This window comes from Acinetobacter minutum, assembly GCF_035916735.1.
Lineage (GTDB): Bacteria > Pseudomonadota > Gammaproteobacteria > Pseudomonadales > Moraxellaceae > Acinetobacter.
The window spans coordinates 57,672-114,923 of sequence record NZ_JAQIHG010000002.1; the positions used below are offsets into that span (position 1 = coordinate 57,672).

Annotated in this window: 61 protein-coding genes, 1 pseudogene and 1 riboswitch (2 of these 63 running past the window's edge); of the genes and pseudogenes, 36 read left to right on the top strand and 26 right to left on the bottom strand. The window is 43.7% G+C overall.

The genetic code is table 11. From position 1 onward, the window contains the following. The 9 genes from trpB to PAE54_RS01295 all read right to left on the bottom strand — a co-directional run. Positions 1 to 984, bottom strand: partial view of a tryptophan synthase subunit beta gene (gene trpB, locus PAE54_RS01255; protein WP_273779114.1) — the 5' portion only. Its footprint begins 222 nt before the window's first position; only the first 984 of its 1,206 coding nucleotides appear in the window; it begins with the start codon at positions 982 to 984; the stop codon falls past the left edge of the window. A 17-nt stretch (positions 985 to 1,001) separates the two neighbouring features. Further along, positions 1,002 to 2,189 (bottom strand): vWA domain-containing protein, encoded by a 1,188-nt coding sequence (locus PAE54_RS01260; RefSeq protein ID WP_326518114.1) that lies wholly within the window; start codon positions 2,187 to 2,189, stop codon positions 1,002 to 1,004. A gap of 10 nt (positions 2,190 to 2,199) precedes the next feature. Continuing rightward, a complete protein-coding gene (locus tag PAE54_RS01265) occupies positions 2,200 to 3,051 on the bottom strand; it encodes an AAA family ATPase (RefSeq protein ID WP_326518115.1) in 852 nt (283 codons plus the stop codon). A gap of 14 nt (positions 3,052 to 3,065) precedes the next feature. Beyond that, entirely contained in the window at positions 3,066 to 3,467 is a 402-nt protein-coding gene (locus PAE54_RS01270) for a hypothetical protein (RefSeq protein WP_326518116.1), read from the bottom strand. Continuing rightward, positions 3,457 to 3,768, bottom strand: a complete 312-nt coding sequence (locus tag PAE54_RS01275) for a YcgL domain-containing protein (RefSeq protein ID WP_273779107.1) — start codon at positions 3,766 to 3,768, stop codon at positions 3,457 to 3,459. The genes PAE54_RS01270 and PAE54_RS01275 overlap by 11 nt, the downstream gene beginning before the upstream one ends. A 114-nt stretch (positions 3,769 to 3,882) precedes the next feature. After that, entirely contained in the window at positions 3,883 to 5,025 is a 1,143-nt protein-coding gene (locus PAE54_RS01280; protein WP_326518117.1) for a ribonuclease D, read from the bottom strand. Positions 5,026 to 5,398: 373 nt separating this feature from the next. Then, a complete protein-coding gene (gene recR / locus PAE54_RS01285) occupies positions 5,399 to 5,995 on the bottom strand; it encodes a recombination mediator RecR (protein WP_326518118.1) in 597 nt (198 codons plus the stop codon). A gap of 12 nt (positions 5,996 to 6,007) precedes the next feature. Beyond that, positions 6,008 to 6,337 (bottom strand): YbaB/EbfC family nucleoid-associated protein, encoded by a 330-nt coding sequence (locus PAE54_RS01290; protein WP_273779104.1) that lies wholly within the window; start codon positions 6,335 to 6,337, stop codon positions 6,008 to 6,010. Between the two features lie 26 nt (positions 6,338 to 6,363). Continuing rightward, positions 6,364 to 7,551, bottom strand: coding sequence for an O-succinylhomoserine sulfhydrylase (locus PAE54_RS01295; protein WP_273779103.1), 1,188 nt, complete (start codon positions 7,549 to 7,551; stop codon positions 6,364 to 6,366). 411 nt (positions 7,552 to 7,962) lie between these two features. Between PAE54_RS01295 and PAE54_RS01300 the strand changes: the two genes are divergently transcribed. The 4 genes from PAE54_RS01300 to PAE54_RS01315 all read left to right on the top strand — a co-directional run bounded on the left by PAE54_RS01300 (position 7,963) and on the right by PAE54_RS01315 (position 10,975). Then, complete coding sequence (locus PAE54_RS01300; RefSeq protein ID WP_326518119.1) at positions 7,963 to 8,838, top strand: NAD(P)-dependent oxidoreductase; 876 nt, start codon at positions 7,963 to 7,965, stop codon at positions 8,836 to 8,838. Between the two features lie 82 nt (positions 8,839 to 8,920). After that, positions 8,921 to 9,190 carry a YARHG domain-containing protein gene (locus PAE54_RS01305; protein ID WP_326518120.1) on the top strand — a complete coding sequence of 90 codons (270 nt, stop codon included), beginning with the start codon at positions 8,921 to 8,923 and terminating at the stop codon, positions 9,188 to 9,190. 22 nt (positions 9,191 to 9,212) lie between these two features. After that, the gene (locus tag PAE54_RS01310) at positions 9,213 to 9,626 is read left to right on the top strand and encodes an HIT family protein (protein ID WP_273779099.1); all 414 of its coding nucleotides are present in this window, start codon (positions 9,213 to 9,215) and stop codon (positions 9,624 to 9,626) included. Positions 9,627 to 9,892: 266 nt separating this feature from the next. Beyond that, the gene (locus PAE54_RS01315; RefSeq protein WP_326518121.1) at positions 9,893 to 10,975 is read left to right on the top strand and encodes a porin; all 1,083 of its coding nucleotides are present in this window, start codon (positions 9,893 to 9,895) and stop codon (positions 10,973 to 10,975) included. Positions 10,976 to 11,130: 155 nt separating this feature from the next. Here PAE54_RS01315 and PAE54_RS01320 read toward each other — a convergent pair whose 3' ends face one another. Further along, positions 11,131 to 11,601 (bottom strand): DUF6231 family protein, encoded by a 471-nt coding sequence (locus tag PAE54_RS01320; RefSeq protein ID WP_326518122.1) that lies wholly within the window; start codon positions 11,599 to 11,601, stop codon positions 11,131 to 11,133. Positions 11,602 to 11,637: 36 nt separating this feature from the next. On the opposite strand from PAE54_RS01320, the gene PAE54_RS01325 reads away from it, so the two are divergent. Continuing rightward, positions 11,638 to 12,507 (top strand): DUF2797 domain-containing protein, encoded by an 870-nt coding sequence (locus tag PAE54_RS01325; RefSeq protein ID WP_326518123.1) that lies wholly within the window; start codon positions 11,638 to 11,640, stop codon positions 12,505 to 12,507. A 68-nt stretch (positions 12,508 to 12,575) separates the two neighbouring features. Here the strand turns inward: PAE54_RS01325 and lpxB are convergent, their stop codons facing one another. Beyond that, entirely contained in the window at positions 12,576 to 13,748 is a 1,173-nt protein-coding gene (lpxB, locus tag PAE54_RS01330; protein ID WP_326518124.1) for a lipid-A-disaccharide synthase, read from the bottom strand. Positions 13,749 to 13,987: 239 nt separating this feature from the next. Here lpxB and PAE54_RS01335 point away from each other — a divergent pair, with 239 nt between their 5' ends. The 3 genes from PAE54_RS01335 (at position 13,988) to PAE54_RS01345 (ending at position 16,667) form a co-directional block, all read left to right on the top strand. Further along, positions 13,988 to 14,869: a sulfite exporter TauE/SafE family protein gene (locus PAE54_RS01335; protein ID WP_326518125.1), complete on the top strand. Its 882-nt coding sequence runs from the start codon at positions 13,988 to 13,990 to the stop codon at positions 14,867 to 14,869. Positions 14,870 to 14,995: 126 nt separating this feature from the next. Continuing rightward, a complete protein-coding gene (locus PAE54_RS01340; RefSeq protein WP_273779091.1) occupies positions 14,996 to 16,087 on the top strand; it encodes a 3-deoxy-7-phosphoheptulonate synthase in 1,092 nt (363 codons plus the stop codon). Positions 16,088 to 16,142: 55 nt separating this feature from the next. Further along, positions 16,143 to 16,667 carry a protein-tyrosine phosphatase family protein gene (locus PAE54_RS01345; protein ID WP_326518126.1) on the top strand — a complete coding sequence of 175 codons (525 nt, stop codon included), beginning with the start codon at positions 16,143 to 16,145 and terminating at the stop codon, positions 16,665 to 16,667. Here PAE54_RS01345 and ispF read toward each other — a convergent pair. Further along, positions 16,655 to 17,146 (bottom strand): 2-C-methyl-D-erythritol 2,4-cyclodiphosphate synthase, encoded by a 492-nt coding sequence (ispF, locus tag PAE54_RS01350; RefSeq protein ID WP_326518127.1) that lies wholly within the window; start codon positions 17,144 to 17,146, stop codon positions 16,655 to 16,657. The two genes, PAE54_RS01345 and ispF, sit on opposite strands and share 13 nt — an antisense overlap. 105 nt (positions 17,147 to 17,251) lie before the next feature. On the opposite strand from ispF, the gene PAE54_RS01355 reads away from it, so the two are divergent. Then, positions 17,252 to 17,908 carry an A1S_1983 family putative colistin resistance protein gene (locus PAE54_RS01355; protein WP_326518128.1) on the top strand — a complete coding sequence of 219 codons (657 nt, stop codon included), beginning with the start codon at positions 17,252 to 17,254 and terminating at the stop codon, positions 17,906 to 17,908. A 54-nt stretch (positions 17,909 to 17,962) separates the two neighbouring features. Here the strand turns inward: PAE54_RS01355 and ispD are convergent, their stop codons facing one another. The 5 genes from ispD to pyrG are packed head-to-tail and all read right to left on the bottom strand — an operon-like array spanning position 17,963 to position 22,913. Next, a complete protein-coding gene (gene ispD / locus PAE54_RS01360) occupies positions 17,963 to 18,685 on the bottom strand; it encodes a 2-C-methyl-D-erythritol 4-phosphate cytidylyltransferase (protein WP_326518129.1) in 723 nt (240 codons plus the stop codon). Next, the gene (ftsB, locus tag PAE54_RS01365) at positions 18,654 to 19,040 is read right to left on the bottom strand and encodes a cell division protein FtsB (RefSeq protein WP_326518130.1); all 387 of its coding nucleotides are present in this window, start codon (positions 19,038 to 19,040) and stop codon (positions 18,654 to 18,656) included. The genes ispD and ftsB overlap by 32 nt, the downstream gene beginning before the upstream one ends. A 12-nt stretch (positions 19,041 to 19,052) precedes the next feature. Then, the gene (gene eno, locus PAE54_RS01370) at positions 19,053 to 20,342 is read right to left on the bottom strand and encodes a phosphopyruvate hydratase (RefSeq protein ID WP_273779081.1); all 1,290 of its coding nucleotides are present in this window, start codon (positions 20,340 to 20,342) and stop codon (positions 19,053 to 19,055) included. Positions 20,343 to 20,387: 45 nt separating this feature from the next. Next, on the bottom strand, positions 20,388 to 21,245 hold the full coding sequence (gene kdsA, locus PAE54_RS01375; RefSeq protein WP_273779079.1) for a 3-deoxy-8-phosphooctulonate synthase: 858 nt from the start codon (positions 21,243 to 21,245) through the stop codon (positions 20,388 to 20,390). 33 nt (positions 21,246 to 21,278) lie between these two features. After that, the gene (gene pyrG / locus PAE54_RS01380; protein ID WP_326518131.1) at positions 21,279 to 22,913 is read right to left on the bottom strand and encodes a CTP synthase; all 1,635 of its coding nucleotides are present in this window, start codon (positions 22,911 to 22,913) and stop codon (positions 21,279 to 21,281) included. Between the two features lie 228 nt (positions 22,914 to 23,141). On the opposite strand from pyrG, the gene PAE54_RS01385 reads away from it, so the two are divergent. Beyond that, positions 23,142 to 23,543: an internalin gene (locus PAE54_RS01385; RefSeq protein ID WP_326518132.1), complete on the top strand. Its 402-nt coding sequence runs from the start codon at positions 23,142 to 23,144 to the stop codon at positions 23,541 to 23,543. Between the two features lie 88 nt (positions 23,544 to 23,631). On the opposite strand, the gene PAE54_RS01390 is transcribed toward PAE54_RS01385, so the two are convergent. Beyond that, entirely contained in the window at positions 23,632 to 25,656 is a 2,025-nt protein-coding gene (locus PAE54_RS01390; RefSeq protein ID WP_326518133.1) for an oxidoreductase, read from the bottom strand. 1,068 nt (positions 25,657 to 26,724) lie between these two features. Then, complete coding sequence (locus tag PAE54_RS01395; protein WP_273779071.1) at positions 26,725 to 27,639, bottom strand: LysR family transcriptional regulator; 915 nt, start codon at positions 27,637 to 27,639, stop codon at positions 26,725 to 26,727. Positions 27,640 to 27,746: 107 nt separating this feature from the next. Between PAE54_RS01395 and PAE54_RS01400 the strand changes: the two genes are divergently transcribed. The 13 genes from PAE54_RS01400 (at position 27,747) to PAE54_RS01460 (ending at position 40,299) form a co-directional block, all read left to right on the top strand. Beyond that, positions 27,747 to 28,856 (top strand): muconate/chloromuconate family cycloisomerase, encoded by a 1,110-nt coding sequence (locus tag PAE54_RS01400; RefSeq protein WP_326518134.1) that lies wholly within the window; start codon positions 27,747 to 27,749, stop codon positions 28,854 to 28,856. Between the two features lie 11 nt (positions 28,857 to 28,867). Next, positions 28,868 to 29,158: a muconolactone Delta-isomerase gene (gene catC / locus PAE54_RS01405; protein ID WP_273779068.1), complete on the top strand. Its 291-nt coding sequence runs from the start codon at positions 28,868 to 28,870 to the stop codon at positions 29,156 to 29,158. 158 nt (positions 29,159 to 29,316) lie between these two features. After that, positions 29,317 to 30,237, top strand: a complete 921-nt coding sequence (gene catA / locus PAE54_RS01410) for a catechol 1,2-dioxygenase (RefSeq protein ID WP_273779042.1) — start codon at positions 29,317 to 29,319, stop codon at positions 30,235 to 30,237. Positions 30,238 to 30,330: 93 nt separating this feature from the next. Beyond that, the gene (benA, locus tag PAE54_RS01415; protein ID WP_326518135.1) at positions 30,331 to 31,713 is read left to right on the top strand and encodes a benzoate 1,2-dioxygenase large subunit; all 1,383 of its coding nucleotides are present in this window, start codon (positions 30,331 to 30,333) and stop codon (positions 31,711 to 31,713) included. Further along, complete coding sequence (gene benB / locus PAE54_RS01420) at positions 31,710 to 32,201, top strand: benzoate 1,2-dioxygenase small subunit (protein WP_273779064.1); 492 nt, start codon at positions 31,710 to 31,712, stop codon at positions 32,199 to 32,201. The genes benA and benB overlap by 4 nt, the downstream gene beginning before the upstream one ends. Before the next feature lie 95 nt (positions 32,202 to 32,296). Further along, complete coding sequence (benC, locus tag PAE54_RS01425) at positions 32,297 to 33,313, top strand: benzoate 1,2-dioxygenase electron transfer component BenC (protein WP_326518136.1); 1,017 nt, start codon at positions 32,297 to 32,299, stop codon at positions 33,311 to 33,313. A gap of 40 nt (positions 33,314 to 33,353) precedes the next feature. Then, on the top strand, positions 33,354 to 34,136 hold the full coding sequence (locus PAE54_RS01430) for a 1,6-dihydroxycyclohexa-2,4-diene-1-carboxylate dehydrogenase (protein ID WP_326518137.1): 783 nt from the start codon (positions 33,354 to 33,356) through the stop codon (positions 34,134 to 34,136). A 39-nt stretch (positions 34,137 to 34,175) separates the two neighbouring features. Then, a complete protein-coding gene (gene benE / locus PAE54_RS01435; RefSeq protein WP_326518138.1) occupies positions 34,176 to 35,393 on the top strand; it encodes a benzoate/H(+) symporter BenE in 1,218 nt (405 codons plus the stop codon). 34 nt (positions 35,394 to 35,427) lie between these two features. Then, the gene (locus PAE54_RS01440; protein ID WP_326518139.1) at positions 35,428 to 36,099 is read left to right on the top strand and encodes a 3-oxoacid CoA-transferase subunit A; all 672 of its coding nucleotides are present in this window, start codon (positions 35,428 to 35,430) and stop codon (positions 36,097 to 36,099) included. A 21-nt stretch (positions 36,100 to 36,120) separates the two neighbouring features. Beyond that, on the top strand, positions 36,121 to 36,774 hold the full coding sequence (locus PAE54_RS01445; protein WP_326518140.1) for a 3-oxoacid CoA-transferase subunit B: 654 nt from the start codon (positions 36,121 to 36,123) through the stop codon (positions 36,772 to 36,774). A gap of 18 nt (positions 36,775 to 36,792) precedes the next feature. Next, positions 36,793 to 37,998 carry a 3-oxoadipyl-CoA thiolase gene (gene pcaF / locus PAE54_RS01450; protein ID WP_326518141.1) on the top strand — a complete coding sequence of 402 codons (1,206 nt, stop codon included), beginning with the start codon at positions 36,793 to 36,795 and terminating at the stop codon, positions 37,996 to 37,998. Between the two features lie 16 nt (positions 37,999 to 38,014). Further along, the gene (pcaD, locus tag PAE54_RS01455) at positions 38,015 to 38,794 is read left to right on the top strand and encodes a 3-oxoadipate enol-lactonase (protein WP_273779055.1); all 780 of its coding nucleotides are present in this window, start codon (positions 38,015 to 38,017) and stop codon (positions 38,792 to 38,794) included. 218 nt (positions 38,795 to 39,012) lie between these two features. After that, positions 39,013 to 40,299 (top strand): MFS transporter, encoded by a 1,287-nt coding sequence (locus PAE54_RS01460; RefSeq protein WP_326518216.1) that lies wholly within the window; start codon positions 39,013 to 39,015, stop codon positions 40,297 to 40,299. A 104-nt stretch (positions 40,300 to 40,403) separates the two neighbouring features. On the opposite strand, the gene PAE54_RS01465 is transcribed toward PAE54_RS01460, so the two are convergent. After that, complete coding sequence (locus PAE54_RS01465; protein ID WP_326518142.1) at positions 40,404 to 41,648, bottom strand: D-amino acid dehydrogenase; 1,245 nt, start codon at positions 41,646 to 41,648, stop codon at positions 40,404 to 40,406. A gap of 137 nt (positions 41,649 to 41,785) precedes the next feature. Further along, positions 41,786 to 41,872, bottom strand: a riboswitch (glycine riboswitch). A 184-nt stretch (positions 41,873 to 42,056) separates the two neighbouring features. Between PAE54_RS01465 and PAE54_RS01470 the strand changes: the two genes are divergently transcribed. From PAE54_RS01470 to PAE54_RS01500, 7 genes and pseudogenes are all read left to right on the top strand, one after another. Beyond that, positions 42,057 to 42,770 (top strand): SIR2 family NAD-dependent protein deacylase, encoded by a 714-nt coding sequence (locus PAE54_RS01470; RefSeq protein ID WP_326518143.1) that lies wholly within the window; start codon positions 42,057 to 42,059, stop codon positions 42,768 to 42,770. Positions 42,771 to 42,854: 84 nt separating this feature from the next. Next, positions 42,855 to 43,940 carry a tRNA (uridine(54)-C5)-methyltransferase TrmA gene (gene trmA / locus PAE54_RS01475; RefSeq protein ID WP_326518144.1) on the top strand — a complete coding sequence of 362 codons (1,086 nt, stop codon included), beginning with the start codon at positions 42,855 to 42,857 and terminating at the stop codon, positions 43,938 to 43,940. Positions 43,941 to 44,181: 241 nt separating this feature from the next. Continuing rightward, a complete protein-coding gene (locus PAE54_RS01480; protein ID WP_273779051.1) occupies positions 44,182 to 44,403 on the top strand; it encodes a hypothetical protein in 222 nt (73 codons plus the stop codon). 98 nt (positions 44,404 to 44,501) lie between these two features. Then, positions 44,502 to 44,774: pseudogene (locus tag PAE54_RS01485) on the top strand (phenol hydroxylase); the annotation flags it as partial. A 57-nt stretch (positions 44,775 to 44,831) separates the two neighbouring features. Beyond that, positions 44,832 to 45,752: a catechol 1,2-dioxygenase gene (catA, locus tag PAE54_RS01490; RefSeq protein ID WP_326518146.1), complete on the top strand. Its 921-nt coding sequence runs from the start codon at positions 44,832 to 44,834 to the stop codon at positions 45,750 to 45,752. 426 nt (positions 45,753 to 46,178) lie between these two features. Continuing rightward, on the top strand, positions 46,179 to 46,712 hold the full coding sequence (locus PAE54_RS01495; RefSeq protein ID WP_326518147.1) for a lecithin retinol acyltransferase family protein: 534 nt from the start codon (positions 46,179 to 46,181) through the stop codon (positions 46,710 to 46,712). Between the two features lie 15 nt (positions 46,713 to 46,727). Continuing rightward, positions 46,728 to 47,369 (top strand): glutathione S-transferase family protein, encoded by a 642-nt coding sequence (locus tag PAE54_RS01500; RefSeq protein WP_326518148.1) that lies wholly within the window; start codon positions 46,728 to 46,730, stop codon positions 47,367 to 47,369. 74 nt (positions 47,370 to 47,443) lie between these two features. Here PAE54_RS01500 and PAE54_RS01505 read toward each other — a convergent pair whose 3' ends face one another. Next, on the bottom strand, positions 47,444 to 49,168 hold the full coding sequence (locus PAE54_RS01505; protein ID WP_326518149.1) for a glutamine--tRNA ligase/YqeY domain fusion protein: 1,725 nt from the start codon (positions 49,166 to 49,168) through the stop codon (positions 47,444 to 47,446). 166 nt (positions 49,169 to 49,334) lie between these two features. Here PAE54_RS01505 and PAE54_RS01510 point away from each other — a divergent pair, with 166 nt between their 5' ends. Both PAE54_RS01510 and PAE54_RS01515 read left to right on the top strand, forming a co-directional pair. After that, the gene (locus tag PAE54_RS01510) at positions 49,335 to 49,844 is read left to right on the top strand and encodes a peptidylprolyl isomerase (RefSeq protein WP_273779038.1); all 510 of its coding nucleotides are present in this window, start codon (positions 49,335 to 49,337) and stop codon (positions 49,842 to 49,844) included. Positions 49,845 to 49,862: 18 nt separating this feature from the next. Further along, positions 49,863 to 50,579, top strand: a complete 717-nt coding sequence (locus PAE54_RS01515; protein ID WP_326518150.1) for a UDP-2,3-diacylglucosamine diphosphatase — start codon at positions 49,863 to 49,865, stop codon at positions 50,577 to 50,579. 43 nt (positions 50,580 to 50,622) lie between these two features. On the opposite strand, the gene hpaI is transcribed toward PAE54_RS01515, so the two are convergent. Then, on the bottom strand, positions 50,623 to 51,417 hold the full coding sequence (gene hpaI / locus PAE54_RS01520) for a 4-hydroxy-2-oxoheptanedioate aldolase (protein ID WP_326518151.1): 795 nt from the start codon (positions 51,415 to 51,417) through the stop codon (positions 50,623 to 50,625). Between the two features lie 270 nt (positions 51,418 to 51,687). Here hpaI and nfsB point away from each other — a divergent pair, with 270 nt between their 5' ends. Both nfsB and PAE54_RS01530 read left to right on the top strand, forming a co-directional pair. Then, entirely contained in the window at positions 51,688 to 52,341 is a 654-nt protein-coding gene (gene nfsB, locus PAE54_RS01525; RefSeq protein WP_326518152.1) for an oxygen-insensitive NAD(P)H nitroreductase, read from the top strand. Between the two features lie 97 nt (positions 52,342 to 52,438). After that, entirely contained in the window at positions 52,439 to 52,636 is a 198-nt protein-coding gene (locus tag PAE54_RS01530) for a hypothetical protein (protein WP_326518153.1), read from the top strand. A gap of 8 nt (positions 52,637 to 52,644) precedes the next feature. Here PAE54_RS01530 and PAE54_RS01535 read toward each other — a convergent pair whose 3' ends face one another. From PAE54_RS01535 to PAE54_RS01550, 4 genes are all read right to left on the bottom strand, one after another. Continuing rightward, the gene (locus PAE54_RS01535; protein ID WP_326518154.1) at positions 52,645 to 53,514 is read right to left on the bottom strand and encodes an EamA family transporter; all 870 of its coding nucleotides are present in this window, start codon (positions 53,512 to 53,514) and stop codon (positions 52,645 to 52,647) included. 88 nt (positions 53,515 to 53,602) lie between these two features. Then, on the bottom strand, positions 53,603 to 54,640 hold the full coding sequence (gene fba / locus PAE54_RS01540) for a class II fructose-bisphosphate aldolase (protein WP_273779029.1): 1,038 nt from the start codon (positions 54,638 to 54,640) through the stop codon (positions 53,603 to 53,605). 129 nt (positions 54,641 to 54,769) lie between these two features. After that, a complete protein-coding gene (locus PAE54_RS01545) occupies positions 54,770 to 55,048 on the bottom strand; it encodes a hypothetical protein (RefSeq protein WP_273779027.1) in 279 nt (92 codons plus the stop codon). Positions 55,049 to 55,172: 124 nt separating this feature from the next. Beyond that, the gene (locus tag PAE54_RS01550; RefSeq protein WP_326518155.1) at positions 55,173 to 56,360 is read right to left on the bottom strand and encodes a phosphoglycerate kinase; all 1,188 of its coding nucleotides are present in this window, start codon (positions 56,358 to 56,360) and stop codon (positions 55,173 to 55,175) included. A 135-nt stretch (positions 56,361 to 56,495) separates the two neighbouring features. Here PAE54_RS01550 and PAE54_RS01555 point away from each other — a divergent pair, with 135 nt between their 5' ends. Both PAE54_RS01555 and PAE54_RS01560 read left to right on the top strand, forming a co-directional pair. Beyond that, a complete protein-coding gene (locus PAE54_RS01555; protein WP_326518156.1) occupies positions 56,496 to 56,879 on the top strand; it encodes a DUF2237 family protein in 384 nt (127 codons plus the stop codon). Further along, positions 56,879 to 57,252: the 5' portion of a Maf family protein gene (locus PAE54_RS01560; protein WP_326518157.1), read on the top strand. It continues 214 nt past the right edge of the window; 374 of the gene's 588 nt are visible here — the first part of the coding sequence; the start codon lies at positions 56,879 to 56,881; the stop codon falls past the right edge of the window. Before PAE54_RS01555 ends, PAE54_RS01560 begins: the two co-directional genes overlap by 1 nt.

The window sequence follows — 57,252 nt, forward strand, 5'->3', positions numbered from 1 at the left end:
GATATCTTTCAGGAAACTATGCTGAGGGCCTACACCCGGATAATCGAGTCCTGAAGCAATCGAATGTACCGGTAAGGGTTCACCATGTTCATCTTCTAATACATAACACGCCATACCATGTAATTGACCTGGTTTACCCAAAGTGAGTGAAGCAGAGTGCATATCGGTATCCAAACCATGTCCTGCCGGCTCAACTCCCACTAATTTCACATCAGGCTCATTTAAGAAGGCTGTAAATGCCCCCATGGCATTTGATCCACCACCGACACAGGCCACGACATAATCCGGATTCTGGCCAAAACGTTCGTTGGCTTGGACTTTGATTTCATCTCCAATAATGGATTGGAAGTCACGAACCATTTTCGGAAATGGATGCGGCCCCACCACTGAGCCAATTGCATAAATATAGTTCTTCGGGTCTTTCAGGTATTCTTCAAATGCACTATCTACCGCATCTTTCAGTGTTGCAGTACCACGGGTTACTGAAATCAGATTGGCACCCAGAATCTTCATTTTCACCACATTCGGGTGTTCTTTTTCGATATCCACTTGCCCCATATGGATTTCACAAGGGATGCCTACCAATGCACACGCCGTTGCTAAGGCCACACCATGCTGTCCGGCACCAGTCTCGGCAATCACCTTACTTTTACCCATATATTTCGCCAATAGGGCTTCACCTAGACAGTGATTAATTTTATGTGCACCTGTATGGTTAAGATCTTCACGTTTCAGATAAATCTGAGCGCCACCGAGTTGATCTGATAAGCGTTTTGCATGAAACAATGGACTTGGTCGACCGACGTAATGGGCAAACAGGTCAGCAAGTTCCTGCTGAAATTCCGGCATATGACGGATTTCTTCATAGGCCTGATTGATGTCATCCATGGCCTCTTTTAAGTGAGGTGGAATAAACTGACCACCGTACTCACCAAAAAAACCCTCTTCATTCGGCAAAGCGATACCATTGATTTGATGCTGCATATTTCCCCCCTGAGAAATTAACGTGCTAAATAACGTGTCATATCCTCAATTCCACTCAAGGTCATGGAATACATATGATCTTCAAAAATCTGCTGAATCAGGCCAATCGTGCGCGTATGAGACCAGTAATTTTTTGGTTGCGGATTTAACCATGCAATTTTGACAAAATGTTGCCGCAAGCGACGTAACCACATTTCACCAGGTTCAGTATTCATATACTCGACCGAGCCGCCTGCGACCAAGAGCTCATAAGGTGCCATACTGGCATCCCCTACGACAATCACCCGATAGTCTTGCCCATAAGTATGCAGTAAATCCCATGTATTCATACGTGTGCTGGAGCGACGTGTATTGTCTTTCCAGACATAATCATAGAGACAGTTATGTAAATAAAAATATTCTAGATGAGCAAACTCTGCTTTAGCTGCACTGAATAGTTGTTCACATTCAGCAATGTGCGCATCCATAGAACCACCGACATCAAACAGCATTAATACTTTGATCCGGTTACGTCGTTGAGGCTGCATTTGCACTTGGAGCAATCCCTGTTTTGCAGTTTCCCGAATGGTATTCTCCAAATCAAATTCATCTGCTGCACCTTGCCGGGCAAATTTTCGCAAATGACGCAAGACTAACTGAATCTGACGTGAGCTCAGAATCTGTTCATCATCCAGATCCCGGTAACGTCGCTGCTCCCAAACCTTAACTGCCGAACGCTTGCGTCCAGGCCCAGCAATGCGTACACTTTCAGGATGATCACCATAAGCACCAAAAGGCGATGTTCCCGCCGTGCCAATCATCCATTTACCACCCTGATGTTTATGTTGCTGTTCACGCAGGCGCTGTTCCAACAACTCTAGAAGACCTTGCAATGAATCTGCTTTGGCAAGAGCTTGACGCTGATCCGCACTGAGCTGCTTCTCTGCCAACTCGAGATCAAACCATTCTGCTGGCAGCTGCTGTAATTGTTGTAAGAATTGCTCAGCATCCAGTGATGCCAAGCCATGAAAATAATCTTGCATAGCTCGGTCAAATTTATCGAAATACCGTTCATCCTTGACCAGAATCGTACGAGCCAATTGATAAAATTCATTCTGATTGGCAAAGACAACTCCGAGGTGAACCGCTTGATTTAAATCGATAAGCTCACGTGTAGTCACCGGTACGCCATACTTGCGCAAGGTATAAAATAGCCGTACAAACATGTGATAAGCTCTAACGTCGAGCTAAAAAAGCTAAACGTTCCAGCAGCTGTAGGTCCTGTTCATTCTTAATCAAGGCACCGTAGAGCGGTGGAATGACCTTGCTCTGATCATGTTGATGCAACACCTGTTCAGGCAGCTCATCTGCCATAATGAGGGTCAACCAGTCAATCAGTTCTGAGGTAGAGGGCAGTTTCTTCAACCCTGGAATTTGGCGCAACTGAAAGAAGATTTGCAAAGCCTGTTGAAGCAAAGTTGCCGAGATATGAGGGAAATGTAACTCAACAATCTGACGCATCGTGGCTTCGTCAGGAAATTCAATGTAATAAAAAAAACAGCGACGCAAAAAGGCGTCAGGGAGCTGTTTCTCATTGTTAGAAGTAATGATCACAATGGGTCGGTGAATCGCCTGAATAGTTTCGCTGGTCTCATACACATAAAATGACATACGATCAAGTTCATGCAGCAGATCATTAGGAAATTCGATGTCCGCCTTATCAATTTCATCAATCAACAATACACAGCGTTGTGGGCTGGTAAATGCCTCCCATAGCTTGCCAGGTTTAATATAATTTTTAATTTCATGAACTTGTGCATGACCGAGCTGACTATCGCGCAATCGGGATACTGCATCATACTCATACAGCCCCTGCTGGGCTTTTGTAGTGGACTTGATATGCCAAGTTATCAATTTCAGTCCAAGACTTTTTGCGACTTGTTCCGCTAGTAAGGTTTTTCCGGTCCCCGGCTCACCTTTAATCAGTAAAGGTTTTTGCAATGTTCGTGCGGCTTTCACGGCCAGTTGAAGGCTGTCTGTTGCGATGTATTGGTCAGTTCCTGAAAATTGTTGTACATCTACAGACATATACTCACCTATTTTTAGAGTGGTGGAATTTTCTTTATAGCCTTGCGTGTCGCAGTATATTTAGACCAGTAATAGCCAAGCAACAAACCTAAACCGATTACAAATAAAATAGCAGATAAGTTCAACCAGATCAGTAACGTTTGCTTGGTGACTATACCAAATAACAAACCAAAAATAGCAGGTGCAATCGCTGCATTATTGCCATCAGAGACTGTCGGTGTCAGCAAAATGGCAAATAACACGATCCAACTGATGCTACCCAAGGGTTGAGGTAAACGCTTAACGAACGCATACCAGCACCATAACAGGATCACCGACCCCATCAGATAGACCGTGACCGCGATACTATCCTCTGGGATAGTATCTAAGACGCCGGTCACACTTGCCCAGATGCCAGCAAATGAATCAAGCACCACGCAAGCCCTCTGGCGCAACGGCGTTTGGATTGATCAAGCCTTCAGGTGGCAACTGGATAAAGAATCCTTTAGTCTGCAAAGAATCCATCACATGCAGTACATTGGCACGCGCCAGCTTGCGGCTCTCACTCAACTGTAAATGCATCACAAAACTGGCACGACCGAAGGCAGTGCGGATGGCTTCTGGTACAACATCACCAAATGGGTTGTCATGATCTACGTCCTCATTCGGGTGGTTCGGACGTGCAATGTAAATGTACATTTCATCTTTTTTGCTTGATCGATAAATATCACAATGCATTTTGGTTATACCAACTCATAAAACACTTGTCACAGCATACATGAAAAAAAAGCCCGAGACATTAGCCTTTATGAACACAACTGTCACGTTTTTATTGGGCTTTTTAAAGAAACCCTATTCTGCCACTTGCATCTGTGTCGATAAATAATTTTCATCGGCATGTAAAATTTCAACAAGTGGTTTGGTCAACAACTCATAGCGCCAGCCGAGAAGATAATCAGGCAGATCCTGCTCATCACCATGGAATACCACATGCTGATAGATAGCATTCAACCACTTTTTGCGCAATAGAACTTCTTTGGGCACCGTAATATCATCGCTGACCTGTTGTAATAGCAGATTGACTTTACTGCCCACATCCTGAGAAGAATGACGGATCGGCCGTGCCATACGCAATGGCCAATATTCAGCGTCAGGTAAAAATTTCAACAGATCCAGAATAGTTTTGCCATGTTCACGGATAATATTCGGACGAATATCTTTGACTTGCGATAATTGAAACTGATTACGCGGATTTTTTTCCACCAAATCAATCATGGTCGAGTTTTTCAGAATAAAGCTGCGCGGCTGATTCAAGGCTTTAACCATCTGCTCGCGCCAGACACTCAACTGTTGCAATTGCATCAATTGACGACGAGAATGTCGATAATTCCCCACATCTAAATATAAATCTTTTAATGGAGTTTCACTGGCAATTTCACGAGTCAAATTCGTGCAATCTTCCAATACAAAGTCATACAGCTGTTTGGAGATTAAATCCTGTTTGATCTTATCCGCGAGTTTCATCAGATAAAATACATCATTCGCAGCATAACTGAGCTGTTGTGCAGTTAAAGGCCGCGCCAGCCAATCTGAACGGGTCTGGTCTTTATCAATTTCAATATCTAAAAACAGTTTCAGCGCATTTTGATAACTGATCTGCAGGCCATGCCCTAAAAAAGACAGACCCACTTGGGTATCAAACACATTATCGAGTTGTTTTTTTTGTGCATAATGATAGATGAGATCAATATCCTCACCACAAGCATGGAAAATATTCAGTTTGGCCTGAAAAATTTTATCCCAGAGTTCAGTTAAATCGAGTGTGGTTCCATCAAGTAAGAAAATCTGTTCCGCAATATTAATTTGAAAAACCCCGAGTTTTGGCCATAAGGTATCCACCTTAATAAATTCGGTATCAAGACCATAAATCGGGTATTGATCCATCAAAGACAATACGTCGGCAAGGTCACTCTGGTGTTGGACAAATCTAAACATAACGGTGCAAATCAAAAACGAGGAAAAACGCCCCCTTGGATGAAGTAGTTATAACATTTAACTCTAATTTATTTCTAGTTTATCTATCACAACTGTCGATCTAGGAGATTGTTAAGAAAATAAAAAATCTCATTTAATCAAAACTCGACAATGATTTAAGTGATTGATTTATTATTTATTTCATTCAGAAATTAGGATTGATTCGAAAGACTTCAATTTAAATAAAAATGACTTCCAATCTCGCACAAGCACCATTTTTGTGCAAATAAAAGATCTCAATGGTTTATTTTTCTAATAAATTCATAGACTAAGAAAACTATTTTTTGAATATATGTTCAATTTTTAAAAATTAAAATAAAGGCTAACCGAATGCTTATTTCATGCGCATTCGGTTGTGTACAGCCTGGCTGAGCGTATGACTATCGACATATTCCAGTTCTCCCCCTTGCGGAACACCCTGTGCAATTCGGGTCATGTGGACTGCCAAATGCTTGGTTGCTTCCACTAGATAATGTGCTGTTGCTTGCCCCTCAACCGTGGCATTGGTTGCCAAGATTACCTCTCGGATATTGCCTTGCGCCAATCGCTGAATCAGATAAGGAATACCAATTTCTTCTGGTCCAATTCCATCAAGTGGTGAAAGATGTCCACCAAGAACGTGATATTTACCTTTAAAGCTGCCACTCTGCTCAATCGCCATTACATCTGCGGGTGATTCAACCACACATAACAGCTGATCATCACGTTCGGGTGATGCACAAATGTCGCAAATCTCATGTTCGGTCAAAGAATGGCAAATCGAACACTCATGAATATACGATGTCGCTTCATTTAAAGCCTGTGCTAGCCCTACTGCACCTTCACGGTTTTTCATCAGTAAATGCAATGCCATGCGTTGTGCCGATTTAGGCCCAACGCTTGGCAAAATACGCAGTGCTTGTACAAGTTGATCAAAACGATCACTAAACACGTTACGTTATCCTTAGAATAAACCAGCTAAACCAGGTGGCAAGCCCATACCGCTATTGGCAGCTTTCATTTTTTCATCTGCAATAAGCTCAACCTGACGCGAAGCATCATTGATCGCTGCAGCAATCAGATCCTCAATCATGTCTGGTTCATCCTGTAAAAGTTCAGGATTGATTTCAATACGCTTCACCACATAACGGCAGGTCATGGTCACTTTAACCAGACCACCACCGGCTTCAGCCTGAACTTCCGTTTGCGCAAGCTCTTCTTTGGCTTTTTTAACGTTGCTTTCCATTTCTTTTTGCATGCGCTGAGCTTGTTGCATCAACATATTAATGTTCATAATTTTCTCCGAACAAAATGATCCAATCAGATTAATGCTAAACCACGAGATAAATCGCGGATAATATCGTCAATATCTTCAAGGCCGACCGAAACACGGATTAAGCCTTCACGAATACCGGCTGCTTCTTTCGCCTCAGCGGAAAGTTTGCCATGGGTTGTGGTCGCCGGATGAGTAATGGTTGATTTCACATCACCCAAGTTACCAGTAATCGAAATAAATTGAGTATGATCAATCACGGTCCAAGCCCCTTCACGACCACCTTTCACCTCAAAAGAAACGATCCCACCAAAGCCATTTTGTTGTTTTGCCGCTAGTTCATGACCAATATGAGTTGGCAAACCAGCATAATAAACTTTTTCCACCTTATCATGCTGACTTAACCATTCTGCTAATTTTTGTGCGCTTTCAGAGTGGGCTTTCATGCGAAGCTTCAAGGTTTCCAGACCTTTTAAGAATACCCAGGCATTGAATGGACTCATTGAAGGTCCCAAAGTACGCACCATACCAAAGACTTCTTCAAGTAACTGATGTTTGCCGACAACGGCACCACCCAAAGCCCGACCTTGGCCATCTAAATATTTAGTTGCCGAGTAAATCACTAAATCCGCACCAAATTTTAGAGGTTGCTGCAAAATAGGTGTACAGAAACTGTTGTCAATTGCCAGCAAAGCACCGTTGGCATGAGCGACATCAGCTAAGGCCTGAATATCCGCAATTTCCGCTAGCGGATTCGATGGAGACTCAACAAAGAGTAATTTGGTCTCTGGACGAACCGCTTGTTTCCATGCCTCAACATCGGTTAAATCAACAAAATCAACTGCGACGCCAAATTTGGCAATATATTTTTCAAATAAAGAAACTGTCGAACCAAATACCGCACGTGAGCAAATGACATGGTCACCAGCTTTTAAATAAGCCATAGCCACTGCAAGAATCGCCGCCATCCCGGAACTGGTTGCAACGGCTCGCTCTGCACCTTCAAGTGCAGCAAGACGTTTTTCGAACATGGCTACAGTTGGATTAGTAAAACGCGAGTAGATGTTGCCAGGAACCTGACCAGAAAACTTGGCTGCAGCTTCCGCCGCATTGGCATACACAAAGGAAGATGTCAGGAAGATAGGTTCTCCATGCTCACCTTCAAAACTGCGGGTATGGCCGGTACGGATAGCTAAGGTATCGAGTTGATAATCAAAATCGTCTTGTTGGCTCATGTCTACTACTCTGATTCAGTCTGTAGGACTGCTGATATAAAAACTGCCAACATTTTGAGCGCCGGATGTATTGCAGGTCAAGGTAAAATATAAAAATATCGTCTAGACTGTAAACAACATCGTGGCGTATAGAAATTCAAATTACCGAATCTGCTCAATCTACGCGCTATCAGTATAAGAGTTACTCAAACCAGTTACCAGCGCCCACTAGGGATGAATGTAATGAATGCATTTATATAAAATAGAAAAGATTCGATATAGGTGGATATTATTTGGTTGATTTCTATTGGTCAAAAAGTTAAATGTTTTATTTAATCTAATAGCACCAGTTTTATTTAAAATGCTGGGATTTAAATTTATCCCAGCATTCCAAAGAATTACTTAACTTTTTATTACTGTGAGGGACCAGACATGATCCAATCTGTCGCATTTATTGGTTTAGGTGCCATGGGCTATCGTATGGCGGCACATTTACCTAAACATTTTAAACAGGTCTATGTCTGGAACCGTAACTTTGCCAAAGCTGAACAACATGCAGCTGAATACCCTACCCAGGCTGTACCACTCGAACAGGCCGTTCAAGCCGATGTGATCTTTTCCTGCTTACCGACGAGTCAGGATGTTGAAGCATTAATCACGCCTTTAACCTTAAAAGCTGGCTCAATCTGGGTGGACTGCACCAGTGGCATTCCTGAATCAGCCAGGAAACTCACTTTACTTCTCAAAACCCAACAACAAGTGGATTTCCTTGATGCACCGGTCAGCGGACAAACAATTGGTGCAGAAAATGCCACATTGACCTTTATGGTGGGTGGTAATGCGGCAGCATTCGAACGTGCTTTACCCGCAATGCAGGCAATGGGCAAGCTCATTCAACATGTGGGTGAATCTGGCGCTGGATTTGCTGTCAAGGCTGTGAACAATATGCTGATGGCGGTAAATTTGTGCGCTGTTGCAGAAGGTTTCACTACCTTAAAAGCCCATGGCGTCAGTTTAAACGCCGCATTAGAGTGTATTAATGCCTCGAGTGGTAAAAGTGCCGTGACCGAAAGTGTCTTTCCGCAGCGCGTACTGAACCGACAATTCCCCCTTACATTTGCACTTTCTTTACTGGCGAAAGATACAGGAATTGCCCAAGACCTAGTGCGTGAAGCCAAACTTTCTGCACCTGTGATCGGATTAACACACAGTCTTATTCAGGCTGCCAATTCTCTCGCCGAAGAACCGGGGGATTTTTCTACTGCCATCAAAATGTATGAATCTTGGAGTAAAATTACATTGGAGTAATGATTCGCCATTGAAAATTGAATCATTCCACCTAATACTTAAAGTGTGCAGATGTGTACTGAGATATGTAGAGGATGGTCTCATGAATAAATTTGCTGTTGCGATGATTGCCAGTTTAGCTAGCATAACGGCATTTCTTAGCCAAGCCGCAACGCCGGAGCAAGAATGTCAAAAGCTCAAAGATGATTACAATATCATCTACGCCTCTAAAGGTTTCTGTTTTAAAGATCCTGAAGCGAAAGCAAAGTTTGGCAATGAAAACTGTTATACCAGTAAGCCAAAATTTACCGAGAAAGAGCAACGACGTCTTGACGAAATCAAAGCACGTCAGAAAGAATTGAACTGTAAGTAATCCAACTTTCTAGGAATTAATAATGGCATACGATGATCAAAACATTTTTGCAAGAATTATTCGCGGTGAACTCCCTGCAATCAAAGTATATGAAGATGAGCAGGTTCTTGCATTCATGGATATTATGCCACAAGCAGATGGGCATACCCTGATCATCCCTAAAACGCCAGCCATGACTTTGCTCGACCTACCCGCAGAGGCAGCAGCTTATACCATTCAAATCGTACAACGAATTGCGCAAGCCATTGAAACAGCCTTAGATGCGCAAGGCATTGTGCTGATGCAACTCTCTGGTTCAAGTGCCGGTCAAACTGTGCCACATGTACATTTCCATTTAATTCCAAGCTCAGTACATGAACTTGGTAAGCATGCTGCGCAAATGGGTGATCAAGATCGCATCAAGCAACTTGCTGAAAAAATTAAAGCCGCCCTATAACAATCATTAATTTAAAAAAAAGGAGCTTTGGCTCCTTTTTTTTATTTTATTAATAATAAATTCAAAAACTTAAGAACCTCCAATCATTCTTATTACAATTTATTACGTGTCATCAAACTGTCATACTTTTTTCACGTCTCTGTCACAAAGTTTGCAGATACTGCATAGCAAGTTGGTGAGCTTATGTAACGTTTTGTACAAAAGCACACTATAAAAAGCATGAGCAAGGCAAATGCCATTTTAAAAAGTGTTTTGGAGAAATCTCAATGAAAAAATTGCTTCTCGCAGCTGCAGTTGCAACAGTGGGTATGAGTGCAGCACAAGCGGCACCAACTGTGTACGGTAAACTAAATGTTACTTTGGACCAAGTTGATAACAACAAATTTGATGGCAAAAGCGACGTTACTGAACTTAACTCAAATGCTTCACGTCTTGGTGTAAAAGGTGAAGAGAAGTTAACAGAGAAACTTGCTGCTGTTTACCAAATGGAATGGGAAGTTGGTACAGATGGCGGTAGCGCTGACTGGAAACAACGTAACCGTTTCTTGGGTTTAAAATGGGCTGGTCTAGGTACCCTGAAAGCAGGTTATTATGACTCTTATTTCAAAACTGCTGCTGGTAATGGACAAGACATCTTTAACGATCATAACCAACTTGACATCACTAACATGATGTATGGTGAAGATCGTCTTGACAATGTAATCGGTTTTGAATCCGACAAGAAATTGCTTGGTGGTGTTCAATTCAATATCCAAGCTCAACAAGGTGAATCTACAACTGCTGGCGCAACTAAAGGTGATGCTGGCAAACGCGATGGTTTCGGCGATGCTATTTCAGCGTCTATCCTTTATGATAACAAAGACCTAGGTCTGTCTTTAGGTGTTGCTGGTAACTCTGCAGTTAAGGGTAAATATAACGCGGCAGGTACAACAGCTGATGTCGCGCTTAAAGATGTAGCTAGCGATGCTTTTCGTATAACTGCTGCTTATGACTTCTCTAAAGTAGGTATCAATGGTTTGACTTTAGGTGGTTTATGGCAAACTGCTGAACCAACTGACGATGTAACAGGTTATAAAAATCTACAAGAAGATGCATATACCATCACTGCAGCTTATAAAGTTGGTTCAACACCATGGGTTGTAAAAGCTGAATATGCAAATGCAAATACAACTTATACAAATGCTTCCGCGGTTTCGTTCGACAACACTATCGATCAATACGGTCTAGGCGTTGACTACTACTTCAACAAACAAGCACGTATGTATGGTGTAGTTGCTCAGCAAAGCCGTGACTGGGCAGTTGATGAAGACAAAACTGTATTCGGTATCGGTATGGAATATAATTTCTAATCTTACGGTTAGAAGTTGATTCTTAAAATAAAAGGGCTTCTGCCCTTTTATTTTTTGTCCTTTAAAAATCAGAAAATGAACTTAATTGAAGTTGTACCTTTGCCTTAAAACCTGTAAGTTTCCTTTAATACTTCGTTTGAACCCATATTTAAAAATTACCAGCGATATTTATCCCAATTTTCCGGATTTGCCCAGAATTTTGAGTTAAACCAGTCAGGTACATGCTTATAAGTCAGAATATTAAATTGCCACAAAGCAAAATCGCTGTCATGGGCAGTTTTATCAATCAGCTGGGTAAAACCCAGCGCACGCAGAAGCTTTTCATCCTGCAAGCTGCTTACCACAACAATACGTTTCGCCATTAAGTCACGCAACTTCACTAATAGTTGTGATTTATGTATATCCATCAACTCGCGCGTATCTGTTGTATAAAAGAGCACAAATGCCAGATCATAACGCTGTGTAAAAGGCAGATTTAAAAAATCAGTTACGTTAAAATAATTCCATTGTATCGTCGAGTTTAGGTCATCCTGAGCTAAATTCTGGCCTATACATAATGCAGTTTGAATCGGCTGTTCTTTTGATAAATCGTCTAACATTGAAGTAATGACATTCAATTCAGCCATAACTGCATCCTTTTGATATGAAGAGAGTATTCACGTATGGAACTACAGGGCATTTGCCATAAAATGCATGCAGGTCTTAAAGACCTTAGTGTAACTGATCAACAGACTCGTAAGGCAAATGTTGAATACAAATTTATTCTGGACCGTTCAGAAATTAACCTTCCTTTTACCTTGGGTGAAGAATTGGAAATTGAATGGACCGGTAAAATTTTTTGTGTTTCCTGCGGTGCAAAAACCAGTAAGTCTTTTTCACAAGGACACTGTTTTAAATGCTTTAAAACAAAAGCATCCTGTGATCTTTGTATTATGAAGCCGGAAACCTGCCATTATCATTTAGGCACCTGCCGGGAAAATGATTTCGCCCATGAAGTGTGTTTTCAGCCGCATATTGTGTATCTCGCAAATTCGAGCGCCTTAAAAGTGGGCATTACCCGCATCAGCCATATGCCAACGCGCTGGTTGGATCAGGGTGCTACCCAGGCCTTACCGATTTTAAAAGTCGGTTCCCGCCGTCTGTCTGGCCATCTTGAAACCTTATTTGGTACTCAGGTAGCTGACAAAACAGATTGGCGAAAACTACTTAAAGGTGAAGCTGAACCACTTGATCTGGTCAAAACACGGGATGAATTACTCGAAGAATTCGCACCAAAAATTCAGGCCATTCGAGAAGAATTCAATCAACATCTTGAGTTTAATGAAACACTCGAATTTTTGGATCAGGAACTGGTGAACGAATTTGTTTATCCTGTGGCTCAATACCCAGCCAAGATCAACTCTCACAATCTGGATAAAACCGCAAAAATCCGGGGTGTCCTACAAGGGATTAAAGGCCAGTATTTAATACTGGATACGGGCGTCATCAATATCCGTAAATATTCAGGTTATGAAATTATTTTAAGAAGTTAAACCTTTCAACTCATTGGAAACTCAATCAAAGCCAGATTCTTGCCTTTGCAGGAATCCGGCTATCGTTGTTATACCAGAAGCTGCGTAATCGCTTGAACAGGATCTTCTGTATTATCTGAAAGCAAGCGTTTATGCATACTAATATGTTGCATCACCTGAATTTGGGCAATTTCTATATCCATCAGTCTTTCCAGCTCAGCAGCCAAGCGTTCTGGAGTAGCATCCTGTTGAATTAATTCCTCAATAATTTTCTTACCAGCAATGATATTAGGTAAAGAATAATAAGGGATTTTCACCAATAAACGTGCAATGCGGTAAGTCAGCCAATTCAGTTTATAGAAAGTCACCATGGGGCGATGTAACAACATGGCTTCCAGCGTTGCCGTTCCAGAAGCCAAAGCAATGATATTACTTGCCCCCATAACCAGACGTCCAATTTTTGATTCGGTTCCTGTATTGTCCATGACCTTGACCTGGTGGGTAAAATCAGCTGGATAATTCATGAGAATTTGTGTGATCTGCTGCTTACGGGCTTCATTAATCGCTGGAACCAAGAACTCAATCTGTGGGTATTTCGTGTGTAACTGCTGTGCAGCAGAAAATACCAGCGGTGCCAAACGTTCTACCTCTCCCCGACGACTTCCCGGCAGTAAAGCAATATACTGTTTTTGCGGATCAAGATTTAATTGCTGCCGTGCCTGTTGCATCGGGTTATCTAGAGGCAACTGGTTAGCCAAAGGATGCCCAACAAAAGCGGCTGCGACCTGATAGCGCTCATAAAATGCTTTTTCAAATGGAAACAAGCAAAGCACCAAGTCTACACTTTGTTTAATGCCATGCACACGACCCTGCCGCCATGCCCAAACCGAAGGACTGACATATTGTACGGTTTTGATCGGTAACTGTTTTTGCTTCAGGCTTTTAGATAAACGTAAATTAAAATCGGGCGCGTCAATCCCAATAAATACATCCACTGGCTGTTCAGACCAACGCTGTACCAAGCCATCTCGTACTGCAAATAATTTTTTCAGATCTTTAAGAACTTCAACAATCCCCATGACTGATAAAACATCCATGGGATAATAACTGTTAAATCCTTCTGCGATCATTTGTGGGCCACCAATCCCCTCAAATTCAGCATCAATGCCCTGCTCACGAAAACGACGAATCAGTTGTGCGCCCAAAGTATCTCCAGAAACTTCTCCGACCACTATGCCAATTTTAAGTTTTCGATTTTGCAAAATTTTTTCCTCATTGGTGGTTTTTTCAATTTTAGCACAATGACTCTGTAAATCTGTGCTCATACGGTTTTTATTCTAAAGCCATCCAATTCTTTCTATTTATGTACTAAGTTCCACTTTTCACCTGTGAATTTACGCGTCTAAATCAGTTTTTGAGATAAGCAATTCAATAATCATCACAACCACTAAGTTATAAAAGTCATAAGATATGCTCGTTTCCTGATATTTGGCATTGTTTCATGTTTGGTCCTATCGAATTTATCTTAGCAGGCGTATTGGTTGGTTTTTGTGTAGGGATTACCGGGGTTGGTGGTGGTTCGCTCATGACACCCATCTTGATTAGCCTGTTTAAGATCGAACCACACATCGCGATTGGTACAGATTTATTGTATGCCTCAATCTCTAAATTCTGTGGCTCTGTAGTCCATGCCCGCAAACTGAATATTGTATGGCCGATTGTCATCTGGCTAGCACTGGGAAGTATTCCTGCCTCATTTGCAACGCATTGGGTATTGGAAAACTATTTAAGCCAGTCGACTCATTACAAAGCTGTGCTCACCATGGTTTTAGGATTCATGCTCACCCTCACAGGGGTTTCAATTATTTTCCGCAGCCAAATTGAACGATTCTTTAACCGTTTTCGCAAACTGGATGTGTCAACCACGACAGAACTGCAACCTGAAGCCATCAAGGCCAAACGCTTTTATATCCTGATCATGGGTATAGTTCTGGGCGTATTCGTCACCCTGTCTTCAGTCGGTGCCGGTGCTTTTGGTATCATGGCGCTGATTCTGATGTTCCCGAATCTGCCGATGATCCGCATCATTGGTTCTGACGTGGTTCATGCCGTCTTGCTAACACTGGTTGCAGGTTTGGGTCACATGAGTTCGGGTAATGTCGATTTTCATCTGCTCGGCTGGTTATTGGCTGGCTCGATCCCTGCCATTGTGATCGGCACACTCATCAGCTCACATTTACCTGAACGAATGATTCGTAAAATTCTGGGTATTACTCTGTTCGCTCTAGGTGTCAATTTCATGCTCAATCCGGTAAAAGCGAAACCCGTCCAGAAACCACAAACGGCTATGGTCGTAACTGTAGAAAAATCATCCATTGTTTAATCTATGCCACGGATTCATTGGTTCTTTTCAACGCTTTATTACGCTTTTGTATAGTAACTCGATGATTAATTCGTGGTATATTCAGGTAAATAGAACAACTTTTGTATGATCAATCCAGTGACAGCAATGAATACACTACAGTCAAAGCCAATTACACAATCTGATATCGATGATGTGAATGTACAAAGCATTCAGCCCCTTGTAACACCAGCACAACTGAAAGCTGAACTACCTTTGACTGAAACCGCTTATCAAACCGTATTGAAAGGCCGTGAAACCATTCGCAATATTCTTGATGGCAAGGATAAACGTTTGTTTGTGGTGATTGGTCCATGCTCGATTCATGACACCACTGCCGCACATGAATATGCAGATCGTCTTAAAGTACTGAGTGAAAAAGTCAAAGATTCTCTTTATATCGTGATGCGTGTTTATTTCGAAAAACCACGTACAACAGTGGGTTGGAAAGGTCTAATCAATGACCCAGATATGAATGACTCATTCAATATCGAAAAAGGTCTGCGTATTGGCCGTAAGCTATTGCTTGAACTCAATGAAAAAGGTCTACCATGTGCAACGGAAGCCCTTGATCCGAACTCACCACAGTATTATCAAGACCTTATCTCTTGGTCAGCCATTGGTGCACGTACCACTGAAAGCCAGACCCACCGTGAAATGTCCTCTGGTCTTTCATCTCCGGTAGGTTTCAAAAATGGTACAGATGGTGGACTGACTGTTGCAACCAATGCGATGCAATCGGTGAAACATGGTCATAGCTTCTTAGGTCTAAATGAAGATGGTCAAGTTTCTGTGATTCGTACCAAAGGTAACCCATACGCGCACGTTGTATTACGTGGCGGTAATGGTAAACCAAACTATGATGCTGGCTCTGTTGCCGAAGCTGAAAATGCATTAGCCAAAGCAAAAGTCAGCAACAAGATCATGATTGATGCAAGCCATGCCAATTCCAACAAAGACCCATTCTTACAACCTCTAGTGTTACGTAATGTAACGCAACAGATTCTAGAGGGTAACAAATCAATTGTAGGTTTGATGGTAGAAAGTCATTTGAAAGGTGGACGTCAGGATATTCCCGCAAATCTATGCGATCTTGAATATGGCAAATCAGTGACAGATGGCTGTATCGACTGGGAAACTACAGAACAGACCCTGCTCGAAATGCATGAAGCACTAAAAGACGTGTTACCAAACCGTTAATCAAGAAAACGCCATCTTTTAGATGGCGTTTTTTAATTACCCAAAGGAACCAGCCATGACTGACCTTGAATATACCTTAAGCCAGATTCCGCACTTTGATTATGTCCATGAACATTTATTTTGTTCAGGACAACCTTCTGCCGAACAGCTGCAGCTTATCAAGGAATATGGCTGTTCTACCATTATTAACCTTGCATTGAGTAATGCCCCAACCAGCCTTGCACATGAAGATCAGATCTGCTTAGAAATCGATTTAAACTATATTCATATCCCGCTAAATCTTGAGCGCCCTTCTGCTGATCAAGCTATTTTAGTCTTGGAACTGCTTGATCATTTAGTACAGCAACAAACTGTCTGGCTACACTGTGGTAACAATCAGCAATGCAGCAGCCTGATCTATTTGTATCGCCTGTACTACATGAATATGGATATGGCGACTGCTCAAGACCATCTGCATAAAATCTGGGAACCTAACGATACCTGGACTGGCTTGATTCATGCTGTCAGCATGCAACTCCAGGGGCGTAAAGCCACACTAGAGTTACAACAAGCTTTAGTCACTGAGCATCATTTTGCTTGATGACTAATGAGTACCGTTGCTGTTGCTAAAATACCTTCCTGACGGCCGGTAAAACCTAATTTTTCGGTGGTCGTGGCTTTAATACTGATTTGCGTTACATCGACGTCCAACACATCTGCGATGCTTTGACGCATCTGTAAATTATATTTCGCCAGCTTAGGTCGCTCACAGGCAACGGTGATATCCGCATTATTGAGTACATAGCCCCGATCCAAAACCAGTTGATACACCTTTTTTAATAGTACTCTGCTGTCTGCGCCTTTAAATTCGGGATCTGTATCCGGAAAATGTTGTCCAATATCCCCTAAGGCTAATGCTCCTAACAAGGCATCACATAAGGCATGTAGCACCACATCTCCATCCGAATGAGCCTTTAAGCCATGGGTATGTGGAATCTGCACTCCCGCCAATGTGACAAACTTGCCCTGTTCAAAGGCATGCACATCCATTCCCTGACCAATACGCATTTGTAGCATCATTTGCCGCCTCCAGATCTTTAGAAATAAACTTGCAAAATGTTGTATTCACGCTTTCACTTTCGCTATAGTTACAGCAGCGTTATATCAGTGAAAGTATAAGTGATCATGCGATCAAATACAGAACTTCATCATGGTAACATTTTGAAATTATTACTACTAGCAAGTGGTCTGATCACTTCAGCGGCTCATGCGGATCGTATCATTGCCTGTCATCACGACCAGCTTTCTGCAGGGATCAAAAAAATATGTTCCACACACTTTGATCAACAACGTAACGAACTGAACGATAAGACCCTCAGTGCATACCTGATCAGTGATGCACCGATGCAATTATTACAGGACACACAACAGTTGTGGCTACAACGTCTTACCGAATGCAAAAATAAAAACTGTGTAGAACAACAGTTCGAACAGCGTTTCTTTGATTTAGATCTCTATACTTCAATGAAGCAAAGCTTAACCCAACATTACATTAAGTTTGAAAATGGGAAAATAGCAACACAACCCGTGCATTTTAAAATTCATCAACTCAGTAAAGACCGAATTAAAATTGAAGGGATTGCTTACCGAAATCCGAATAATCGTACAGAACGCCAGATTTATCCTTTTTTGGCCTATACCACACCTGAACAAAAACAACATATTACTGATAATGAGCACAATTGCAGCTATCAGTTTGATTATCAAAAAGCTTTATTAAAAATCACAACGCAGCAAGAAGGTTGCGAACGCTTTACTGGCCTGTATCGTTTATATGATTGACACATCACATATCGGCATTTTTATTTTCTAGAAGTACCGTAAAATATATAACCTTCACACTGATTTTTGTTGAGATTGCAAAATTAATCTTGCTAGTTCCAGATCTTCAGGATAAGTAATCTTAATATTATCCGAACGTCCAGTCACAACATGTACCGCCTCACCAATATACTCGAGCGCACTCGCTTCATCCGTAATCATCACTTGATCCTGCAAAGCCTGCGCTATGGCATGCTTTAATACCCCTAACTGCGCAATTTGCGGTGTTTGCGCCTGCCAGAGCTGCTCACGACTGACCGTTTTCTCAATCTTTTGTGCCTGATCTACATATTTCAGCGTATCTCGCACTGGAATCGCAAGAATTGCACTAGTTTTATGGGTTACAGCATACTCAAGTAAAGCCAGAAGGTTCTCTACAGCCACACATGGACGGGCAGCATCATGAACCAACACCCAATCTTCAGGATGGGCGATTTGTGACAGATAGTTCAACGCATTAAGTACAGAGTTCACACGTTCAGCACCACCCTGACAAAAATGGGCTTTTTCAAATGCTCGAAAAGGCAATTTCTGTGCAATATCATCCTGTGCACCAATCGCCAGCACATAACCCGTGAGAGGTAAATCATTTAAACGCTGGATTGTATGCTCAAGAACAGTTTTTTCTTCAATGATTTGATATTGTTTTAATTCAGTTTTAGAAAACCGACTACCAGAACCTGCAGCGGGAACAATCGCCCATAACTTAAGGGATTCGAGGGTCTGCAGGTGTTTCATTGGTGGTTAAATCTACTTTTGCGTTTGGATTGATATAAATCGGTTTGTAATGGGTACTAATGGTACTCATTTGAATAAATGTTTCATGAGGCTTGATCAGACCGAGGTCTAAACGTGCGTGTTCTTCAATGGCTTCAATGCCATTTTTCAAGTCATACACTTCGGCCGCCAGAATACGGTTACGTTCTTTTAATTCTTTATTTACTTCAACTTGCTGTTGAATCTGTTGAGTAAGTGCTTGGTGATCGTGATAGCCACCCTCACCAAACCAGAACAAATACTGAAACCCTGCTATCAAAACGATAGCAAGGATCAGTACTGCTTTACTCGAAGTTGATCGAAAAACTTCTTTCATAAATAACAAAGATTAATTCAAACCTTTGAATTCAGCGCGACCACGGTAAACCGCTTTGGTCAACTCTTCAATACGAAGCAATTGGTTATACTTCGATACACGGTCTGAACGGCAAAGTGAACCCGTTTTGATTTGACCTGCTGCTGTACCTACTGCAAGATCCGCAATCGTTGAATCTTCAGTTTCACCAGAACGGTGAGAAATGACAGTGGTGTAACCATTTGCTTTGGCAAGATAGATTGCATCCAAAGTCTCAGTCAAAGTACCGATCTGGTTGTATTTGATCAGAATAGAGTTGGCCACTTTCTCATCAATACCACGTTGCAAAATCTTAGGATTGGTTACGAATAAATCGTCACCCACCAACTGGATTTTGTCGCCTAAGATTGAAGTTAGGTAAGACCAACCTTCCCAATCAGACTCATCTAGACCATCTTCAATCGAAATGATTGGATATTGTTTTACCAGACCTGCAAGGTAGTCGGCAAACTGGTTGCTGGTAAATGCTTTGTTGCCTTCACCTTCCAGAATGTACTGACCATTTTTGTAAAATTCTGAAGATGCGCAGTCAAGTGCAAGCATGATGTCAGAACCTGCTTTATAGCCAGTCTGTTCAATAGCTTGAAGAATCACAGTGATCGCTTCTTCGTTAGAGCGAAGGTTTGGCGCAAAACCACCTTCATCACCTACTGCAGTGTTTAAACCTTTTTGGTTAAGTACAGATTTTAGTGAGTGGAAAATTTCAGCACCCGCACGTAACGCTTCAGAGAATGAAGTGAAGCCAACTGGCTCAATCATAAACTCTTGAATATCAACGTTGTTGTCCGCATGTGAACCACCATTCAAGATGTTCATCATCGGTACTGGCATAGACAAAGTCTGTTGACCACGCAAGTTGGCGATGTACTGGAATAGAGGAAGTTTTTGTTCAGTCGCAGCAGCGCGTGCAGCAGCCAAAGACACGGCCAAAGTTGCATTTGCACCCAACTTCGCTTTGTTTTCAGTACCATCAAGTGCGATCATTTTGTCGTCAAGTGCTTTTTGTTCAAAAACATTTTGACCCACAAGCAACTCATGGATTTGGCTATTGACGTTTTGTACCGCAGTGCGAACGCCTTTACCTAAGTAACGTGATTTGTCACCGTCACGAAGTTCTAAAGCTTCACGAGAACCAGTTGAAGCACCAGATGGTGCACATGCACGGCCAACAACACCAGATTCCAAGATTACATCTGCTTCGATGGTTGGGTTACCACGAGAGTCCAAAATTTCACGTGCACGAATGTCAACGATTTGGCTCATGAACAATTCCTCAGTTGAATGAATAACAAGATACGAAAACTCGTATCAATGAGTATCTAACTTTTTGAATCCTTTAACTAAAGTATCCAATTCTTTTAATTGTGCCAAGAATGGCTCAAGCTGCGATAAACGTAAAGCACATGGACCATCACACTTTGCCTGATCTGGATCGGGATGCGCTTCTAGGAATAAACCAGCCAAGCCAGTCGCCATACCCGCACGCGCCAAAGTCGTGATTTGCGCACGACGACCGCCCGCTGAATCCGCACGGCCACCCGGTGTCTGTAGTGAATGGGTGACATCAAAGAATACCGGAACATTCATTTCCTTCATGATATCGAAACCCAACATATCAACGACCAGGTTGTTATAACCGAATGCTGAACCACGCTCACACAAAATCAGCTTATCATTACCCGCTTCTAAACATTTGTTCAGAATATGGCGCATTTCATGGGGTGCAAGGAATTGGGCTTTCTTGATATTGATGATCGCATCAGTTTTCGCCATCGCTTCAACCAGATCGGTCTGACGACTTAAAAACGCTGGTAACTGGATAATATCGGCAACTTCAGCCACGGGTGCTGCCTGATACGGCTCGTGTACATCCGTGATGATCGGCACATTAAAATGTTTTTTAATGTCAGCTAACCACTCGATGCCTTTTTCCAGACCTGGACCCCGGAAAGAATACAGGCTTGAACGATTGGCTTTATCAAAACTTGCCTTGAATACATACGGGATCTCTAAACGCTTACAGATCTCCACATAAGTTTCTGCGATTTCAAAAGCTAAGTCTTTCGACTCCAATACGTTCATGCCGCCGAATAGTACAAATGGCAAATGATTTGCCATTTGTATATCGCCTAAACGTACAATTTCTTGTGGTTTTAATTGTGACATTTAAACTTTCCTAGTTTATCCCTAGTTTTTTAATTACTTCTGATGCTGCTGTTTAGCTGCCGCAATAAAGCTGGCAAACAACGGATGACCTTCACGTGGCGAACTGGTGAATTCCGGGTGGAATTGTACCGCGATAAACCAAGGATGATCAGCAATCTCAACCGTTTCTACCAAATGTTGTGCAGTTGAATAACCCGAGATTTTCATTCCTGCTTGTTCAATTGGTGCAATAAAGCGATCGTTCATTTCATAACGATGGCGATGACGTTCGGTAATTTCTGCTGCACCATAAATTTCCCGAATCTTGGTGCCTACAACCAATTCTGATTTTTGTGCACCTAAACGCATGGTTCCACCCAAATCTGAATCAACACTACGATGCTGTAATTCACCGCGCTCATCTAACCATTCAGTAATCAAACCAATCAATGGGAATTTTGTAGAGCGATTGAATTCAGTTGAAGTGGCTTCTGGCATGCCCGCAACATTGCGTGCGTATTCGATTACAGCAAGCTGCATCCCCAAACAAATACCAAAGAATGGAATTTTATTTTCGCGAGCATAGCGAATTGCAGTCATCTTACCTTCAGTGCCACGCTCACCGAATCCACCTGGAACTAGAATCGCATCTGCTTCAGCGAGAACCTGATTCACATCTTCAGATTCCAAACGCTCTGCATCGACATAATCAATCTGGACTTTTACACGGTTTTTAATGCCGGCGTGTAATAAAGCTTCATTGACAGATTTATAGGCATCTGGAAGCTCAACATATTTACCCACCATTGCGACACGAACGGTAAATTCAGGATTCAGCAACGCTTCAACCACATTATCCCAATCGGTTAGATCCGCTTCTGGCAAATCCGTATAACCAAAACGCTCACAGATAAAGTCATCGACATCCTGTTCATAGAATGTACGTGGAATTTGATAAATGGTTTTGGCATCTTTACAAACCACAACTGCACGTGCTTCTACGTTGGTAAAGAGTGCAATCTTGCGGGTGGTATCAGCATCAACATCATGCTCGGTACGGCAAATCAGAATGTCTGGCTGAATACCAATCGACAATAACTCTTTGACTGAGTGTTGAGTTGGCTTGGTTTTGAGTTCAGCAGCAGACTTAATATATGGTAACAAGGTTAAATGCATGAGCATTGAACGCTTGTGGCCCAATTCAACTAAAAGTTGGCGGACAGACTCCATAAAAGGCAGAGATTCGATATCACCTACTGTTCCGCCAATTTCAACGATCGCAACGTCGTAACCTTCGCCGGCACGTAGTACACGTTCTTTAATATTGTCTGTGATGTGTGGAATAACCTGAACAGTACCACCAAGATAGTCACCACGACGCTCTTTGTTCAGTACATCCTGGTAAACACGACCAGAAGTGAAGTTGTTGAGCTTGGTCATTTTTGCGCGACGCAAGAAACGCTCGTAATAACCCAAATCTAGGTCAGTTTCAGCACCATCCTCTGTGACAAAAACTTCACCATGTTGGAATGGGCTCATCGTGCCTGGATCGACATTAATATATGGATCCATTTTCACCATGGTCACTTTTAAACCACGAGCTTCTAAAAGTGCAGCAACTGAAGCAGCTGAAATACCTTTACCTAGTGATGAAACCACACCACCAGTCACGAAAATAAAATGGGTCATTGAGTTTCTCGTACAATCGAGCCTAAATCGGCATGCAATGCTGGGCAATTTTACTTTACTCTGCACCTATAAAGCAAAGTCAATCCGCATCAATTCATGGAACAATAAACAATTGGCTATTCTATCAGCATTTTTTATAAAAATTTAGCGCCTCATATGATGATTTTTATCGGGCGTTTTATTGTTATAATGGTGCCACTTCTATATACAGCTGAATTTTGTGTGACGATGAACAAGAAACTTTTAATCTGTGGCTTAATCGCGACTGGTCTGGCACTCAGCGCATGTGTAAAAAAAGAAACTCCTCAGGAAGATGAAAAAGCTCAGACAGAAACTGAGCAACAAGTCACCTCTGAAGTTGAGTTTAAACCTCTAGACAATACACAAGCCGCATCTGAAGCCAAAACTGTCACCATCATTCGTGAAGAAACCAAAAACACCACGACCGAAATTCGCCGTGAGGTTCGCGAGCAACCAGCCGAAAGCAAAAACACGAATAAAACTGAAACGCCTAAAACTGAGAATGATACTGCCCAAAGCAGTACGCCTAAATCGAAAGATGAACCGCAAACTGAAGAAGATGCGGTTGCTGCTGCTATTGCTGCTGCTTCACCTGCATTGGAAAAGTAAGTCCAGTCTTCTGTTCCTATTAAAACACCCAGTGAAACAACTGGGTTTTTTAAATTATAAGATGGCGCAGTTCATCCAATTTATTCTTTTATATCAGAGCAGCCAGTTCAGCACCCTGACGGATCGCCTGTTTCGCATCCATTTCACCGGCTTCTTTTGCACCACCAATCAAATGAACCTGTTTTCCAATAGTTACTAATGATTCATACATCGCCGTATACGATTCCTGTCCAGCACAAATCACCACATGATCTACAGCTAGTAGCTGTGGCTGTTCATTGATACGGATATACAGCCCGTCATCATCAATCTTTTCATACTGCACACCCGCCAGCATTTTGACATGATGCTGTTTCAAACCCATACGATGAATCCAACCCGTCGTTTTCCCTAAACCTGATCCAACTGCCGTATTTTTGCGTTGCAGCAAATAAATTTCCCGTTCTGTCGCGGGTATATGTGGTACCTGTACACCTCCGGCGTGCTGATAATGAGGATCAATTCCCCACTCAGCATAAAATTTTTCTGGATTCAGACTAGCACTTTCACCTGAATGAACTAGATATTCAGCCGTATCAAAACCGATCCCACCTGCACCAATAATCGCAACGCGACGACCAACAGGTACTCGCTGCTTCAGCACTTGCAGATACGACAACACCTTAGGATGGTCAATTCCCTCAATCTGCAACCGTCTTGGCATCACGCCTGTTGCTACTACAATGTCATCATAATTTGACTGGCTCAATTCCTCAAAAGTCACGGTATGATTCAGTTGCAGTTTAATATTCGGCTGTATTTCGATTTGGCGTTTAAAATAACGCAGCGTTTCGTGGAATTCTTCTTTACCCGGAATAGTCTTCGCAACATTAAACTGCCCGCCAATCTGGTTTTCAGATTCATAAATCGTAATCTGATGCCCACGCGATGCCGCATAAATCGCAAAACTTAATCCCGCTGGCCCCGCACCCACGACAGCAATAGATTTTGGTTTTACCGCAGGCATAAATTGCAATTCTGTTTCATGGCATGCACGCGGATTGACCAGACAAGTGGCTATTCGTTTAGAAAAAATATGATCCAGGCAGGCCTGATTACATGCAATACAAGTGTTGATTTCATCGCTTCGACCTTCACTGGCCTTAAGTACAAATTCGGGGTCAGCCAGCATCGGGCGTGCCATCGAAATGAGATCGGCTTGTCCTGAAGCAAGCACATGCTCCGCCATTTGTGGCGTATTAATCCGGTTCGAGGTAATAAGAGGAATACTAACTGCACCTTTTAGCTTTTCAGTGACCCAGGTGAATGCCGCACGCGGTACTTTTGTTGCAATTGTAGGGATACGTGCTTCATGCCAGCCAATCCCACTATTAATAATGGTTGCTCCCGCCTGTTCAATCTTTTTGGCTAATTCAATAACTTCTTCGAGCGTAGAGCCTCCTTCCACCAGATCCAGCATGGATAAGCGGTAAATAATGATAAAGTTCTCACCAACCGCCTGACGGGTACGTCTGACAATTTCTAAAGGGAAACGAATCCGGTTTTCGTAACAACCGCCCCACTCATCATCACGGTGATTGGTACGCGCTGCAATAAATTCATTAATCAGATAACCCTCTGATCCCATGATTTCGACCCCATCATAACCTGCCTGTTGAGCAAGTTGAGCGGTATAAACAAAATCACGGATGGTTTGCTGAATCTCCGCAATGGTTAGCGCTTTGGGTTTGACTGGATTAATGGGGGCTTGAATCGCTGAAGGCGCAACCAGATTTGGTTGATAAGAATAACGCCCCGTATGTAAAATCTGCAGGGCAATTTTACCTCCTTCTGCATGTACCGCCTGGATAATAATTTTATGTTTTTCAACATCTGCGACTTGGTTGAGTATGCTGCTACCGGGAAACGTCACCCCTGCTTCGTTAGGCGCTACTCCACCAGTAACAATCAAACCCACACCACCTCGTGCCCGTTCAGCATAAAAGGCTGCCATTCGCTCAAAACCCTGAGGTGCCTCCTCAAGTCCCACATGCATAGAACCCATTACAACCCGGTTCTTTAATGTCGTAAAACCTAAATCCAATGGGGCCAATAAATGAGGGAAAGTAGACATACAAGCTCCTTGCTAAGTCACGACAATGCTGTCTTCAACATATGGATATGTTGAATGTTTCATTTATAAGTGATGGTTCAAGCTGAGACAAGCAGCAGGAATCGACCTCAACAGTCACTTTCTAGCAATATGTTAATCCCTACTACTGATTAAGAAACATCTCAATAAAAAGCCGTTCAGTAATATCTACCGGCTTAAATATGAATAAATAGGTTAAGCAACCCTTCAGAAACAATAGATCAATCTGTTGAAGTGCATCCGATTTTTTCAATTATTTTTCTCCACCCATGCAAGTGATCAATAATTAAACAAAAATCATATCTATAGAGAGCTTATTCCAGGCATTAAACCCATCTAATTCGAGCTGTTTTGAATTCCCCACATTAGCGGAGTTGATACTTATTGGGTATTTGAGTAAATTTCACCCTGCCGAAAGTAGTATGCAGGGTCGACTTTCAATCTAGAGATAAAAGTTACATTGGCTATACCCAAGCCCACCTTGTAGTAAACAGGAAATACAGAATCAAGGATCGATGGACTTTCATTAGAAATTTGCATGAAATGGAAACTTTTCATTCATGATGTGGAGTGATAATTAGAAAAGACCATTAAAATTAGCCAGAAGAAAAAGTAATGGGATTTAAATAGATTATAAAAAACATGAACTTATAAAAATAAGAATAAAACAAACGGCCCTATTTTTTTAATTATGTAGAACATCACTTAATTATTTTCCGTATCCTTATTTCACTATTACTCAAATACCTGCTTAGACTTGGCTTGCAATTTCAAAGGCAACAGCACGATAACAATCTTATTGCTCTACAGTCTTTACGGCACTTGTACTAGAGCTTGGCATTATGAAAATAAGATGAAAGCTATGCTTAAGTCTGCAGTCAAGAAAAAAAGAAGATAAAAGATATTTGAGCAAAAAGCAGTCAAAAAGAATGTCTTAAACCACGACAGGAAAAGAATTACCCTTCAAACAACAGAAAAACGATTATTTTTTTCATCATTTTTTAATCATCTCTCTGTAAATTGAAGGGTTAGATTAGACTAAAGGCGTAGTCAAAGAACCGTACGGTCGTATTTAATCGCCTCCAGGTCGTAGACCTGATAGATACAGTCAAACAGTGAACGGATATCTTCACTTTCATCCATATTACGAATCGCCAGAAAGATCGGACTCACTGCAGCATCATCTAATAATGGGATGTAATTTAAGTGTGGAAAGCGAATAGTATTGGCACTTTCCGGTACTACACTAATCCCTTCTCCTGCAGCCACCAACCCTAAAGCCAGCTGAATTTCACGTACTTCTTTAAAGTTTTTGGGTTCTAAACCATATTCAGAAAAGATTGATCGCATTTGTGTCGAGAAATTTGGTTTTGGATTTGCCGGATAAAGAAAAATATTTTCATCAACAATATCAGATAGATGAACACCTTTTTCATAACGAGACAAAGGATGACTGACATGAACAGCCACCATTAAACGCTCTTCACGCAGCAATACACGTCGAATCGCTGGATCAGAAATACGTAACCGGCCAAAGCCTACATCAATCTTGCCTTCTTTCAGGGCCTGGATCTGTTCTTTGGTGCTCATCTCAATGAGTTGAATTTGCAGATGCGGCTGCTGCTGACGATATAAGTAGACAATTCTCGGTAATAATCCATAAAGCAGTGATCCCACGAATCCCATGGTTACCACACGTTCAACCATCCCGACACGCTTGGTCATCGACTTGATTTCTTCAGCATTCGACAGCAATTTGACCGCATGTTGATAGAAAAACTGACCTGCTGGAGTGGTCTGCAAAGGGCGACTTCCGCGCTCAAATAATTGAATTCCCAACTCATTTTCCAGATTTTGGATCTGACGGCTCAGTGGCGGTTGGGCAATAAACAGCTTCTCTGCTGCCTTTGTAAAGCTTTGTTCCTCTACAACGGCTACAAAGTAACGTAAATGTCTGAGTTCCATGCTCACCTCATACCATTAAGGTATATTAAAATGCATATTTGATCTTAGACACAGTTTAATCATTCTTTTAAGGTATACACAAGAGATAACCAACCCAGATAACGAAGATGTATAAATCAGTAGAAACCTTGCTTGTAGAGATCCCAACGATCCGCCCGCACAAAATGGCGGTGGCGACGATGCAAACTCAAACTTTGGTTTTGATCAAAATCACTACTGAAGACGGCATCATTGGTTGGGGTGAAGCGACAACAATTGGTGGCTTAGGCTACGGTGAAGAAAGCCCAGAAAGTGTTAAGACAAATATTGACACTTATTTTGCACCACTCTTGACGTCAATTAAAGATTTAAATGTTGCTCAAACATTGAGTTTGATTAAACGCAACATTAATGGCAACCGTTTTGCAAAATGCGCAATCCAAACTGCCCTGCTTGATATCCAAGCCAAGCGTTTAGGTTTGCCAGTGAGCGAGTTGCTCGGTGGTCGTCTGCGCAACAGCGTGCCAGTCCTTTGGGTATTGGCTTCTGGTAACACAGAAAAAGATATCGCTGAAGCGAAAAAGATGGTCGAGCTAAAACGTCACAACATCTTTAAATTGAAAATTGGTTCACGCAAAGTCCAAGAAGATGTTGAGCACGTATTGGCGATCAAGCAAGCTCTAGGTGCTGACGTTTCTATCCGTGTTGATGTGAACCGTGCTTGGTCTGAGCTTGAAGCGATCAAAGGTATCCAGTTGTTACAAGATGGTGGTGTAGACCTGATTGAACAGCCATGTGCCATTGAAAATTTAGATGCCATGGAGCGTTTAACTCGTCGTTTCGATGTTGCGATTATGGCAGATGAATCCTTGATGGGTCCTGCAACAGCGTACCAAATCGCGAAACGCAATGGCGCATCAGTATTTGCGGTGAAAGTAGCACAATCGGGCGGTCTGATTGAAGGTTGTGAAGTTGCAAAAATCGCCAAATTGGCAGGCATTGACCTTTATGGTGGAACAATGCTCGAAGGTTCTGTAGGCACTATCGCATCTGCGCATGCCTTCTCAACTTTCGATAATTTGGCCTACGGCACTGAACTGTTTGGCCCCCTCTTACTCACCGAAGAAATTTTAAAAACACCGCTTCGTTACGAAAATTTTGAACTTGCAATTCCACAAGGCCCAGGTCTGGGGATTGAGCTAGATGAAGACAAACTTGACCAACTACGTCGTAAGTAAGGAGTAAACACATGCTGTTTCAAGTACGCATGGATGTAAACATTCCATTAGATATGCCAGCTGAGAAAGCGGCTGAGATTAAAGCTGTTGAGAAGGCTTACTCACAAGACTTACAACGTCAGGGTAAATGGCGTCACATCTGGCGTATTACTGGCCAATACTCAAACATCAGTATTTTTGATGTGGAAAGTAATGAAGAGTTACACAATATTCTGCAAGGTTTACCCCTTTATCCATATATGGATATCGAGGTGATGGCACTCAACCGCCATCCATCTTCAATCCGTGAAGATGACACCTGATTGAATCGTGGTGATGAATTGTGAGGGCTCTTCATCATCACAAAAACTCCGGTCATCCGGCCGGTTATTAAAATCGTGGTTAGCGGGAAATTTGCCAGCATTTATGCAAGCTTAGCTGACCACTCAATGAAAAAAGCATACATTCAAGGAGCAATTGTATGGATCGTCAAGCGATTGAAAATTTAGTTAAAGCATGTAACGTAGACACTTCTGAAGGTCCAGTAGACGCGCGTTTACAACAAGTTGTTGTGCGCCTAGTGACTGACTTCTACCAAGCAATCGAAGATCTTGATCTTAGCCAATCTGAAGTTTGGAAAGGTGTTGAAGCGATCATCGACATGGCGAAAGCTGATGAATTTGCTCTTTTAGGTTCTGCTATCGGCCTAGAACACTACCTTGACCTACGTGCTGATGAAGCTGACGCTAAAGCAGGTTTAACTGGCGGTACTCCACGTACAATCGAAGGTCCATTATATGTCGCTGGTGCGCCTGAATCTGTAGGTTTCGCTCGTATGGACGACGGTTCTGAAGAAGGCAAAATTGCAACGCTTATCATCGAAGGTAAAGTGACTGATACTGATGGGGAAGTGCTTTCTGGTGCTAAAGTTGAAATGTGGCATGCCAACAGCCACGGTAACTACTCGTTCTTCGATAAGTCTCAATCACACTTCAACCTGCGTCGTACCATTTTCACTGATGAAAACGGTAACTACACAGCACAAACCACTATGCCTGTAGGTTACGGTTTGAACCCAGAAGGTCCGTTACAACAAATGTTGAACAAACTTTCTCGTCACGGTCAACGTCCTGCGCACGTGCACTACTTCATCTCTGCGCCAGGTCACCGTAAATTAACCACTCAGTTCAACATCGAAGGCGACAAATACCTTTGGGACGACTTTGCATTCGGTACGCGTGAAGGTCTAGTTGCAACTGCTGTTGACGTAACTGACGAAGCTGAAATCGCACGCCGCGGTTTGAAAGGTCCTTTCAAACACATCCAGTTCGACATCGTTCTTCAGAAAGATAAAGAAGGTGCGCCTTCTACTGAAGTTGAACGTCGTCGCGCAAGCGCTTAATTAGCTGAAACCCAAGGAACCGAAATGTTTAACTTCCCTATTCTGTTAAGCATTTCGGTGACTTCCTAACATTTGGAAAGTCGGAGAGCGGACATGCCACGTATTCCTGTAATCAATACTAGCCATCTAGATCGCATTGATGAATTACTTGTTGAAAACTACGAAACAGGTGAATTCAAACTTCATCGTTCTGTCTTCACGGACCAGGACATTTTTGACCTTGAAATGAAATATATCTTCGAGGGCAACTGGGTATACTTGGCACATGAAAGCCAAATTCCAAATATCAACGATTACTACACGACTAACATCGGTCGTCAGCCAATCATCATTGCACGTAACCGTAACGGTGAATTAAACGCAATGATCAATGCGTGTTCACACCGTGGTGCAGAGCTTTGCCGTTACAAACGTGGCAACAAAGCAACTTATACCTGCCCATTCCACGGCTGGACATTCAACAACTCTGGTAAGTTGTTAAAAGTTAAAGATCCTACTGATGCGGGTTATTCTGACTGCTTCAACAAAGAAGGTTCACACGACCTGAAAAAAGTTGCACGTTTTGAAAACTACAAAGGTTTCTTATTTGGTAGCTTGAACCCAGACGTTCCTTCTCTTGAAGAATATCTTGGTGAAGCGACTAAAATCATCGATATGATCGTTGGTCAGTCTGAAGAAGGTCTTGAAGTTCTTCGCGGTGCTTCTACCTATACTTATGAAGGTAACTGGAAACTGACTGCTGAAAACGGTGCTGATGGTTACCACGTTTCTGCAGTTCACTGGAACTACGCTGCGACAACTCAGCAACGTAAAGAAAAACAAGGCGGCGACAACATCCGTGCGATGAGCGCTGGTTCTTGGGGTAAACAAGGCGGTGGTTCTTACGGTTTCGAAAACGGCCACATGCTACTTTGGACTCAATGGGCTAACCCAGAAGACCGTCCAAACTTCCCGAAAAAAGACGAATACACCGAGAAATACGGTGCAGCTATGGCGAAATGGATGATCGAGCGTTCTCGTAACCTTTGTATCTATCCAAACGTTTACTTCATGGATCAGTTCGGTTCACAAATCCGTGTTCTTCGTCCATTGTCTGTCGATAAGACTGAGGTAACGATCTACTGTATCGCGCCTAAAGGTGAAGCACCTGAAGCACGTGCACGCCGTATCCGTCAGTACGAAGACTTCTTCAACGCTTCTGGTATGGCTACTCCGGATGACTTGGAAGAATTCCGTGCATGTCAAGCAGGCTACCAAGGTATCGCGCTTGAGTGGAACGACATGAGCCGTGGTTCTAAACACTGGATCCAAGGCCCAGATGATGCTGCAAATGAAATCGGTTTGAAACCAAAACTTTCTGGTGTCAAGACTGAAGACGAAGGTTTATACCTAGCTCAACACGAGTACTGGTTGAAACTTATGAAGAAAGCGATTGCGACTGAAAAAGAGATTGCTGCTGAAGGAGAACAAGCATGAGCGCGATTACTTTAGAAAACATTGCTCAATTCCTTTATCGTGAAGCACGTTTCCTTGATGACGAGCAATGGGATAACTGGTTAGAGTGCTACGCTCCGAATGCACAATTCTGGATGCCAGCTTGGGACGACAACGATACGTTGACCGAAGATCCTCAGTCTGAAATTTCTTTGATTTTCTATCCAGATCGTCAAGGTTTAGAAGACCGCGTGTTCCGTATCAAAACTGAACGTTCTTCTGCAACCATGCCGGATACCCGTACTAGCCACAACATCAACAACATTGAGATTGTGGAACAAAACGGTGACCAAGTGACTGTACGTTTTAACTGGAATACTTTGAGCTTCCGTTACAAGAAAAACTACAGCTACTTCGGTATGTCTCGTTATGTGATCGATTTCTCTGGCGAACAGCCAAAAATCGTAAGCAAGTATGTCGTATTGAAAAACGACTATATCAACCAAGTGATTGATATCTACCACATCTAAGCTTATTAGATTATTGTAAAGAAACCCCGGCCCTGGCCCAATGGAATGTTGGCCCGGGCCATCTGATGTTTTAACTCATTTGTAGGATACTTGCCATGTCAAACCATAATGTTGCACTTCAATTTGAAGATGGCGTAACGCGTTTTATCACTGTTGTTGATGGCGAAACCCTTTCGGACGCAGCATACCGCCAAAAGATCAATATTCCGCTAGATTGCCGTGATGGTGCATGTGGTACGTGTCGTGCATTTTGTGAATCAGGCACTTATGATATGCCTGAAGATAGCTATATCGAAGATGCTTTAACTCCTGAAGAAGCGGCTGAAGGTTATGTATTGGCTTGCCAATGCCACCCGACTTCTGATGCAGTATTCCAGATTCAAGCAACCTCTGATGTTTGCAAAACTGAAATTCATACTTATCAAGGTACTCTCACTTCTGTTGAGAACCTTTCTGAATCAACGATTACTTTTGAAATCGAACTTGACGCTGCTGAGCCAGAAATCAATTTCTTGGCAGGTCAATATGTCAATGTAGGTATTCCGGGTACTGAAGAAACCCGTTCTTACTCATTCAGCTCTAAACCAGGCGACCGCAAAACTGGTTTCGTCGTTCGTAACGTACCAAATGGCAAAATGAGTAGCTTCCTCAGCCAAACGGCTAAAGTTGGTGACAAAATGACCTTTACTGGTCCATTTGGTAGCTTCTATCTACGTAGCGTTACTCGCCCAGTATTGATGCTTGCAGGTGGTACTGGTATTGCACCGTTCTTGTCTATGTTGTCTGTCCTTGAAGAAAAAGGTTCTGAACAACCTGTACGTCTTGTATTTGGTGTGACCAACGACTTTGACCTGGTTGCATTGGATCGCCTCAACGAACTTCAAGCAAAATTACCATGGTTCGAATACCGTACTGTTGTAGCTAACCCAGAATCTGCGCATGAGCGTAAAGGTTATGTAACTGGTCATATCGACACTGAATGGTTAAACGGTGGTGATGTTGATGTTTACCTCTGTGGCCCAGTACCAATGGTTGAAGCGGTACGTGGCTGGTTAGATGCAGAAGGCGTGAAGCCAGCAAACTTCCTGTTTGAGAAATTCTCTGCAAACTAAGTTTGAGTTCGGTTATACAGTCAAGATAAAGGAAACAAAGATGAGTCAACAACGTTTCAGCAATAAAGTAGTGATTGTTACAGGTGCCGCACAAGGCATCGGTCGCGGTGTCGCGCTACGTGTTGCCCGTGAAGGCGGCAAAGTAATCATGGCCGATTTCTCTGAGTATGTTGAAGATGTACTGAAGGAAATCGTCGAAGCCGGTGGTGAGGCAATCACTGTACGTGCCGACCTTGAACACTTTGAAGGTGCTGAAAAAGTTGTCAATACAGCCTTAGAAAAATATGGCCGTGTTGATGTGCTCATCAACAACGTGGGCGGTGCGATCTGGATGAAACCTTTTCAGGAATTCCAACCTGAAGAAGTGGAAAAAGAAGTTCGCCGCTCATTGTTCCCGACCATGTGGTGCTGCCGTGCTGTGTTGCCAACCATGATTGCGCAACAAGCCGGTGCCATCGTGAACGTTTCATCGATTGCAACCCGTGGGATTAACCGTATCCCTTATTCTGCTGCAAAAGGTGGTGTAAACGGTTTAACTGCCTCACTGGCTTTTGAACATGCCAAAGATGGTATTCGTGTCAATGCTGTTGCAACAGGCGGTACTGAAGCTCCACCACGTAAAGTGCCACGTAACAGTGCACCAATGTCTGAACAAGACAAAGCGTGGATGCAAGAAGTCGTGGATCAAACCATTGACCGTACCTTCTTCAAGCGCTACGGCACAATTGATGAACAAGTGAATGCTATTACCTTCCTGGCCTCTGATGAAGCCTCTTACATCACAGGTAGTGTTGTACCTGTAGGTGGTGGTGATTTAGGTTAACCGGCAGAACTGACAGAATCGTGAGCATGGAGGCATGCGATGTCTAATCTGATCCAAACATTAAAAGAGGACTGGTCGATTTCAGCCACCGTTGCAGGATTCTTAGCGGTACTGATTTCCTATTCTGGTCCTCTGATTATTTTCTTTCAGGCCGCACAAAAAGCCTATGTTAGCCCCGAGATGATGATGTCCTGGATCTGGGGCATTTCTATTGGTGCAGCGCTTACCGGGATCTACCTGTCAATCCGGTTTAAAACCCCTGTGATTACAGCTTGGTCAGCACCCGGAACTGCCCTGCTGGTGTCCCTTTTTCCAAGTATCAGTTTAAATGAAGCCGTTGGCGCTTACCTGATTGCTGCCGTCGCGATTTTTCTGATCGGGATCAGTGGCTATTTCGACAAATTGTTGAAATGGATTCCACAGGGACTGGCAGCAGGCATGATGGCGGGAATTTTGTTCCAGTTTGGCCTGGGTTTATTCAAAGCAACCAGCTCTATGCCTTATGTGGTATTTGGCATGTTGGCGTGTTATCTGGTTGCCAAACGTCTGTCCCCACGCTACACCATGGTATGGGTATTACTGGCCGGTGTGAGCTTGGCTTTATTGCTCGGTCGGATGAATCCGGTCGACATCAATTTTTCGCTCGCCCTACCCCAGTTCATCACGCCAGAGTGGTCATGGAATGCAACCTTTAACCTTGCTATTCCGCTGATTCTGGTCAGCCTGACAGGACAGTTTTTGCCGGGTATGGCGATCTTGCGACTCAGTGATTACGAGACGCCAGCCAAGCCAATTATCGCAGCTTCAAGCATTGCTTCGCTTGCAGTAGCCTGCGTGGGTGGCATTACCATTGTGCTGGCATCAATTACCGCAGCACTTTGCACCGGTAAAGATGCACATGAACTGAAAGAAAAACGATATATCGCTGGTATTGCCAACGGTATTTTTTACATTTTAGGCGGATTGTTCGCAGGCAGTATTGTCATGCTGTTCAGTCTGCTTCCGAAAGAGCTGGTCGCTGCCCTGGCGGGTCTTGCCCTTCTCGGTGCAATTGCCACCAACGTTACAGTGGCGATGAAAGAAGAAACCCAGAGAGATGCTGCTTTAATCACATTCCTTGCCACCGTGTCGGGAATGAGTTTTTTAGGTTTAAGTTCCGTATTTTGGGGGATTTGCATCGGCTTTATTGCCCATCTGATCCTCTCCAAAAATACACCGTTGACCAATACAACGCCTCCAACATCTTCACGCGCTTAACGCGTCTGCAGATGAAGTTTGATTAGGAAATATTATGATCGACAAAAGCAAAGCTTCCTTAACAGAAGTGCTTTCACAAATTAAAGATGGTTCAACCATTATGATTGGTGGCTTCGGCACCGCAGGTCAGCCCGCTGAACTGATTGATGGCTTGATTGAACTGGGCGTGAAAGATCTGGTGATCGTCAACAACAACGCCGGTAACGGTGACTACGGTTTGGCGAAGCTTTTAAAAGCCGGTGCCGTGCGTAAAATCATCTGCTCATTCCCACGTCAGTCTGACTCTTGGGTATTCGACGAGCTATACCGTGCTGGCAAAATCGAACTTGAATTGGTTCCACAAGGTAACTTGGCTTGCCGTATTCAGGCTGCAGGTATGGGCTTGGGTCCAATCTACACGCCAACCGGTTTTGGTACCTTGCTGGCTGAAGGCAAACCAACCCTAAACTACGATGGTAAAGACTACGTGCTGGAAAACCCGATCAAAGCCGACTTCGCCTTGATCAAAGCACACAAGGGCGACCGTTGGGGCAACCTGGTTTACCGCAAATCTGCACGTAACTTCGGCCCAATCATGGCAATGGCGGCAGATATCACCATTGCACAGGTGTCGGAAGTGGTTGAACTGGGTGAACTTGATCCAGAGCACATCATCACGCCGGGCATTTTCGTAAAACACGTGGTTCAAGTCACCCCAGCACAGTAATTGGCGATTAAGGAGAAATTCATGAGCTATAGCAAACTTACTCGCGACCAGATTGCTGAACGTGTTGCGCAAGACATTCCAGACGGTGCCTATGTGAATTTGGGTATTGGTCTACCAACCAAGATTTCGAACTACCTGCCATCAGACAAAGATGTGTTTCTACACTCTGAAAATGGCTTGTTGGCATTTGGTCCACCACCAGCAGAAGAAGACCGTGATCCTGAACTGATCAATGCGGGTAAAGAATTCGTGACCATGCTGACTGGTGGCTGTTTCTTCCATCATGGCGACTCTTTCGCCATGATGCGTGGTGGTCACCTTGATATCGCAGTATTAGGTGCTTTCCAGGTAGCTGAAAATGGTGACTTGGCGAACTGGCATACCGGTGCACCAGATGCAATTCCTGCCGTAGGTGGCGCAATGGACTTGGCTGTGGGTGCGAAGAAAGTCTTCATCACCACAGATCACGTGACCAAAAAAGGCGAACCTAAAATCGTTGCTCAACTCGATTATCCTGCGACTGGTTTGAAGTGTGTGGATCGTATCTATACCGACCTGTGTGTGATTGATGTCACGCCTGAAGGCATGAAAGTGATTGAGAAAGTCGACGGCTTGAGCTTCGAAGAATTACAAGCCATGACCGGTGCCAAACTGATTGATGCCACTCAGGCTTAATGGGAAAGGAATAACCACATGAAAAATGCCTATATCGTAGATGCGATTCGTACCCCATTTGGCCGTTATGCGGGTGGTTTAGCCCCTGTACGTGCAGATGATCTGGGTGCATTACCGATCAAAGCCTTGATGGAGCGTAATCCATCGGTGAACTGGGAACAGGTGGATGACCTGATCTACGGCTGTGCCAACCAAGCCGGTGAAGACAACCGTAACGTGGGCCGTATGTCTGGCCTATTGTCTGGTTTGCCACACCAGGTTCCAGCAACCACATTAAACCGTCTTTGCGGTTCATCCCTCGATGCAATCGCGACTGCTGCACGTGCAATCAAATCAGGTGAAGCAAATCTGATAATTGCCGGTGGTGTTGAATCGATGTCTCGTGCCCCATTTGTCATGGGTAAATCAGACAGCGCGTTCGGCCGTAGCCAGAAGATTGAAGACACTACCATGGGCTGGCGTTTTATCAATCCAAAGCTGAAAGAAATGTATGGCGTGGAAACCATGCCACAAACTGCAGAAAACCTGGCAGAACAATTCAACATTTCGCGTGAAGACCAAGACAAATTTGCCCTGCAAAGCCAACAACGTTGCGCAGCTGCACAAGCACGTGGTTACTTCGCTAAAGAAATCGTGCCAGTGGTAATCCCACAGCGCAAAGGCGATCCAGTGGTTGTAGATACCGATGAGCATCCACGTGCATCAACGACTGCTGAAGGCTTGGCAAAACTTAAACCCGTCGTCAAAGCAGACGGTACGGTCACTGCCGGTAATGCTTCAGGCATTAATGATGGTGCAGCAGCGCTACTGATTGCATCTGATGAAGCAGTTGCACAATACAACCTGAAACCACGTGCCAAAATCATTGGTGCAACCGTGGTCGGTGTAGAACCACGCATCATGGGCTTTGGTCCAGCGCCTGCAATCAAGAAACTGTTGGCTCAAACCGGTTTAACCCTTGAGCAAATGGATGTGATTGAGCTAAACGAAGCATTCTCGGCTCAAGCCTTGTCTTGTACCCGTGACTTGGGTCTTGCAGATGATGCTGCACATGTGAACCCGAACGGTGGTGCGATTGCTTTGGGTCATCCACTCGGTGCTTCAGGTGCACGTCTGGTCACCACGGCATTGAACCATTTGGAAGAAACCGGTGGTAAATACGGTCTGTGCTCGATGTGTATCGGTGTGGGTCAAGGCATTGCCTTGATTATCGAACGCGTATAAGGATTGGAGAACCGCAATGCCAACTTTTCAATCGAATGATGCTGTCATCAATTACCAGACTTTTGGTGATGCGAGCAAACCGGCTTTGGTGTTTTCTAACTCTTTAGGCACCAACTACGGCATGTGGCAGAAACAGTTCAATGTATTTAAAGAGAACTTCTTTGTCATCTGTTACGATACCCGTGGTCACGGTTCATCTTCTGCACCACAAGGTCCTTATACCCTAGAACAATTGGGTCAGGACGTCGTAAATTTGCTTGATCACCTCAATGTTGCTAAAGCAAGTTTCTGTGGTATTTCGATGGGTGGTTTGACCGGCCAATGGTTAGCCATTAACAAACCTGAACGTTTTAATCACGTGATTGTCTGCAACACGGCAGCGAAAATTGGTCAAGAAGCTGCATGGCTGGATCGTGCCAAACTGGTACGTGAACAAGGCTTGCAACCAATTGCCTCAACCGCAGCATCACGCTGGTTTACCGATCCCTTTATCCAGAGCCAAGCGGCAGTTGTGGAAAATCTGAGTAACGACCTTGCAGCTGGCAGCGCAGAAGGTTACGCAAGCTGCTGTGAAGCTTTGGCTAAAGCGGATGTTCGTGAACAGTTGAAAGACATTACCGTTCCGGTATTGGTCATTGCAGGTAAACAAGATCCTGTAACAACGGTTGCCGATGGCCAGTTTATGGTGGATCGTATTCCAAATGCAAAATTGTTTGAAATCGATGCATCTCACATCTCGAATGTGGAAAAACCTGAAGACTTTAATCAGGCTGTGAACGCATTCATCTCAGCTTAAATATGAATTTTAAAAAAAGCCTATCAACCGATGGGCTTTTTTATTTTCCGTTACAAATCAATATTATAGAAGAATAAAATAAAGATAAAAATACTGAAATTTTGTCAATTTTCATGCTATTAATGATACAAATTATGTGAATATTACAATATTTATAATTTTAAAAAACCTCCTGTATTTAGATGAGAAAAATTGATAAGGATCTACCGATGAGTGAAGTGATCTATAGCAAAGAAGAAAAACGTAAACGCGTTCTAGGGATTGTCGGAGCCTCTTCAGGCAACCTGGTGGAATGGTTTGACTTTTATATCTATGCCGTCTTTGCCATGTATTTTCAGCATGTGCTGACTGCTCCCAACATGAGTTCAACGGCTCAGGCCATTTATGTCTGGGGTGTATTTGCTGCCAGCTTTTTTATGCGCCCGATCGGCAGCTGGATTTTTGGCCGCATCGCGGACAAACATGGTCGCAAACAGTCCATGGTGATTTCGATTAGCCTGATGGCTGTCAGTTCTTTCCTATTTGCATTTCTGCCTACCTATGAACAAGTCGGTATGTGGGCACCCTTCCTGTTATTGATGGTACGTTTATTACAGGGCCTGTCTGTCGGGGGTGAATATGGTGCGGTTGCCACCTACATGAGTGAAATTGCCTTAAAAGGCCGACGTGGCTTTTATGCCTCATTTCAGTATGTGACCCTGTCTGGTGGTCAACTTCTGGCCAGTCTGCTGGGTGTCATTCTGCTGGCTTTTTTAAGTGAAGAACAGTTGATGAATGGCGGTTGGCGTATTCCGTTTATTATTGGCGGAATCACAGCGATTATTTCCCTCCTTGCGCGTAGCCGTCTGGAAGAAACCCTCTCACATGCAGATCGTGAACGCGAGGAATCAGGCAGTTTAAGAGCACTCTTTAAAAATCATTGGAAAACCTTTTTGCTGGTGGTGGGTTATACTTCAGCAGGTTCATTGACCTTTTATGTCCTGACTGTTTATTCCAAAACCTATCTGACCAATATGGGCATTGATAGCAAAACTGTCGGCTATATGATGACCTTTGCCCTATTTGTCTACATGCTGGCACAACCGGTGTTTGGCCTTATTTCCGATCGGATTGGCCGTCGAGCTTCCATGCTGGCTTTTAGTGCCCTGAGTGCTATTTTCATCTATCCGGTGATGGTGATTGGCATGAATCATTTCAGCTATTCACCGGTGATCGTGACTTTATTACTGATCTTTTTAATGATGATTTTGAGCTTTTATACCTCCATCAGTGGTCTGGTCAAAGCAGAAATGTTCCCACCGCATGTACGTGCCTTAGGTGTAGGTTTCTCTTATGCGGTTGGTAATGCCCTATTTGGTGGATCAGCACCTGCGGTGGCTTTACAATTTAAACAGGCGGGTATTGAAAACACCTTCTTTGTTTATGTCATCGTGATGTTAATGATCTGTTTCCTATGCAGCTTTGCATTACCAAAGGAACCTGAATACCTGCATCATGACCATTAATTAGAATCAATCATAGTAAAACCCGCCATGTGCGGGTTTTATCTTGCAGTTTATCTGTATTGCTTGCAAAGTTTGTCAAGTGAGTATCCAAACCAATAAAAATACTAAACAGGCAAATCCTGCTCAATCAAGGCCCCTAACATCACGGCGGTTGCAGCAGAAAGCGTCCAGCCCAAATGACCATGTCCGGTATGATAATACACCCCACGTCGTTTACCTCGCGACACCACTGGCATCATATTCGGCATCATTGGTCTTAATCCCGCCCAAGGCACCACCTGAGCTGTGGAAAGCTGAAAATTCTGATTGACCCAGTTAATCAGCGGTTGAATCCGATCCGCACGGATATCCCGATTGTAACCATTAAACTCCGCTGTACCTGCCACACGTAGACGCGTCAAGCCCAAACGACTGCTGACAATTTTGGCACTTTCATCCAACAGGCTGACCCAAGGTGCCTGCTGCTGGCTTTCTGTATCATTCAACTGCACAGTAATTGAATAGCCCTTGACCGGATAAACCTGAATATGATCACCGAGCATTCTTGAAATGGCATAACTACTCACACCGCCACAGACCACGATCGCATCCGTTTGCAAGTGGACACGATCCTGAGGTTCAGCATGCATGTTCTCTGCACTCGCCTGATAAATCAGCTCAATACCTTGTTGCGGATGGACAAAATCTACAACTTCAACTCCATATAAAAATTTCACACCTTTCTGTGCACAGACTTGCGACAGACCACGACAAAATTTATGGATATCTCCTGTTGCATCACCCGGTGTATAAAATCCACCTGCATATGATCCCGTCAGGGCTGGCTCGATCTGACGCATTTCTTCAGGAGTTACCGCATAACGCTCTAACTGAGCTCTGTTTAGTAACTGGTTAACCAAATGGGCATGATGAAAATCTGTCTCGTTATGAAAAATATGTAAAATCCCTTTCTTGACCAGATCAAACTCAAAACCCTCAGTTTCCGCAATCTCAAACATTTTTTCCCGTGCCAGCAGGGCTAAACGTACAGTCTCTACAGTATTGGTTTCATAAGCTGGGATATGCCGTAAAAATTCAAATAGCCAGCTATATTTCTGCAGGCTAAACGAAGGATTAAGTAATAATGGCGCATCCTTTTTACTCATCCATTTCAGACCTTTTTTGACCGTGGCCTGTGTGTTCCAGACTTCCGCATTACAAGCTGAAAGCTGTCCACCATTGGCATAGGAAGTTTCCATGGCAGCATAGAGGTGCCGGTCGAGTACTGTGACCTGATAGCCCAGACTATTGAGAATATATGCGGAGGTGATGCCGGTAATACCGGCGCCAATCACAGCAACATGTGACATAGACTGCTCCTTATCAAAGCCGAGCCTTGATGATATGCCCCATCTGTCAGGGTACCTGAGAGCTTCGATCGATTGCGCGTATGGTGCAATCAACTTTCCCCTTGGGTGTGCGTGTTAACGCCTCTCTCCAGAGTTGTGCAATCAATGCAGTCCTTTTACCTGAGAGTTTCCGGGGTCGTTGCTCTTTCGGCGCAGGGAATACCTGTCTCTCCTGCAATGATTTTTTATTTGTTGTTTGATAAGAGCAATGTATATGCCAAAAGCGAAATCTTGCAAGCAGTTTTATCCTCCACCGATCTAATGCTGGAGCTTCCAGCAGTTTTGCATAAAGAAAGCAGATTGCCTCAATTTGCATATTGCTCTCAAATACGGCATGTTGAAATGCCTATAAAATCAATTGAGGGACACATGCGTAAACTGGTGATCTTTTCAGGTGCAGGCATGAGTGCTGAAAGTGGTATCAATACTTTCCGCGATAGCAACGGCTTATGGGAACAGCACGACATTCATGAGGTGGCTACGCCTGAAGCCTGGGCCAAAAATCCGGCACTCGTGCAACGCTTTTACAATGAACGACGTAAAAATATTCTGGCAGCTCAACCCAATCAGGCTCACCAGATTATTGCGGATCTCCAACAGAATTTTGATGTCCAGGTGATTACCCAGAATATTGATGACTTGCATGAACGTGCCGGTAGCCTCAAAGTCCTACACTTACATGGCAATATTCGTTTCGCCAAGAGTTCCGGTCCTGGTGCACAATATAGTGACATCCTCTATCCGATCACAGGCTGGCAACTCGATCTGGAAAAAGACCGTTGTCCTGAAAGTTATCCCCTACGCCCACATGTGGTGTGGTTTGGTGAAGCCGTCCCGGCCTATGAACAGGCTGTCGAGCTGGTGCAAGATGCTGAAATCTTTGTAGTGATCGGCTCAACCCTGAGTGTCTATCCCGTAGCGGGCTTAATCCATCAGATTCCGGCAAATTGTCTGGCTTATTATATTGATCCACAAGCTGATTATCAGCGTGTGCCGCAACGCTATCACCTGCTAAAGCACTCGGCCACTCAGGGCATGCAGCAATTACAGCAGATCCTAGCCGACTTGATTGATCCTACATAAAGCTTATTTACTGCGAAACAGCCGCATACCCGGAATTTTTTGCTAAGATGCAGCATTATTTTGGCCTTTGTTTTTTGATTGTTTATGACCCCTGCCTATCAAACTCAACTCGATGAAAAAGTTCAGCGTATCACGGCGCAGTTCTCTGAATTTAATCCGCCTGCTTTGGAGGTATTTGCCTCTCCTGAACAGCATTTCCGTATGCGTGCGGAGTTTCGAGTTTGGCATACCGACAATGACCTGTTTTATGCCATGTTTGAACGTGGTGAGGATGGCAAGCAAAAAACCGTGGTGCGCGTCGACCAGTTCCCGATTGCCGACAAAAGCATCAATGATTTAATGCCAGTATTATTGGCAAAAATCAAAGGCAATCCCGTGCTGGAAAAGCGTCTGTTTGAAGTTGATTTCCTTGCAACCTTGAGCGGTGAAATGCTGGTCACCCTGATTTATCATTGCAAGCTTGAAGCCGATTGGGAACAGGCGGCCAAAACCCTGGCGGATGAACTCAATATCAAGATTATTGGACGTAGTCGCGGTCAGAAGCTGGTATTGAGTGATGATTATGTGGTCGAGGAATTACAGGTCTTCGATCGTACATTTAAGTACAAACAAATTGAAAGCAGCTTTACCCAGCCGAACGCCCAGGTCTGCCAACACATGCTGCAATGGGCCTGCACGTCTGCTGAAGGGGCATCGGGTGATCTACTCGAATTGTACTGCGGCAATGGCAACTTTACCTTACCGCTATCACTAAAATTTAACCGTGTTCTGGCCACCGAACTGGCAAAAAGCTCGGTGTATGCTGCACAGTGGAATATTGAACAGAACGCGATTGACAATATTCAGGTAGCCCGTCTGTCCGCAGAAGAGTTTACCGAAGCCTATCACGGGACACGCGAATTCCGCCGCCTACAGGAAGCCGAGATTGATCTCCAGAGTTACCAGTTCAGTACGGTTTTTGTTGATCCACCACGTGCCGGAATTGATGATGCAACCCTACAATTATTGTCAGGCTTCGAACGGATTATTTATATTTCCTGTAATCCGGATACACTGCACAATAATTTAAAAACTTTGTGTAACACACACAAAGTGACTCGCTTTGCTCTATTTGACCAGTTCCCTTATACCCATCATGTGGAGTCGGGTGTACTACTGGAAAAAATTTAAACAATTTATGACGATGTAAATGCATAAAATCGACTGGAGAGCTTCGGCTCTCCGTTTTTTATCAAGTTTTTCCAAAACATAAACAATGACAAAGCGTATCACTGTCACAAAAATAGCAAAAACGATAAATTTTCTTTGAAAAATGGCATGTTCAACTGCTGCTTTTCTGACTCAAGCATTATTGCTTTTTTAACAGATTTGGCTATATTTCGAGCTATGTTAGGTCGTAAATGAAGGCTCTATGAGTTTTTGGCAAAAGCTGTTAAAACCAGATCAGCATAACGAACACAAGAACCAGATCGTTTGTATTGAAAATGACTGTTCTTGTAAAAGCAATGAACAACTGCTTGAAGCATTGCGCAAGAGCACCGATGCTGAAGTCATTCAAGGCATCAAAAAAGTATTGATTGCACGTGGTTATAGCCGCAAAGAATTAACCGAATTCCTGCAAAAACCTGTTTAAATAAAAAAACCGCCTATATACGGCGGTTTTTTGTTATTTCAGAGCTACAAATTAAACTTTTTTAAACGGTGACCCAGCATAGCACGACTGATACACGCTTCCATTATATCCCGGCACTCAACGCACCAAAAGCTGAAGATGAATGGAACGGTTTCACTGGCTTTGTACATGAAGCTGTGGCAGATTACTTTGAGAACCGTTGTGCAGGACATAAAGCCTATTTATGTGGCCCACCGGTGATGATCGACTCTGCCATTTCGACCCTGATGCAAAGCCGCCTGTTTGAGCAGGACATTCATACGGAACGTTTCCTCAGTGCAGCGGATGGTGCCAGTGGCAATAGCCGTTCAGCATTATTCAAACATATCTAACAACAATACCGGGTGCTAGCACTGGCACCTCTACTTACCATAGGAAGGAAAATAACCATGGATCGTCAAGCGATTGAAAATTTAGTTAAAGCATGTAACGTAGACACTTCTGAAGGTCCAGTAGACGCGCGTTTACAACAAGTTGTTGTACGCCTAGTGACTGACTTCTACCAAGCAATCGAAGATCTTGATCTTAGCCAATCTGAAGTTTGGAAAGGTGTTGAAGCGATCATCGACATGGCGAAAGCTGATGAATTTGCTCTTTTAGGTTCTGCAATCGGCCTAGAACACTACCTTGACCTACGTGCTGATGAAGCTGATGCTAAAGCAGGCTTAACAGGTGGTACTCCACGTACAATCGAAGGTCCATTATATGTCGCTGGTGCACCTGAATCTGTAGGTTTCGCTCGTATGGATGACGGTACTGAAGAAGGTAAAATTGCAACGCTTATCATCGAAGGTAAAGTAACTGATACTGATGGTGAAGTGCTTTCTGGTGCTAAAGTTGAAATGTGGCATGCAAACAGCCACGGTAACTACTCGTTCTTCGACAAGTCTCAATCACACTTCAACCTTCGTCGTACGATCATTTCTGATGAAAACGGTAACTACACAGCGCAAACAACGATGCCTGTAGGTTACGGTTTGAACCCAGAAGGTCCGTTACAACAAATGTTGAACAAACTTTCTCGTCACGGTCAACGTCCTGCGCACGTGCACTACTTCATCTCTGCGCCAGGTCACCGTAAATTAACCACGCAGTTCAACATCGAAGGCGACAAATACCTTTGGGACGACTTCGCATTCGGTACGCGTGAAGGTCTAGTTGCAACTGCTGTTGACGTAACTGACGAAGCTGAAATCGCACGCCGTGGTTTGAAAGGTCCTTTCAAACACATCCAGTTCGACATCGTTCTTCAGAAAGACAAAGAAGGTGCTCCTTCTACTGAAGTTGAACGTCGTCGTGCAAGTGCATAACCAAATAAAACAATAACTTGATCATCCCGCTCTTGCACACGTTTTTCAAATCTTATTGAACAACGTGTGCACCGAGTTGTTTTACTTTTTGCAACAGAACAGTCCGTTCACTCTTGTTACAATCAGCTCGCTACTTTGTGCTCCTCAAATTAGCTCATGAATGACAATAGACTAAGATGGATAATTAACCCTCAGAATTCTCCATCTTGCTTTTTCCAGATATTCAAGCTTTGCTTTTTTACTTTTGCTTTCATGATTCTCTATAGACCTTGAGAGTGACCTATTGAAAAAAACCATAACAAATACGCAATTATGGGCAAATATTTCGACTATTTCTCTCTTTATGACCATCCAAAAACCAAGTTCTTCGTTATAATTTCAACGTCAATAAAATACACATGTAGACTTTATTGGATCAGCCGGAATATGCAACAGCGAGCAAAACGCTTTCCTCTCGGAGCTCATCTCATCGTCAAACATTTGGGCTATTCGCATCATGGCATTTATGCAGGTCGTGGTCGGGTAATCCATTATTCCGGTTTTGCCCATCTCTTCAAAAAGCATCCGATTGAAATCACCAGTCTGCAAAAATTTTCCCACGGCAAAAAAATTCTGGTACGTAGCTATGATCAGCCGAAATATAAAGGTCGTACAGTCATTCGGCGTATGCGTTCGCGCATGCATGAAAACAACTATCATCTAATCATCAACAACTGTGAACACTTGTGTTCTTGGGCCATTACCGGAGTAGAAAGTAGCCCCCAGGTGGTCAAAATGATGCACAGGTTAACAACGATTGGTTATGTCAGTTCACTGATGTCCTTTATGAATAGTGCCATACTCACCGTGACCACCACCTGTTTTGCCCTCGTGCTCTATATCAAGAAAAAACTGCGCGATAAAGCCAAGATGCAAATACCAACACACCTCTTGTTAAAAGAACAGCATCCGAAAAAATAAACTCAGGAGCAGCCAATGTATCAACTCTGGATTGGTGATAAAAATTTTTCTTCCTGGTCGTTACGTGTCTGGCTGCTAATGCGGGTCAAACAGATTCCTTTTCAGGAACAGATGTGTACTTTTAGCCCGCTGGATACCCGTACACAACGTTACCTCAGCTTTTCCCCAACGGGCAAAGTCCCGTGCTTGCATGACGGCAATACGGTGATCTGGGAATCTTTGGCGATTATCGAAACTCTGGCTGAGCACTATCCACATGTATTTCCAGCCTCTGCACAGGCGCGTTGCTGGTCTCGTTGTGCCATCGCCGAGATGCATGCCGGATTTCCCCATTTACGCCAAGACTGCCCAATGAACTGCACTCTGGATCAACCCTGCACTGGGCTTTCATCTGCACTGAAAAATGACCTAGAACGTATGGATGCTTTGTGGCAACAAGGTCTGGAGCGTTTTGGCGGTCCTTATCTGGCTGGGCCAGATTTTACCGCGGTAGATGCCTACTTTGCGCCAGTGGCTTTTCGGGCAAAAAGCTATCACTTACCCTTTTCCCAAGCTAGCCAACAATGGATCAAGCGGATGATCGCCTTGCCAGAAATGCAGCAATGGGCTGCGGATGCTAAACAAGAAATCTTGAGCCAAAAGCCCTGCATGGGGTGATCTGCTAGTCGACTAAATCAACCATAAAAAAAACCCAACAGCAGTTGGGTTTTTTTTATAAAGAATCCAAGCAATTACTTGCCCGGTTTAAAGCTGTCTTTTAAATCCAGAATACGGTTAAACACTGGTTTTTCTATGCTGTGATCATAACGATCCGCCACGAAATAACCTTCACGTTCAAACTGGAAGCGCTGTTCTGCAGCGGCTTCAGCCAACGCTGGCTCAACCACTGCCTGAACGACCTTTAATGAATCAGGGTTTAGATTCGCCAGGAAGTCATCCCCTGTTTCTGGATCTGCTTCATTAAACAAACGGTCATAAATACGCACTTCAGCAGTAATACCTTTGCTTGCCGATACCCAGTGAATCACGCCTTTAACCTTACGGCCTTCCGGATTTTTACCTAAAGTTTCTGGGTCGATTGAACATTTCAGCTCAACAATTTCACCATTTTCATCTTTCAGAATTTCATCACACTTGATCACATAGGCATGACGCAAACGCACTTCCCCACCCGGAATCAGGCGTTTAAAGCCTTTTGGTGGCTCTTCTTCAAAGTCTTTACGGTCGATGTAAATTTCACGTGTCAGCGGAATGATACGTTCGCCCATATCCACGTTTGGATGACGGGCATGGGGCAAGTCCATCTCTTCCGGTAAATTGGTCAGAGTCACTTTTAACGGATTCAACACGGCCATACCACGCGACGCGGTATTTTCCAGTGATTGACGGATACAGAACTCGAGCATGGCCACATCGACAATACCATCAGTTTTCGACACACCCACACGCTTACAGAAGTCGCGCAGACCTTCCGGGGTAAAACCGCGACGGCGCATACCCACCACGGTTGGCATACGTGGATCATCCCAACCTTGCACATGGCCACCTTCAACCAGCTTACGTAATTTACGCTTCGAGGTAATGGTGTAGTCGACATTGAGACGGCTAGATTCGTACTGGTGTGGTACTGCTGCTGATTTTACCTTTGCCACCACCCAGTCATAGAATGGACGGTGATCCTGGAATTCCAGCGTACATAAAGAGTGAGTAATGCCTTCAATCGCATCCGACAATGGATGGGCATAATCGTACATCGGGTAGATTTTCCACTTGTCGCCTGTCTGATGGTGAGTCGAATGCAAGACACGGTACAAAATCGGATCACGCATATGCACGTTTGGTGATGCCATATCAATCTTGGCACGTAAGACGGCTTTACCTTCACCTAGCTCACCGTTACGCATTTGTTCAAAACGCGCGAGGTTTTCCTCCACGCTTGCATCACGGTACGGCGAGTTTTTACCCGGCTCAACAAAATTACCACGGTTCAGTTTGATGTCTTCCGGGCTTTGCAAATCCACATAAGCGTCACCCTGTTCAATCAACTGGATCGCCCAGGCATACAACTGGTCAAAATAGCTGGAGGCGTAACGTGGCTCGCCATCCCACTGGAAACCTAACCATTTAACGTCATTAGCGATACCATCAACATATTCCTGTTCTTCTGCATCCGGGTTAGTATCATCAAAACGCAGGTTACATAAGCCCTTGAATTCTTCAGCAATACCGAAGTTCAAACAAATCGCTTTGACGTGACCAATATGCAAATAGCCATTCGGCTCTGGCGGGAAACGGGTAATGACTTTTTCAGTACGGCCCGCAGCCAAATCATCGGTAATCACCTGACGAATAAAGTCTAAGCCAGCCTGTTGTTCTTGCTGCGCAGCATCGACAGAGGCATTGTTATCTAGTGTCGGGTTCGTTGGCAGGGATGAAACAACATCATTCGGCTTCATAATCGATTGATCACTTCTTCAATAAAATTTGGAATAATTAAAACGCAAACTTTGATTTTTCACAAAGAAATTCACGTTTCTACTTGCCTTGTAGTTTACAGTTTGCTTATGCTTCTCTCAACCAAAAAACCCATGGCTTTACTGTCCATGTTTAGGAGATTGTCTAATGAGTTTTCCTCAAGTCGAATTAAACACCAATAAAGGTCGTATTGTTCTTGAACTGAACACTGAAAAAGCACCAAAAACTGCTGAGAACTTCCTGCAATACGTGCGTGATGGTTTTTATGACGGCGTCATTTTCCACCGTGTGATCGATGGCTTCATGATCCAAGGCGGTGGCATGGACGAAAACTTTAAAGAAAAAGCAACACGTGATTCAATCGAAAACGAAGCGGATAACGGTTTGAGCAACGATGTCGGTACGATCGCAATGGCACGTACCCAAGCACCACACTCAGCTTCTGCTCAGTTCTTCATTAACGTGAAAAACAACAGCTTCTTGAACCATACAGGCAAAACTGCTCAAGGCTGGGGCTATGCCGTATTTGGTAAAGTGGTTGAAGGTATGGACGTCGTGAATGAAATCAAAGGCGTGCGTACAGGTAACCGTGGTTACCATGCAGATGTTCCACTAGAAAATGTGGTGATCGAATCTGCTAAAATCATCTCTGAGTAATCCATACCGAGTGATTTTGTGACCTATCTGTTTATCTCAGATCTACATTTGTCACCTGAACACCCTCGACTTGTTCGAGGGTTTTTAGATTTATTGACACACTATCAGCAGCAACAGACCCAACTGTACATTTTGGGTGACTGGTTTAATGCCTGGATTGGCGATGACTATTCTGCACCCTGGCTAGATGAAATCATTACGGCTTTACAACACTTTACTCAAGCGGGTAATCAGATTTTTTTCTTGGTCGGTAACCGTGATTTCGCTTTACATCACGTGTTTTTAAACAAATTTCAAGGGCAACTGTTGCCCGAAATCACCACGTTAAACATCGCTGGTCAAACGATACGTCTTGAACACGGCGACTTGCTGTGTACCGATGATGTGTCCTATCAGCGCTTTCGTAAAATTATCCGTAACCCCCTATTACTTACCCTATTACGCAAAACTCCGTTAAGCTTCCGTCGCCAACTGGCTAGCGGTTTCCGCAAAAAAAGCCATGCAGCACAACAATTCAAAAGTTATGAGGTGATGGATGTCAATCCTCAAGCAGTGGCCACAGCCCTGGAAAATGTAGATGTGCTCATTCATGGCCATACCCATCGTCCCGCGATTCATACCATGGTCAACAAACAGCGTATTGTGCTGGGGGATTGGCGTGAGCATGAAGCGCAAATTCTGGAGATCGATCCGGAACAGCCCGCAGCATTACAGTTAAAAAAATGGTCATACTAATCTCAGTATGACCTTCGCTAAAAACTGATGGCATCCAGCAGAATTAATAGCCACCTTGTGGCGGTGAAACGTCCTCATTTTCTTTGTATTTGGCCAATAACTGACGTAAGGATTGCATCAGCACACTGGTATCAACACCCACCGCGACAAATTCGGTGCCGAGTTCAATATATTTTTGTGTGATCTCATGCGAGGTAGACAAAATTCCTGCCGCCTTACCCGCTGCACGAATCCGTTGAATGGCATCCACGACTGCTTTTTGTACTTCCGGATGGTTAGGATCTCCCTGAAAACCCATCGTTGCCGACAAATCCACTGCACCAATAAAAACACCATCAATGCCATCCACTTTTAAAATATCATCCAGATTTTGCAATCCGGTGACCGATTCAATCTGAATCAGCAAACAGATATTTTCATGCGCAGTGGCATAATAGTCCGGAATACTGTTCCAACGGGTTGCCCGTGCCAATGCGGCTCCAACCCCACGGATACCTTCTGGCGGATAACGTACCGCTTTCACCATCAGTTCGGCCTGTTCCACAGTTTCCACCATCGGAATCAACAGTGTTTGTGCACCAATATCTAAAAGCTGCTTGATCAGCTGTACGCTGCCAATCGGTGGACGTACCACTGCTTGGGACGGATACGCTGCAATACTTTGCAATTGTGACAAGGTGGTTCTAAGATCACTAGGTGCATGTTCACCATCGATCAATAGCCAGTCAAATCCCGCATTCGCGGCGATTTCGGTGCCATAGGCATCCGCCAATCCCACCCATAAGCCAATCTGCTGTTGGGTTTTTAATTTTCTCTTAAAATAATTGGTATGATCCAAGCAAAAATCCCTCGCAAATATCGTCTTTTTGAGTCGGTCGTAGCATGATTTATCTATACGTCTTTTTAAGGCCAAACACCAATAGATAGATTCAATGACTTAAGCGATTTTATTGATAAGCACATCGTTTCAAAGTACAAGAAATAGTTCAACTTTATTCGATATTCGCATTATCATCCTTAAAGTGAAAGACTGTTCATCGAAATCAGCTGACACACGGCTGGTTTTCACACATGTTTTATTATTCTCCTGATGATTAGGTAAAAAATCATGGATCTACTCAATATTGCACAAAGCCGTTATACGACTAAAGCGTACAATCCAGAGAAAAAAATTCCTCAACAACAATTTGAAGCTTTACTCGAAGTCCTCCGTTTTACGCCATCGTCTATCAATATCCAGCCGTGGCATTTTTTAGTGGCAGACAATGACGCCGCGAAACAGCGTATTGCAAAATCACTGGTGGGCCGTTATGCCTACAATGCACCTAAAGTACTAGATTCATCACATACCATTGTGTTCTGTACTCGTACAGATATCAGCGAAGACTATCTCGATACCCTGTTACAGAATGATGAGCAGAGCGGTCGTTTTAAAGATGAAAAAGCCAAGCAAGGCCAAAAAGACAGTCGTATCGGTTATGTGAATTTCTACCGTGACGAAAAAGGCGATTTGCAAGGCTGGATGGAAAACCAAACCTTTATTGCCCTTGGTCATCTGCTCCTAGCGGCAGGGATTGAAGGGATTGATGCAACGCCGATTGGTGGCTTTGATGAAAACATCCTGAATACTGAGTTTGATTTGGCCAGCAAGGGCTTAAAAAGCTCTGTCATCATGACCTTAGGCTATCGCAGTGACAATGATTTTAATGCCCAGCTGCCTAAATCACGTTTGCCTGCTGAACAAATTTTTACACACCTGTAACATGTCCTTACCGCAAAGGGCGGATCGCCCTTTGTGCTGACTTATTATTTTCATAATACTGCTCTATCGTAACTCTAAAAAGAAGGAGCATCTTAAAATGGCATTAAACACAAAATTCCCAATGAAATTTATCTGTCCACTGTGTCAGCGTATTTATCTGTTCAGATTTAAAAATGATGTGGTGTTCTACCCTGCCTGTCCTTTATGTACCAAACCGGGCACACTGTTGGGATTGTCTAGCCGACTTGATCTGTTTCGCTATCCCAAAGCGTTTTTAAAAACCTACTTGGTGTAAATCTGTAGTCAGGCAGGCAATGACATGGCAAAGGTTAGGCAAAATATCGCTGCCACCCCCAGGATCAAGCCTAATGTACTCGTCAGACTTAAACGTTCTTTAAAAAATACCAGTCCCGCACCAACACCTGATAAAACCACCAGAAGATTCATCCCGGCAAAGACCAGTGCAGGAGTAGCTTTAAACAACATATGGGCTTTGACATACAAGGCGATATTGGCAAAATTCACGATGCCTAAACCCAACCCGGCCAGAATACTTTGATGGTTCCAATGATGCTTTTTGCTTAGGCTAATATAAGTGCTCGCAAACAGCCAGGCACAGATAAAAATCAAGTTCAATGCCAAACTAAATTGCAGTCCTAGACTGGTAGTATATTTCAATAGAACATCAATCAGTGCATATCCCAACCAGACCACCAATAACGGCCGGATCGCTGCATATTTCGCCCCATGATCTATGAGTTGTGTCGTTTTACCCAACAGAATCAATAAGACACCTGCGATTCCTAAAACAATACCGAGTAGTTTGAACAGGTTGAACTGCTCCTGAAAAATTAGGAAAGCCGCCAACAATGACCACACGACTGATAAGCGCTGGGCAATTTCGGTCTTCAGAATCCCCGCGTTCTGCAATGCTTGTGATAAGGCCACAAAAACACCTGGCAATAATAAACCCAAAGCCACAATCAACCACCATGGTGTCTCGACGACGGATAAATGCTGGAAGTCGGGTTCAAACCAGAAATAAGCTAACAGACTGGCGGAGATATAGTTACAGGCAATCATCTGTAGGGTATCGAAACCCTGTGTTTTACAGACTTTGAGCAAAATTGAGACCAGTACACTACACAGTGCAGCAGCAAAGATGAGTTCCATAAAACGATGTGCTTCTTTTAAATCAAAAACATAGAAAAAGCCCACTCAAGGTGGGCTTTCACATTTTTCGCAATGGCTTACAAGTCCATTACTTGTAGCGTTCGACCATTTTCTCAAGAGAGATTGGACGAATCTTGTCGGCATTGCCGGCTGTACCAAACGCTTCATAACGGTCAATACAGATTTGTTTCATTGCATCGACAGTTTTCGCAAAGAATTTACGTGGATCAAATTCGCTTGGATTCTCTGCCATAAAGCGGCGCATTGCACCTGTAGAAGCTAAACGCAAGTCAGTGTCGATATTGATTTTACGTACACCGTGCTTGATCGCTTCGACCAGTTGCTCAACCGGAACACCATAAGTTTCCTTGATTTCACCACCGTACTGGTTAATCACAGCTAGCCATTCTTGTGGCACTGAACTTGAACCGTGCATCACAAGATGGGTATTTGGGAGTGCTGCGTGAATTTCTTTAATGCGGTCAATCGCCAAGATATCGCCTGTAGGTGGACGAGTAAACTTGTACGCACCGTGTGAAGTGCCTACCGCAATCGCTAAAGCGTCGACATTGGTGTCTGCCACGAAGCTACGTGCTTCTTCAACAGAAGTCAAAAGTTGAGAATGGTCAAGTACACCTTCTGCACCCACACCATCTTCTTCACCGGCCATACCTGTTTCAAGAGAACCCAGGCAACCGATCTCACCTTCTACAGATACGCCACACGCATGTGCCATTTGTACGACACGGCGAGTCACATCGACATTGTATTCATAAGAGGTTGGTGTCTTACCATCTTCACCCAAAGAACCATCCATCATGACTGAGCTAAAGCCCAACTGGATCGAACGTTGACATACGTCAGGGCTAGTACCGTGGTCTTGATGCATCACCACTGGAATGTGTGGCCATTCTTCAATTGCCGCTTCAATCAAGTGGCGTAAGAATGGAGCACCTGCGTATTTACGGGCACCTGCTGATGCTTGAACAATAACAGGTGAGTTAGTTGCATCCGCAGCTAACATGATTGCGCGCATTTGTTCTAAGTTGTTTACGTTAAAAGCTGGTACGCCGTAGTGATGTTCTGCAGCGTGATCCAAGAGCTGGCGCATTGAGATAAGAGCCATAATATCCTCCCAGGTAATGCGGCATATTCTACCTTGTCATTTATTTCAATTCAGCAACAAATCACAGGATTTATTAAAAAACCCCGCAGTTGCGGGGTTTTTTAATAAAACTCAAACAATTATTGAGTTTTATTTGATGGCGCTAATCGCAGCAGCATCTTTTTCATCAGCTGGAGTCGCAACTTCTGCTGGCGCATTGGCTTCTTCAGCAGTCAGGTCAGTATTTTTTTCATCCATCACTGGCTTATCGATCGCATCGATTGCCGCTTGTTGCTCTGGGGTCACTTTTTCATCAGCTGGTGCAGCTGTTTGAGTTTGTTCAGCCGCAGGCGCTTCTTCTTTCTTAGAACAAGCAGTTAAAGCCAATGGCGCGATCAATAAAGCTGCTAGTGTAAGTTTTAACTTCATCACATTTTCCCACAACAGGTGATTTATTGATGACAATTGTATTTCATACATATGACATTTTTGTGACCAGACCATAAAAAAATAGGCTGATTCAAATCAGCCTATTTTCAATCGCTTAGAGCAATTAAGCGCGTTCAAGCAAAACGGCTACAGCCGGAAGAGTTTTACCTTCGACAAACTCGAGGAAAGCTCCACCACCGGTAGAGATATAGCCAATCTTGTTAGCCACGTCATATTTATCAATCGCAGCTAAAGTATCCCCGCCCCCTGCAATTGAGAAACCTTCTGATTCAGCAATCGCGAGAGAAAGTGCTTTAGTACCCTCACCGAATTGATCCACTTCAAAGACACCTACTGGGCCATTCCACAAAATAGTTTTTGAAGTTTTCAAAATTTCTGCAAAAGCTTGTGCAGTTTCTGGACCTACATCCAGAATCATGTCATTTTCAGACACATCGGCCACATTCTTGATCACGGCTTTCGCATTCGCCAATGAACCCAAGAAATCTTCAAAATTGATTTCAGCGGCATCTGCAACCACAACATCTGTTGGTAATGGTACAGAAACTTTCGCTGCAATTTGTTTTGCTGTGTCGACCAGATCAGCTTCGTATAAAGATTTACCGACATTGTAACCCGCCGCTGCAAGGAAGGTATTGGCGATACCACCACCCACAATCAGCTGGTCACAAATGGTTGAAAGTGAGGTCAAAACATCGAGTTTGGTCGACACTTTAGAACCTGCCACAATCGCCACCATTGGTTTTTCTGGTGTTTTCAAAGCACGGCCGAGGGCATCTAGCTCAGCTGCAAGCAATGGACCCGCTGCTGCGACTTTGGCAAAACGAGCCACGCCTTCAGTAGACGCTTCAGCACGGTGAGCAGTACCAAACGCATCCATCACAAACACGTCGCACAGTGCTGCATATTTTTGTGCCAATTCAGGATTGTTTTTCTTTTCACCTGGGTTGAAACGCACGTTTTCCAACAACACGACTTGACCAGGCTGAACGTCTACACCATTAAGATAGTCTGTAAACAATTTCACGTCCTGACCCAAGGCTTCAGTCAAGTAAGCAGCAACAGGTGCAAGTGATTGTTCAGGTTTTGGTTCACCTTCAACTGGACGACCCAAGTGTGAGAACACCATCACTGCAGCGCCTTGTGCCAATGCTGCTTTGATGGTGGGTAAAGCGGCACGTAAACGTGCATCACTGGTAATCACACCATTTTTAACTGGCACGTTAAGGTCTTCACGAATAAGGACACGCTTACCAGCCAAATCAAGGTCAGTCATACGCTGAAAGTTCATGTAATGCTCTCTTTATAGATTTGAAAACGGCCCGATTTTAAATGATTCTCCTAAAAAAGGTTAGTTTCTTTTGCAAAAAGCTGCCTAAAGTAGAAGATTTGATTATGATAGCCAAAAAGACTTGTATATGAATTTATGTCTATTCATCCAAAACCAGAATTGAACCGTCTCAACGTACTTGGTGAACCTCTCGCAAGCTGTTGTTTTGACCCGATTACCGGCTATTTCCGCAACGGTTTTTGCCATACTGCACCGACCGATCTCGGCCAGCACACCGTTTGTGCGCAGATGACGTCTGAATTCCTGAACTTCTCGCAAAAGGCCGGCAATGATCTGATTACTCCATTACCGGAGATTGATTTTCCGGGTCTGGCTCCTGGAGATTTCTGGTGCATCTGCGTCACACGCTGGGTTGAAGCCTATCAGGCCGGTGTTGCACCTCCCGTGAAAATCCAGGCCTGCCATCAGACAGTCCTAAGCTATGTTCCGCTCGATGTACTAATGGATTTTGCTGTCTGATGCACGAAATTATTCTGGCCTCCAGTAGCAGCACACGCCGGGCATTGATGGATCGTTTGCAATTGCCTTACCGTTGCGTTGCTCCCGAAATTGATGAGTCTGCTCAGGGTGAAAATCATGCGGATGATCTGGCTAAACGTCTGGCCTTTCAAAAGGCGCAGGTCATTGCAAATGCTCATCCTGAGGCGATTGTCATCGGATCTGATCAGGTGGCTTGGCGTGAACATCAACCCGATGTATTTATTGGCAAACCACTGAGCGTTGCCAATGCAATTGCGCAGCTACAGGCCAATTCCGGCAAGACGGTGTATTTCAGTACGGCGCTGAGTGTGCAGCAACAGTCCAGTGGATTTGCACAAACTCTGGTCGAACA

Bases quoted from the DNA above. Each gene is read 5' to 3' on its own strand.
- PAE54_RS01260 (WP_326518114.1), bottom strand. From the start codon at position 2,189: ATGTTTGTACGGCTATTTTATACCTTGCGCAAGTATGGCGTACCGGTG.
- PAE54_RS01265 (WP_326518115.1), bottom strand. From the start codon at position 3,051: ATGTCTGTAGATGTACAACAATTTTCAGGAACTGACCAATACATCGCA.
- PAE54_RS01275 (WP_273779107.1), bottom strand. From the start codon at position 3,768: ATGCATTGTGATATTTATCGATCAAGCAAAAAAGATGAAATGTACATT.
- PAE54_RS01280 (WP_326518117.1), bottom strand. From the start codon at position 5,025: ATGTTTAGATTTGTCCAACACCAGAGTGACCTTGCCGACGTATTGTCT.
- PAE54_RS01290 (WP_273779104.1), bottom strand. From the start codon at position 6,337: ATGAACATTAATATGTTGATGCAACAAGCTCAGCGCATGCAAAAAGAA.
- PAE54_RS01295 (WP_273779103.1), bottom strand. From the start codon at position 7,551: ATGAGCCAACAAGACGATTTTGATTATCAACTCGATACCTTAGCTATC.
- PAE54_RS01300 (WP_326518119.1), top strand. From the start codon at position 7,963: ATGATCCAATCTGTCGCATTTATTGGTTTAGGTGCCATGGGCTATCGT.
- PAE54_RS01305 (WP_326518120.1), top strand. From the start codon at position 8,921: ATGAATAAATTTGCTGTTGCGATGATTGCCAGTTTAGCTAGCATAACG.
- PAE54_RS01310 (WP_273779099.1), top strand. From the start codon at position 9,213: ATGGCATACGATGATCAAAACATTTTTGCAAGAATTATTCGCGGTGAA.
- PAE54_RS01315 (WP_326518121.1), top strand. From the start codon at position 9,893: ATGAAAAAATTGCTTCTCGCAGCTGCAGTTGCAACAGTGGGTATGAGT.
- PAE54_RS01320 (WP_326518122.1), bottom strand. From the start codon at position 11,601: ATGGCTGAATTGAATGTCATTACTTCAATGTTAGACGATTTATCAAAA.
- PAE54_RS01325 (WP_326518123.1), top strand. From the start codon at position 11,638: ATGGAACTACAGGGCATTTGCCATAAAATGCATGCAGGTCTTAAAGAC.
- PAE54_RS01335 (WP_326518125.1), top strand. From the start codon at position 13,988: ATGTTTGGTCCTATCGAATTTATCTTAGCAGGCGTATTGGTTGGTTTT.
- PAE54_RS01340 (WP_273779091.1), top strand. From the start codon at position 14,996: ATGAATACACTACAGTCAAAGCCAATTACACAATCTGATATCGATGAT.
- PAE54_RS01345 (WP_326518126.1), top strand. From the start codon at position 16,143: ATGACTGACCTTGAATATACCTTAAGCCAGATTCCGCACTTTGATTAT.
- ispF (WP_326518127.1), bottom strand. From the start codon at position 17,146: ATGATGCTACAAATGCGTATTGGTCAGGGAATGGATGTGCATGCCTTT.
- PAE54_RS01355 (WP_326518128.1), top strand. From the start codon at position 17,252: ATGCGATCAAATACAGAACTTCATCATGGTAACATTTTGAAATTATTA.
- ispD (WP_326518129.1), bottom strand. From the start codon at position 18,685: ATGAAACACCTGCAGACCCTCGAATCCCTTAAGTTATGGGCGATTGTT.
- ftsB (WP_326518130.1), bottom strand. From the start codon at position 19,040: ATGAAAGAAGTTTTTCGATCAACTTCGAGTAAAGCAGTACTGATCCTT.
- eno (WP_273779081.1), bottom strand. From the start codon at position 20,342: ATGAGCCAAATCGTTGACATTCGTGCACGTGAAATTTTGGACTCTCGT.
- kdsA (WP_273779079.1), bottom strand. From the start codon at position 21,245: ATGTCACAATTAAAACCACAAGAAATTGTACGTTTAGGCGATATACAA.
- pyrG (WP_326518131.1), bottom strand. From the start codon at position 22,913: ATGACCCATTTTATTTTCGTGACTGGTGGTGTGGTTTCATCACTAGGT.
- PAE54_RS01385 (WP_326518132.1), top strand. From the start codon at position 23,142: ATGAACAAGAAACTTTTAATCTGTGGCTTAATCGCGACTGGTCTGGCA.
- PAE54_RS01390 (WP_326518133.1), bottom strand. From the start codon at position 25,656: ATGTCTACTTTCCCTCATTTATTGGCCCCATTGGATTTAGGTTTTACG.
- PAE54_RS01395 (WP_273779071.1), bottom strand. From the start codon at position 27,639: ATGGAACTCAGACATTTACGTTACTTTGTAGCCGTTGTAGAGGAACAA.
- PAE54_RS01400 (WP_326518134.1), top strand. From the start codon at position 27,747: ATGTATAAATCAGTAGAAACCTTGCTTGTAGAGATCCCAACGATCCGC.
- catC (WP_273779068.1), top strand. From the start codon at position 28,868: ATGCTGTTTCAAGTACGCATGGATGTAAACATTCCATTAGATATGCCA.
- catA (WP_273779042.1), top strand. From the start codon at position 29,317: ATGGATCGTCAAGCGATTGAAAATTTAGTTAAAGCATGTAACGTAGAC.
- benA (WP_326518135.1), top strand. From the start codon at position 30,331: ATGCCACGTATTCCTGTAATCAATACTAGCCATCTAGATCGCATTGAT.
- benB (WP_273779064.1), top strand. From the start codon at position 31,710: ATGAGCGCGATTACTTTAGAAAACATTGCTCAATTCCTTTATCGTGAA.
- benC (WP_326518136.1), top strand. From the start codon at position 32,297: ATGTCAAACCATAATGTTGCACTTCAATTTGAAGATGGCGTAACGCGT.
- PAE54_RS01430 (WP_326518137.1), top strand. From the start codon at position 33,354: ATGAGTCAACAACGTTTCAGCAATAAAGTAGTGATTGTTACAGGTGCC.
- benE (WP_326518138.1), top strand. From the start codon at position 34,176: ATGTCTAATCTGATCCAAACATTAAAAGAGGACTGGTCGATTTCAGCC.
- PAE54_RS01440 (WP_326518139.1), top strand. From the start codon at position 35,428: ATGATCGACAAAAGCAAAGCTTCCTTAACAGAAGTGCTTTCACAAATT.
- PAE54_RS01445 (WP_326518140.1), top strand. From the start codon at position 36,121: ATGAGCTATAGCAAACTTACTCGCGACCAGATTGCTGAACGTGTTGCG.
- pcaF (WP_326518141.1), top strand. From the start codon at position 36,793: ATGAAAAATGCCTATATCGTAGATGCGATTCGTACCCCATTTGGCCGT.
- pcaD (WP_273779055.1), top strand. From the start codon at position 38,015: ATGCCAACTTTTCAATCGAATGATGCTGTCATCAATTACCAGACTTTT.
- PAE54_RS01465 (WP_326518142.1), bottom strand. From the start codon at position 41,648: ATGTCACATGTTGCTGTGATTGGCGCCGGTATTACCGGCATCACCTCC.
- PAE54_RS01470 (WP_326518143.1), top strand. From the start codon at position 42,057: ATGCGTAAACTGGTGATCTTTTCAGGTGCAGGCATGAGTGCTGAAAGT.
- trmA (WP_326518144.1), top strand. From the start codon at position 42,855: ATGACCCCTGCCTATCAAACTCAACTCGATGAAAAAGTTCAGCGTATC.
- PAE54_RS01480 (WP_273779051.1), top strand. From the start codon at position 44,182: ATGAGTTTTTGGCAAAAGCTGTTAAAACCAGATCAGCATAACGAACAC.
- catA (WP_326518146.1), top strand. From the start codon at position 44,832: ATGGATCGTCAAGCGATTGAAAATTTAGTTAAAGCATGTAACGTAGAC.
- PAE54_RS01495 (WP_326518147.1), top strand. From the start codon at position 46,179: ATGCAACAGCGAGCAAAACGCTTTCCTCTCGGAGCTCATCTCATCGTC.
- PAE54_RS01500 (WP_326518148.1), top strand. From the start codon at position 46,728: ATGTATCAACTCTGGATTGGTGATAAAAATTTTTCTTCCTGGTCGTTA.
- PAE54_RS01505 (WP_326518149.1), bottom strand. From the start codon at position 49,168: ATGAAGCCGAATGATGTTGTTTCATCCCTGCCAACGAACCCGACACTA.
- PAE54_RS01510 (WP_273779038.1), top strand. From the start codon at position 49,335: ATGAGTTTTCCTCAAGTCGAATTAAACACCAATAAAGGTCGTATTGTT.
- nfsB (WP_326518152.1), top strand. From the start codon at position 51,688: ATGGATCTACTCAATATTGCACAAAGCCGTTATACGACTAAAGCGTAC.
- PAE54_RS01530 (WP_326518153.1), top strand. From the start codon at position 52,439: ATGGCATTAAACACAAAATTCCCAATGAAATTTATCTGTCCACTGTGT.
- PAE54_RS01535 (WP_326518154.1), bottom strand. From the start codon at position 53,514: ATGGAACTCATCTTTGCTGCTGCACTGTGTAGTGTACTGGTCTCAATT.
- fba (WP_273779029.1), bottom strand. From the start codon at position 54,640: ATGGCTCTTATCTCAATGCGCCAGCTCTTGGATCACGCTGCAGAACAT.
- PAE54_RS01545 (WP_273779027.1), bottom strand. From the start codon at position 55,048: ATGAAGTTAAAACTTACACTAGCAGCTTTATTGATCGCGCCATTGGCT.
- PAE54_RS01550 (WP_326518155.1), bottom strand. From the start codon at position 56,360: ATGAACTTTCAGCGTATGACTGACCTTGATTTGGCTGGTAAGCGTGTC.
- PAE54_RS01555 (WP_326518156.1), top strand. From the start codon at position 56,496: ATGTCTATTCATCCAAAACCAGAATTGAACCGTCTCAACGTACTTGGT.